Origin of the sequence: Acidibrevibacterium sp. (assembly GCF_049965395.1) — a bacterium.
Taxonomy (GTDB): Bacteria; Pseudomonadota; Alphaproteobacteria; order Acetobacterales; family Acetobacteraceae; genus Acidibrevibacterium; species Acidibrevibacterium fodinaquatile.
This window is the reverse complement of sequence record NZ_JBMFWJ010000002.1, coordinates 113,390-169,712: the sequence shown is the minus strand read 5'-3', so window position 1 is coordinate 169,712 and position 56,323 is coordinate 113,390. Positions and strand designations below refer to the sequence as shown.

Genomic DNA, 56,323 nt, shown 5'->3' with positions numbered 1-56,323 from the left:
TTTTTCGCCGTTCCGGCCGCGCGCGGCCCTTCTGGCGATCACCCTGCTCTCAGCCTGCGCCGCCGGCAGCGCTGCTTTTCCGAGCGTCAATAATGCCACCGGCGATCAGGGCGGGGCTTACGGCAATTACCTCTCCGGTCAGTTCGCGCTGAGCCAAGGGGCGTTGGATATTGCCGCGAGCCGGCTGCTCGCAGCCCTCGCCGATGATCCCACCAACGGCCAGCTCTTGCGCCAGGCGTTTCTCGCCAATCTGCTGGCTGGGCGGCCGGAAGCGGTGCGGTTGGCGGTCAAGCTACCCGATAACGCCGCGGCCCAATTGCTGCTCGCCGACGAGGCCGCCCGCCAGGGGGACTGGGATTCGGCCAAGCAGCGCTATCTCGCCTTGCCGCATCAGGGGATTTCACAAATTCTTGAACCCCTGCTCGTCGCCTGGTCCGATATGGGCGCAGGCCATCCCGATGCCGCGCTCGCCATCCTGAAGCCTCTCACCGCCAATAAGAATCTCGGCGGCATTTACGCGCTCCACGCCGCCCTGATCGCCGATCTCGCCGGCCGTGACGCCGATGCCGGGCGCTATTACGACCAGGCCCAGACCGCGTTTGCCGCCCCCAATCTGCGTTTTGCGCAGATTCTCGCAAGCTGGCAGGCCCGCCAGGGCCAGATGGAGGAGGCGCGCCGCACCATCGCCAGCTTGCGCCAGGGCGACAGCGTGCTTTCGATGGCGGTGCCGGCGCTGGAATCGGATATCACCGAGCGGCCGGTCGCCAACGCGGTCGATGGCATCGCTGAAACCTATCTCGCGCTCGCGGCCTCCCTCCGCCAGCCGGAGACCGAGGATTTCTCCCTCCTCATCCTGCGCCTTGCGCTTGATCTCCGGCCGCGTTTCACGCCGGCGCGGCTTTTGCTCGCCGATATGCTGGACGATGGGGGACAGCCGGAAAACGCGCTCCAGACCTTGGCCTCGGTCCCCAATGACGCGCCGCTCGCCGGTCTGATCCAGCTTCGCCGCGCGACGATCGAAAATCAGCTCGGCCATACCGAGACCGCGATCGGCATTCTCCAAGGGCTTGCCAAGCAATTTCCGGATCGGCCCGAGCCGCTCGCGCAGCTCGGCGATCTCTATCGCGCCAAGGAGCAATTTCCCCAGGCGATCACCGCCTATGATGGCGCGATCGCGCGCATCGGGGACATGCAGCCGCGTGGTTGGATTCTGTTTTACGCCCGCGGCATTTGCTATGATCGGTCTCATCAATGGCCGAAGGCGCAAGCCGATTTCGAGCATGCCCTGCAGCTTTCGCCCGATCAGCCTTATGTCCTGAATTATCTCGGCTATTCCTGGGCCGAGCAGGGCACGCATCTCGCCGAGGCGCGCAAGCTGATCGAAAAGGCGGTCGCCATCCGCCCCAATGATGGCGCCATCATCGACAGTCTCGGCTGGGTGCTGCTGCGTCAGGGCAATACCGCCGGCGCCGTCCATTGGCTTGAGCGCGCGGTCGAGATGGAACCCGAGGACGCGACCATCAACGGCCATTTCGGCGATGCGCTCTGGGCCGCCGGGCGTAAGCTCGAGGCGACCTATCAGTGGCGCCTTGCTCTCACCTTTAAGCCCGATCCCGATGAGGCGGCGCGGATCGAGGCGCGGCTCAAGCAAGCGAACATCCCCGGCAATGGCACCGCCAACACCGCCGAACAGGTTGCGCCGCATCAGGAGAAAGCCCATGAGGGGGGTAATTGAGCGCGGATGCCGAATTCGCCCCGGCCAAGGTCAATCTTTACCTTCACGTCACCGGCCGGCGCGGCGATGGCTATCATCTGCTCGACAGTCTCGCGGTTTTTCCTGATATCGGCGACCGGCTGAGCGTGCGCCCGGCGCCGGCGCTGTCGCTCGAAGTCACGGGGCCGTTTGCCGCCGATCTTGCGGCGGGGGTGGATAATCTCGTCCTTGCAGCGGCGCGGGCGTTGGTCGCGAGCGGCCGAGAGGGGCCAGCGCAGGATGGGGCAGGGGCGGCGCTGACCCTCGAGAAAAATCTGCCGGTCGCCTCCGGTATCGGCGGCGGCTCGGCCGATGCCGCCGCGGCGCTCCGGCTGCTCGCCCGCTTTTGGGCGCGGGCGGGAGACCTTACGGCGATCGCGGCCCGGCTCGGCGCGGATGTGCCGGTCTGTCTCGGCGCGCGGGCGGCGCGGATGTCTGGGATCGGCACCGATCTCGCGCCGCCGCCGCGTCTCCCCGGGGCCGGAATCATTCTCGCCAACCCCGGTGTCGCGCTTTCGACCAAGGACGTGTTTGCCGCCCGGACTGGCACGTTTTGCGCTCCCCCCATCTTGCCCGCTGGCTGGGGCGATGCTGCCGCCATGGCCGCCGATCTCGCGACGCTCGGCAATGATCTCGAAGCGCCGGCGATCGCGCTTTGCCCGCATGTGGGCATCGTGCTGGCCGCTCTTCGCGCATTGCCCGGGGCGCTGCTCGCCCGTATGAGCGGCTCGGGGGCGACCTGTTTCGCGCTCTTCGCGACGGCCGCGGCGGCCCACGCCGCTGCCCGCGCGCTGCCGCAGGAGTGGTGGGTCAAGGCCGGGGGGTTGCCGCCAACCTGAGCGATGGCTCATCATGCAGGGGAGAAAAACCATGCCCTACGAAGACATCCTGTTTGCCGCGGCTGACGGCGTCGCCACCATCACCATCAACCGCCCGCAGGTGATGAACGCCTTTCGCGGCCGCACCTGTGAGGAGCTGATCGATGCCTTCAATCGCGCCGGCTGGGACAAGGCGATCGGTGTCATCGTGCTCACCGGCGCCGGCGACAAGGCATTCTGCACCGGCGGTGACCAATCCGCGCATGAGGGGCAATATGACGGGCGCGGCCTGATCGGCTTGCCGATCGAGGAGCTGCAATCGATCATCCGCGAGGTGCCCAAGCCGGTCATCGCGCGCGTTCAGGGCTATGCGATCGGCGGTGGCAACGTGCTGGCGACGCTCTGCGATCTCACCATCGCCTCCGAGCGGGCGCAGTTCGGCCAGGTCGGTCCCAAGGTCGGCTCGGTCGATCCCGGCTTCGGCACGGCCTATCTCGCACGCGCCGTCGGCGAGAAGAAGGCGCGTGAGATCTGGTACCTCTGCCGCCGCTACAGCGCCGCCGAGGCGCTGGCGATGGGGCTCGTCAACGCCGTCGTGCCGCATGACCAGCTCGACGCCGAAGTCGCGCGCTGGTGCGCAGAAATCATGGAGAAAAGTCCGACCGCCATCGCCATCGCCAAACGCAGCTTCAACGCTGACACCGACGCTATCCGCGGCATCAGCGGCATGGGGATGCAGGCGCTCACGCTCTATTACGCGAGCGCGGAGTCAAAGGAAGGCGTGCGCGCCTTCAACGAGAAGCGCAAGCCCGAATTCCGCAAATATCAGAAATAGCGGCGCCGCTGCGGCGGACCTTGCCGGAACAGCGCGCTTTGCGCCTGGGCTTGGCAGTGCCGCTCGGCCTCGGTATAGGAATCGCGGCGCGGGCGTGGCGGAACTGGTAGACGCAGCGGACTCAAAATTCGCCGTCCTTACGGATATGTCGGTTCGAGTCCGACCGCCCGCACCAAAAATCCTCTCCTCCGGCCGGCCCAGTGATGGCAGGATGCCGTCATGCTCGATGCCCGCCATCTTCCCCGCCACTTACCCCCGCCGGAATTGCTCGATCCGGCGGCGATGGCGCGCGCTGATCAGGCGGCGATCGCGGCCGGAATCTCTGGGTTCACGCTGATGGAAGCGGCGGGGAGGGCGGTTGCGCGCGCGATACGGCAGCGTTTCGCGCCGGCGCGGGTCTTGGTGTTGGCCGGGCCCGGCAATAACGGCGGCGATGGCTATGTCGCCGCGCGGCTGTTGCAGCGGGCGGGCTGGCCGGTCCGGCTCGCGGCCCTCGCCCCACCCGGCGCCGGGAGCGATGCCGCGCGCGCCGCGGCAGACTGGTCCGGCCCGATGGCGCCGTTCACGCCAGAGTCGGCGGCGGCGGCGGATTTAGTGGTCGATGCGGTGTTCGGCGCCGGGCTCTCGCGACCGCTTGCGGCAACCGTCGCCGCGACCCTGGCGGCCGCGCGGAACCGCGTCGCCATCGATGTCCCGAGCGGGCTCGACGGGGGAACGGGGGCGGCGCGCGGCGAAGTTTCACCGGCGGCGCTCACGGTCACTTTCTTTCGTTTGAAGCCCGGCCATCTTTTGCTGCCCGGGCGGACATTGTGCGGCGAGATCGTGCTCGCCGATATTGGCCTTCCGGTGTCGGTGCTCGGCGCGGTCGCGGCGAGCGCGCTCCTCAATCAGCCCGCTCTCTGGCGGCTGCGGCGGCCAGGGGCGAGCGATCACAAATATCGCCGTGGCACCGTCGCCGTTATCGCCGGCGAGATGGCGGGTGCCGCTCTGCTCGCGGCTGAGGCGGCGCGGCGGATCGGCGCCGGGCTGGTTTCCATCCAAGCGCTTGCGCCGCTACAGGGGGTGGCGCCGGGGCTGATCCTTCGCCACGCACCGCTCAGCGACATTCGCGCCGACGTGGTCGTTTGTGGCCCCGGGCTCGGGGTTGCGACCGCGCGGGTGCAGCTTCCGGCGGTATTGCGCGCGGGGCGGCAGGTGGTTGCCGACGCCGATACCCTGACCGCTTGCGCCGGGCAGCCCGAAGCGCTGCGCGGCGCTGCTGTACTGACCCCGCATGAAGGGGAGTTCGCCCGCGTCTTCGGCCCGGTTGGCGCCGACCGGCTGGGGGCTGCGCGGCGGGCGGCAGCGCTGAGCGGCGCCGTCATCGTGCTCAAGGGCGCCGATACCGTCGTCGCGGCGCCGGATGGGCGGGCGGCGATCAATGCCTCCGCCCCGCCGGCGCTCGCAACCGCCGGCAGCGGCGATGTGCTCGCCGGCATGATCGGCGGGCTGCTCGCGCAGGGCTTGACGGCGTTCGAGGCGGCGCTTGCCGCGGTTTGGCTCCATGGCCGCGCCGGCGCGCTGATCGGGCGGGGATTGGTCGCCGAGGATCTGCTGGCGGCGCTGGCGCCGGCACTCGCCGAAGCAGACGAAGTGAGTGCTCTCAGCCCCGATAGACCCGTTTGACGCTAACACATGGCTGTCGCTTCATCGCGGCGTGGGTTATGATGAGAGGGTTTAGCCGGAGGATCGTCGATGCTGCCAAACCCGATCTTGACCCGCGACCATGTGACGGATGAGCGCGATGAATGAAATTGCCGCCCAGGTCGGGCTCTTTGACCGCGCCCTTCGTCGGATCGCCAATGTCTGGCGCGAGATGGGCGCGAGTGTCGGGCGCGAAGCCGATGACAGCATCGCCGGCCAGATGCGGGCCTGTCTCGCCGGACGTGGCGGCGAGGTCAGCGCGCGCAACCGCGCCGCCAAGCTCGCCCAGACCTATCTGCTGCTGGATGACGCGGGGCGGCGCGAGTTTCTCCGCACACTCGCCAGCTTCGATGTCGACGCCAAGGCGCTGAACACTGCCTATGAGGCAATGCGCGGCGCCGACGACCCGGCAAAGCTGGTGCGCGCGCGCGCCGACCTTCGCCGGGTGCTGGAGCCGCCGCGCACACGGCTTCTGACCCAGTTCGCGAGCATCCCGGACGGGGTCAAATTCCTCGTCGATCTGCGCGCCTCGCTGCTCGATCTCGGCCGCGACGACCCCCATCTCGCCGGGCTCGAGTATGATCTCAAGCATCTGCTCGAACATTGGTTTGATCTCGGCTTTCTCGAATTGCAGCGCATCGACTGGAGCAGCCCGGCGCTGCTGCTTGAACGCCTCGCCGGGTATGAGGCGGTCCATGAGATCCGCTCCTGGCGCGATCTCAAGAACCGGCTCGATTCGGATCGCCGTTGCTATGCCTTCTTTCATCCGCGGATGAAATTGGAGCCGTTGATTTTCGTCGAGGTCGCGCTGGTCAGCGGGCTCGCCAACAACGTCCAGGTTCTGCTTGACCCCAAATCTCCCGGCGCCGATCCCCATGCCGCCGATACCGCAATTTTCTATTCGATCAGCAATTGCCAGCGCGGCCTTGCCGGCATCAGTTTTGGCAATTTCCTGATCAAGCAGGTGGTCGAGCTGTTATCTCAGGAATTTCGTAATATCAAAACCTTCGCGACACTTTCGCCGATTCCGGGCTTCCGCCGCTGGCTCGATGCCAGGCTCGCCGATCCCGATGGCGGGGCGCTTTTGCCGGAAGAAGAAGCGGCCAATCTGCTGAAAGCCTTGCCGGGCGAGAAAACCGCACAGGCGACCCTCACTGCCGCTCTCAAGCGGCGTGGCTGGCAACGTGACCCGGTGGTCACGAAAGCCTTGGAGCCCGCGTTAACAAGGCTTTGCGGGCGCTACCTCCTGCTCGAGAGCAATCCGCGCCAGCCTCGCCGGGCGCTCGACCCGGTGGCGCATTTCCACCTCTCCAATGGCGCCCGCATCGAGCGCCTCAACATGCTTGGCGATCTCTCCGAACGCGGGGTGAAGGAAAGCGCGACGCTGATGGTCAATTACCTTTATGATCCGGCCAAAATCGAGGCTTATCATGAGGATTACGCCGGGGAGGGCAAACGCAACGCCTCGACGTCGGTGCGACGCCTCGCGCGCGGCTGGAACTGAGCGGGTAGATAAAATCCGACATCTCTCATAATGCGCTTGATATTGAATGATTTTTGACTGAATCGATGCGCTGGCTCGATTTCCTGGAATATGTCGGCGCCCGGCTGCTGCTCGCGCTGTTGCGATCGCTGGGGCCGGTTGCTGCGAGTAATGTCGCAGGCCGTCTCGCGCGTTGGCTCGGGCCGCTGCTCCCGGTCTCGCGGGTCGCAAACCGCAATCTCCGCGCCGCGATGCCGGGCCTGCCCCGCGCCGAACGCCGGCGCCTGATCCGCGCGGTATGGGAGAATCTCGGCCGCACGGTTGGCGAATTGCCGCATCTCGCATCGCTCGATGTCACCGCCGAGGGGCCGGGGTTCGCGGTCGAAGGGGCCGAGCATCTTCGCTCCGGGCCGGCGATCTACATTTCCGCCCATTACGGTAACTGGGAAGCGCTGCCGGTCATCGTCGCGCGCAGCGGGTATCTCTTTTCGTCCTTCTATCGCGCGGCACGGAACGCCCGGGTGGACGCGCTGATCCAAGCGCTTCGTCTCACCGCACTCCGCGGCGAAGTGCCGATGTTTCCGAAAGGGTCGGCTGGCGCGCGCGGCGCCGTCGCCCATCTCGCGGGCGGCGGTGCGATCGGCATGCTGCTCGACCAGAAGCTCAATGACGGCATCGAAGTGCCGTTTCTCGGCCTGCCGGCGATGACCGCGCCGGCTGCCGCCGTTTTCGCGCTCCGCTACCGCTATCCGGTCATTCCCGGGCGCATCGAGCGCGAGGCGCCGGCGCGGCTGCGCCTGATCGTCGAGGCGCCGCTCAGCCTGCCCGATTCGGGCGATCGCGAGGCCGATATCCGCACCTTGACCAGCGACATCAACGCCCGGTTTGGCGCCTGGATCAGCGCCAATCCCGGCGCCTGGCTATGGCTGCATCGACGCTGGGCGAAGGAGACCATCGATGCGGCCTTGAGGCACGCCGGCGCATAACTAAGCGCCCCAACCACCCCTGCATGGGGTCGCGAGATCCTTCCGTTATTTTCTGACGTCAGCGCTGTGCGGCGTTCGTCATCATAAACAAATAAATTAAAAAAATAATAATTTATAGAACAGAATAAAAATTTTGAACCAATTCTCATGGGTGCATTTGTCCGTTCCCGCACGATTGTATAATTTTTGTAAATTTCGCTTTTTATACGAAATTATTGAGGTAGTATTTATTTTTTTTTGATTTCATTTTAATTAAAATCGCCTATAACGAGTTACATATTAGGCAAATATACGCATAAGCTGCGTCATAACGAATACCGCCAACTCAAGGTTTAAAGTTCTGGTAACGAACCTGGTATTGGCGTCAAAATGCGCGCAATCCGCCAACCGGTCGCAGGCGGACCGTTCTGACGCCAAAACCTGGCATATCCCCTCAATCTCCGCAGGAGTTCGCACCATGACCTTTCAAACCAAACCCGCCTTCAGCCGCGACACCGACTCTTCGATCGCCGCTCAGAACGGGGAGCCCACGCCCCTGACCCATCTCGATCAGGAAATCGACGAAGCCAATGCCGCCCTGTGGTGCTTTATCCGCCGCGATTCCCATCCGTATTTTTCCGCCTCCCTGCTCCACGACGTCGCGGCGATGCAGACGGCAATGCCGCGTCTGCAGGCGGCGCGACGAGACGCCGGGCGGGCACCGCTTCGCTATTATATTAGCGGCTCGCGCATCCCCGGCGTGTTCAATCTCGGCGGCGATCTCGCGCTGTTCATCAACGCGATTCGGGCCAACGATCGCCAAGGGCTGCGCGCCTATGCACGGCTCTGCATCGAGGTTGCCTATAATATCCACACCGCCTTCCATCTGCCGATGATCACGATAAGCTTGGTTCAAGGCGAAGCGCTCGGCGGCGGTTTCGAGGCGGCGCTGTCGGCGGATGTGATCGTCGCCGAACGGAGTGCCCGTTTCGGCCTGCCGGAAGTGCTGTTCAATCTCTTCCCCGGCATGGGCGCGATGGGCTTCCTCTCACGCCGGATGGACGCGGCGCGGGCGGAAAAAATGATCCTCTCTGGCCGGGTCTATACCGCCGCCGAGATGGAGACGATGGGCATCGTTGACATCGTCGCCGAAGACGGGTTCGGCGAGGAAGCGGTGCGTGACTATATCGCCCACGACCAACGTCGCCACAACGCCCATTACGCGATCTGCCAAGCGCGCCGGCGGGTCAATCCCGTGACGTTCGAGGAATTGAACGACATCACCGATCTCTGGGTCGATGCGGCGTTGCGGCTGGAAGAGAGTGATCTCCGCCGCATGGCCCGCTTGGTTTCCGCGCAAGCGCGGCGCCTAGGGATAACTGACACCAGGCCGGCGCAGGTGGCGGCGGAGTAAGCGCGATCCGGGGTCACGGCTGGGGTATCTGAGACGAAGAAAAGGCGCCCCCGGCAAGGCCAGAGGCGCCTTTTTTATCCGGTTGTCGAAAGGTCAGACCGAGTAATACATCTCGAACTCGACCGGGTGCGGCGTGTGCTCGAAACGGAAGACCTCGGTCCATTTCAGCTCGATATAGCTCTCGATCTGGTCCTTGCTGAAGACATCGCCGGCGAGCAAGAACTCGTGATCGGCGGCCAGCGCCCCGAGCGCCTCACGCAACGAACCGCACACCGTCGGAATGCCCTTCAGCTCCTCGGGCGGCAGGTCGTAGAGATCCTTGTCCATCGGGTCGCCGGGATGGATCTTGTTGCGGATTCCATCGAGGCCGGCCATCAGCATCGCCGCGAAGGCGAGATAAGGATTGGCGGCGGGATCGGGGAAACGCACCTCAACACGCTTGGCCTTGGGGCTGGTCGCATACGGGATGCGGCAGGACGCGGAGCGGTTGCGCGCCGAATAGGCGAGCAGCACCGGCGCTTCGAAACCCGGGATCAAGCGCTTGTAGCTGTTGGTTGAAGGATTGGTGAAGGCATTGATCGCCTTGGCGTGCTTGATGATGCCGCCGATGTAATAAAGCGCCGTTTCCGAAAGATCGGCATAGCCATTGCCTGCGAAAAGCGGCTTGCCCGCCTTCCAGATCGACTGATGCACATGCATGCCAGAGCCGTTATCGCCATAAATCGGCTTGGGCATGAAAGTCGCCGTCTTGCCGTAGCTGTGGGCGACGTTGTGGATGCAGTATTTGTAGATCTGCAGATGGTCAGCCATGCGCACGAGCGGGCCGAATTTCATGCCCAATTCATGCTGGGACTGCGCCACCTCGTGGTGATGCTTCTCGATGATGACCCCCATCTCGCCCATCGTTGAGAGCATTTCGGCACGGAGATCGCTTTCGCTATCGACCGGCGGCACCGGGAAATAGCCGCCCTTGATCCCCGGGCGGTGGCCCATATTGCCTTCCGGATAGTCTTTCATCGAGGCTTGCGGGCCTTCGGTCGAATCGAGCTGATAGCAGCCGTAATTGCCGCCGGTGCCGAATTTCACGTTGTCGAACACGAAGAATTCGGCTTCCGGCCCGAACGAGGCGGTATCGCCGATACCGGTTGCGCGGAGATAGGCCTCGGCTTTCTTTGCCGTGCTGCGCGGGTCGCGGTGATAGGCTTGGCCGGTCGAGGGCTCGACGATGTCGCAAAACAGAATGAGCGACGGCTTGGCCGCGAACGGGTCCATCACCGCGGTCGCCGCATCCGGCATCAGGATCATGTCGCTTTCGTTGATCACCTTCCAGCCGGCGATCGAGGAGCCGTCAAACATGATCCCGTCGCGGAACACGTCCTCGTCGATAGTGGAGACATGCTGCGCCGTGTGCTGCCACTTACCGCGCGGATCGGTGAAGCGGAGATCGACATATTCGACGGAGTGCTCCTTGAGCATCTCCATCACCTTGTCCACGCCGCTCGCGGCTTCTGGGGCCTTCTTCGCCATAGTTTTTTTTAACCCTTTCTCATGGTTTGCTGGAGCCGAGTTTGCCATGCGCCGGTCTCGCCGGCAGCCTGACGATGTCGTTGTCGTGATTCCGTGGTCGTGACGCTTGGATCGGGGGGTGGGCGCGCCGGTGACGCCGGTGCTTGGGGTCAGAAAGTTTAGACGGTTCGCAGGCCAACGCAAAGCTGGATCGCGGCAGCGGCGCCATTGCGCTGGCGCCTCAAATCGCCTCTTCGCCGCGTTCGCCGGTGCGAATGCGGATCACCTCCTCGATCGTGCTGATAAAAATTTTGCCATCGCCGATCCGCCCGGTGCGGGCGGCATTCATGATCGCCTCCACCGCGCGCTCGACGATGTCATCTTGGCAGACCACCTCGATCTTCACCTTGGGCAGGAAATCGACCACGTATTCGGCCCCGCGATAAAGCTCGGTATGGCCTTTCTGGCGGCCGAAACCCTTGGCTTCGAGCACCGTGATGCCTTGCAGCCCGACCTCGTGCAGCGCCTCCTTCACTTCGTCGAGCTTGAACGGTTTGATGACGGCTTCGATCTTTTTCATGCGTTCCACCGGTTCGGGCTGCGCCACGCGGCAAGGAGGGCGTAACCCGAGACCCCTCCCGCGCGGCGCAGACTAGCAGATAGGACGAGTAGATTGCACGTCTCGTGCCAAGCCGGCAATCGCCCGCGCATGCGCTCTTGCCGCCATCCCCGCCGCTATGGCCGCCGCGCGCGAGGATGCATCTTGGGCGGCACGCCTAAATTTCGGGCAGATGCCATCTTGGCGGCGCGGCGCGGGCTCGGCATAGTCCCCGCCACGTTGAGGAAAAAAAACATCGATGAAAGCCCTGAACTCGCTCCTTGCCGCCACCGAGACGACGATTTTCACGGTGATGTCGGCGCTCGCCACTGCCCATGGTGCGATCAATCTCGGCCAGGGTTTTCCCGATACTGACGGGCCGGAGGATGTCATCGCCGCCGCCGCCGCCGCGCTGCTTGACCAGCGCAACCAATACCCGCCGCTCGCCGGTGTGCCCGAACTCCGCGCCGCCGTGGCGGACGCCAATCGGCGCTTTTACGGCCTTGCGGTCGATCCGGCGCGCGAAGTGGTGGTGACCTCGGGGGCAACCGAGGCGATCACTGCTTGCCTCATGGCGGTTCTCGATCCTGGCGACGAGGTGGTGCTGATCGAGCCGCTTTACGACACCTATCTCCCTGTCGCGCGGCTCCTCGGCGCGGTGCCGCGGCTGGTGCGGCTTTCGCCGCCGGATTGGACGCTGCCACGCGCTGCGCTCGCCGCCGCCTTCGGCCCGCGCACCAAGGCGATCCTGCTCAATTCGCCGATGAATCCGACCGGGAAAGTGTTCAGCGCCGACGAACTCGGCTTCATCGCCGGGCTGCTGCAACGCCATGACGCCTATGCGATATGCGATGAGGTCTATGAGCATTTGGTGTTCGATGGCCATCGCCATATCCCCCTGATGACGCTGCCCGGCCTGCGCGAGCGGGTGATGCGGATCGGTAGCGCCGGCAAGACTTTCAGCCTGACCGGCTGGAAGGTGGGCTACGTCACCGCCGCCGCCGCGATCGCCGAAATCATCGCCAAGGCGCACCAAAATCTCACTTTCACGACCCCCCCCAATCTTCAGCGCGCGGTCGCCGTCGGGCTCGCCAAGCAGGAGTCCTATTTTGCGTCCCTCAGCGCCGATCTCGCCGCCCGGCGCGACCGCCTCGCCGCCGGGCTGGAAAAGTTCGGGATGCGCGTGCTCGCAACCCACGGTAGCTATTTTCTCATCGCCGATGTCTCGGCGCTCGGCTTTCCCGGCGATGACGTTGCGTTTTGCCGCCATATCACCGAGGCGGCCGGGGTCGCGGCGATCCCGGTTTCGGCCTTCTATGCCAGTGGGCCGCCGGAAAATTACGTCCGCTTCGCGTTCTGCAAGCGCCCCGAGATATTGGATGCGGCGATCTCGCGGCTCGCGACCCATTTCGCGCGCCAAAGCCACGCACCGGCGGCGTTGACGGGAGCCAAGTGATCGGCCTAAACGGCGGGCAGGGATGGCGGGCGTAGCTCAGTTGGTAGAGCGCCAGGTTGTGGTCTTGGATGCCGTGGGTTCGAGTCCCATCGCTCGCCCCATCCCCCGCCCGGGCCGAGGGCGGCGATCAAGGATTTTTTCCCATGACCGATAGCGCTCTCATCGAAGCCGCCGATCACGCCGCGCGGCACTGGCAGTATGACATTCCCGGCCGGCTCGATCGCGGCGGCGACGAGTATATGCGAATGATGAGCCGCATGCTGCTCGACACGTTCAACCCCTACAAGCCGGCGGTGATCGAATGGCCGAAGCTCGATGACGAAGCGCGCCAGCGCCTGATCTCCCTGCCGATCTGGGATATCGCCGTCCAGACCGAAGGCAAGGCGCGGCTCCGCATTCTCGCTTTCGCCCAGCGTGTCACCGCCCAGCCGCTCCGCGAGGCGCTGGAGCGCATGGCATTCGAGGAAAACCGGCACAAGGAGGTGCTGTCCCATCTCGTCGCCGCCTACGGCATCACGCTCGCCCCCGAGCCCGACTATGTTGCCCCGCGCGATCCGGAATGGGCCTTCATGGTCACCGGCTATTCGGAATGCATCGATAGTTTCTTCGCCTTCGGCCTGTTCGAACTCGCCCGCCGCTCCGGCTTCTTTCCGCCCGAGCTGGTCGAGACCTTCGAGCCGGTGATCCAGGAAGAAGGCCGCCATATCCTGTTCTTCATGAACTGGATCACCTGGTACAAGCGCCGCATGCCGCTTTGGCGGCGGCCCTGGTTCCTGCTCAAGACCGCCGCCGTGTGGGCGTTCTTGGTCTGGGAGCGGATCGGCATCGCGCGTGACGTCAACGGCACGCCACAGGACGCCAATTTCACCGCCAAGGGCTCGGAAGCCGTCGCCGGCGAGATCGATCCGGCGGAATTGCTCGATATTTGTCTTGCCGAAAACGATCGCCGGCTTTCCGGCTATGATCCGCGCCTGATCAAGCCCACCACCGTGCCCCGCCTGGCCCGTATCGGCCGGCGCTTCATGCGCCGCCGCGCGCCGCGGCGCGGATGATGGGCCAGTTGCCGCGGCGGCGGAAAGGCTTTACGCCTTCGGGCGATGGCATTTCGTGATTTGGGTGGATGATGGCTGAAAATTCCCCGCTGTCTCCTGCTTCCCGCTGGACGCCCGAGAGCTGGCGGGCGCGGCCGATCTGGCAGACGCCGATCTATCCCGACGCGACTAGGCTCGCCGCTGTCGAGCAGCGGCTCACGCGCTATCCGCCGCTGGTGTTCGCGGGCGAGGCGCGGCGACTGCGCGCCGCCCTCGGCGAGGCGGCCGGCGGGCGGGCCTTCGTGCTGCAAGGCGGCGATTGCGCCGAAAGCTTCGCCGATTTCACCGCCAACGTCATCCGCGACACGTTCCGCATCCTTCTGCAAATGGCGGTGGTGCTGACCTTCGGCGCCCGCGTGCCGGTGGTAAAACTCGGTCGCATGGCCGGGCAATACGCCAAGCCGCGCAGTTCCGACACCGAAACCCAAGACGGCGTGACGCTGCCGAGCTATCGCGGCGACAACATCAATGGCGCGGAATTCACCCAGGAGGCGCGGATTCCCGATCCCGCGCGGATGGAAGCCGGCTATTTTCAGTCCGCCGGCACGCTCAATCTGCTGCGCGCCTTCGCCTCCGGCGGCTATGCCGATCTGCATCAGGTGCATCGCTGGAATCTCGACTTCGTCGAGCGCTCGCCACTTGCCGCGCGCTATCGCGACCTTGCCGCGCGGATCGACGAGACCCTCGGCTTCATGGCCGCCTGCGGCATGACCAGCGCGACCACGCCGCAGATCCGCGAGACCGATTTCTACACCAGCCACGAGGCCCTGCTCCTTCCTTACGAACAGGCGCTGACCCGGGTCGATTCGACGACCGGGGATTGGTACGCCTGTTCGGCGCATTTCCTCTGGATCGGCGACCGCACCCGCCAGCCCGACGGCGCCCATGTCGAGTTCCTGCGCGGGGTGAAAAACCCGATCGGCCTCAAGGTCGGCCCGTCGATGGCGCCGGACGAACTGGTGCGGCTGATCGAAATCCTCAATCCCGAGGCAAGTCCCGGCCGCCTTACCCTGATTACCCGCATGGGGGCGGAAAAAATTGCGGCGAAATTGCCGCCGCTGGTGCGCGCGGTGAAAAGCGCCGGCATGCCGGTGCTCTGGGTTTGCGATCCGATGCACGGCAACACCATCACCACCGCGAGCCGCGTCAAGACCCGCAGCTTCGATGCGATTCTCGCCGAGGTGCGTGGCTTCTTCGACGTCCACCAGGCGGAGGGCACGCATCCGGGAGGGGTGCATGTGGAAATGACCGGCCAGAACGTCACCGAATGTGTGGGCGGCGCGCATCAGCTCACCGAGGCTGATCTCGGCGTCCGCTACGAAACCTTTTGCGACCCGAGGCTCAATGCCGGCCAGTCGCTCGAACTCGCTTTCCTGCTCGCCGCCGAGCTGCAGGCGCGCCGCGCTGGCCTCGACCCCGCCCCGGCGGTCGCTGCGCAATGAGCGAAACCGCTCCGGGCGCGGCGCTCGAGCGCGACATCGCGGCCCGCACCGACAGCTATTTCAACCGCACCCGCGAGATCGCGATGCGCTTCGGCGATGCCCGCGTGACCTACGCGCTCTTTCTCCGCCGCCCGGTGATTTCGGCGCCGCGCCTGATGATCGACTGGCTGCATGCGGTTGAGCGCGCGCGCGCCACGCGCTTTGAGATCGAGTTGCTGCACCCGGAGGGCACCTGGGTCGGCGCCGGCGAGCCGATCGCCTATCTCAGCGGCAGCTTGATCCAGCTCGCCGATCTCGAAACCCTATTTCTCCAGAAACTCGGCCCGCCCTGTGTCGCCGCGCATAATGCGTATCAGATGAGCCTGGCACTCCCGGAAATCGGCTTTCTCGCCATGGAAGCGCGGCATTGCGCAGGCGCCGAGATGCAGGAGATGATGGCCTACGCCGCCGCCATCGGCAGCGAGGCGGCCAAGCGCGAGGGGGCGCGCGGCTTCATCGGCAACGCCAATGACGCGACGGCGCATTGGTTCGGCAATGCGCGCGGGCTTGGCACCATGCCGCATGCATTGATTGGGTATGCCGGCTCGACGTTGCGCGCCGCCGAGATGTTCCGCGCGACATACCCCGACGAAAACCTCACTGTGCTCGTCGATTATTTCGGCCGCGAGATCACCGACGCGCTCGAAATCTGCCATCATTTCGCCGATCTCGCGGCCAGCGGCGCGCTCGCCGTGCGGCTCGATACCCATGGCGGGCGCTTTATCGAGGGGCTCGATCCCGGCGAGAGCTATGCGGTGCTCGAACGTCACGCCCCCGGCGCCATTCGCCGCTATCGCAGCGATGCCGAACTTCGCTCGCTGATCGGCACCGGGGTTTCTGCGGCGGCGATCTGGCGGATGCGCGAAGCGCTGGATGAGGCGGGATTTCGGCGCGTACGGATCATCGTCTCATCGGGTTTCACGGTCGAGAAATGCCGCGTCATGGCCGATGCGAAAGCTCCCATTGATCTCGTCGGTACCGGGAGTTTCATTCCCGATGCCTGGAGCGAAACCTACGCCACCGCCGATGTCATTGAATATAACGGTATTCCCCGGGTGAAGCTCGGGCGCGAATTCCTCCTTCGCCGCAAGGCTACCGGCGAGCCGGGCTGAGGCGCTCGCATGCCGGAGACGCTCAAAATCGCGCTCGCCCAACTCAACCCGCGGCTCGGGGCATTGGATGAGATCGCGCAAAAACTCCGCGCCGCCCGCGAAGAAGGCGCGCGCCTCGGCGCCGATCTCGTGGTCGCGCCGGAATTCTCGATCTGCGGCTATCCGCCCGAGGATCTCGTGCGCAAGCCCGCCTTCGTCGCCGCCTGCGCCGAGCGGATCGCAGCGCTGGCCGCCGAGACCGCCGATGGTGGGCCGGCTCTTCTCCTCGGCGGGCCGTGGCGGGAGGGGGAAAAACTCTATAACGCCGCTTTTCTGCTCGGCGAGGGAAAAATCCTCGCCCGCCGCGCCAAGCACGAATTGCCCAATTACGGCGTCTTCGACGAAAAACGTCTGTTCGATGCCGGCCCCGCGCCCGGTCCGATCGCCTTTCGCGGCTTTCGTCTCGGCGTTCTGGTGTGCGAGGATTGGTGGCTGCCCGCCGTTCCCGAGACGTTGGCCGAAAGTGGCGCGGAAATGCTGCTCTCGCTCAACGCCTCACCGTTCGAGGTTGGCAAACAGGATCAGCGCGTCGCGCTCGCGGTTTCGCGCGTTGTCGAAACCGGGCTGCCCTTCGTTTTCTGCGCGCAAGTGGGCGGCCAAGACGAATTGGTGTTCGAGGGCGCTTCCTTCGTGCTCAACGCCGATCGCACCCTGGCCCATCAATTGCCCTGGTTTCGCGAAGCGGTGACGCTCACCACCTGGCGGCGGGGCGAGAACGGCCTGGTGTGCGAGCCCGGCCCGCTCGCGCCCGAGCCCTCGGTACTTGCCCAGACCTATCACGGCATGATGCTGGGGCTTGCCGATTACGTCGGTAAAAACGGCTTTCCCGGTGTCATCCTCGGCCTCTCGGGCGGGATCGACAGCGCGCTTTCGGCCGCCGTCGCCGTCGATGCGCTGGGGGCCGAGCGGGTGCGCGCGGTGATGCTGCCGAGCCCCTATACCAGCCGCGAAAGCCTCGAAGACGCCGCCGAGGTTGCGCGTCTGCTCGGCATTGCCTGCGAGACCATTCCGATCACCCCGGCGATGGCGGCCTTCGAGCAGGCTTTGGCGCCCGCCTTCGCCGGACATGCGGCCGATACCACGGAGGAGAACATCCAGTCCCGCGCCCGCGGGCTGATTTTGATGGCGCTCTCCAACAAATTCGGCCAGATGCTGCTCACCACCGGCAATAAAAGTGAAATGTCAGTGGGTTATGCGACGTTGTACGGCGATATGTGCGGCGGCTATTCGGTGCTCAAGGATGTCTATAAAACCACCGTCTTCGCACTCTCGCGCTGGCGCAACGACCATCGGCCGGAGGGCGCGCGTGGCCCGGCGGGCGTGGTGATGCCAACGCGGGTAATCGAAAAACCGCCCTCGGCCGAACTCAAGCCGAACCAGACCGATCAGGACAGTCTGCCGCCTTATGACTTGCTCGACCGCATTCTCGCTGGCCTCGTCGAGGGGGAAGCCTCCGTCGAGGCGCTGGTCGCGGAGGGGCTGCCGCGCGAGACCGTGCTGCGGGTCTGGAAAATGCTCGATCGCGCCGAATATAAGCGCCGGCAGGCGCCGCCGGGGGTGAAAATCACGCCGCGTGCTTTCGGGCGCGACCGCCGCTATCCAATCACCAACGGCTTCACCGGCCTCGTGCGATGAGTGATTTCGCCGATCTCTTCGCGCCCCCGGGTGGCTGGCGTGTGCGCATTCGCGATCACTCCGGCGGCGCCGAGGATGGTATCGTCGAGGAAATTGGCGGCTTTCCAACGCTGATGCACGCCAACGCCTTCGCCCGCGCCTATGTCCGCGACAGTATCGAGCGCTGCCGTGAGGCGGTGGGTGGGGCCCCGGGCGATATCCTCGCCGCCTGGCGTGCTTTCGGCGAGGATGCCGAAATTATCGCGGCAGGGGAGGGGGGCTGGCGCAGCGAAAGCGAATGCGCCGATTTCGCCGCCGAGCCCGCTTCGGCCGAGACGCGCGACTGGCGCGCGCTCGACCCGCGCCGGGACGAGGGTGACGACGAGGACGAGCCGTGAGCGCCGCCGTTCGCGTCCGCTTCGCCCCGAGCCCGACCGGGCATCTCCATGTCGGCAACGCCCGCATCGCGCTCGCCAATTTCCTCTTTGCGCGCCGCCATGGCGGGCATTTCCTGCTTCGTCTCGACGATACCGACCGCGAGCGCTCGCGCCCCGAATTCGCCGAGGCGATCACGCAGGATCTGCGCTGGCTCGGCCTCGATTGGGACGCGACCTTCCGCCAGTCCGACCGTCTCGATCGCTATCGTGCGGCGGCCGAGCGGCTGCGCGCCTCGGGGCGGCTTTATCCCTGTTTCGAGAGCGAGGAGGAGCTGCGCGCCAAGCGTGAGGCACGGCTCAAGCGCGGCCTTGCGCCGGTCTATGATCGCGCCATGCTGCATCTCACGCCAGCGCAAAGGGAGGCGGCCGAGGCCGGCGGCAAACGGCCCTATTGGCGCTTCCGTTTGTCTGATGGCGCGATCGCCTGGAACGATCTCGTGCTCGGCGCGCGGCAGGTGAAGCTCGGCGCGGTGTCCGATCCCGTCCTCATCCGCGCCGACGAGACGCCGCTTTATACCTTCACCTCGGTGGTGGACGATCTCGCCGAAGGCATCACCCATATCATCCGCGGCGAGGACCACATCACCAATACCGGCGTGCAGATCGACCTGCTCGGCGCCCTTGGCGGCGACCCGACGGCGCTCGGTTTCGCCCATCTGCCGCTGCTCACCGATAGCGACGGCGGCAAGCTCTCAAAACGTCTCCAAAGCCTTTCGCTCCGGACGCTGCGCCGCGACGGGATCGAGCCGATGGCGCTCGCCGCCTATCTCGCGCGGCTCGGCAGTTCCGCCGATCCCGAGCCCTTGCCGCTTGCGACGCTGGCCGCGCATTTCGATCTCGGCGCTTTTTCCGCCTCCGCCGCGCGGTTCGATCTCCGTCAGTTGCTGGCGCTCAATCGCCGTGTATTGCATGGCCTGGCGTTCGCGGATGTCGCGTCGCGCCTGCCTGCGGGGGCAACGGCGCCGTTCTGGCAAGCGGTGCGCGGCAATCTCGATTTTCTGCGCGAGGCGGAGGATTGGTGGGCGGTGGTCGGTGGCGAGATCGAAACGCCGGCGCTGCCCGAAGACGCGGCGTTTCTCGCGCTCGCTGCCGATCAATTGCCGCCTGAGCCCTGGGATGAGACGATTTGGCGGCGCTGGACGGACGCGCTCAAGGATGCGAGCGGGCGGCGCGGACGGGCGCTCTTTCACCCGCTTCGTCTCGCCCTCACCGGCGCCGAGGAAGGCCCGGAACTCGCGGCTCTGCTGCCACTGATCGGTCGCGCCCGCGCGCTTGCCCGCTTGCGTGCGGCGGCGCGAGTTGGCCCTTAAGTAGGAGAGAAGTGGTTCTTTTTAAAAAAAAGAACCAAAAAAACCCCTCCCATTGGGCAGCGCCGCAGGCACTGCCCTTACGCGGAAGTCGCCGTTCCGAGAAAACGGGAAAAAAACTAAATCGCGCTGTCGATCCAGGCCTTGAGCCGTGATTTGGGCAGCGCGCCAACCTGGGTTGCCGCCGGCTTGCCGTCCTTGAACAGAATCATCGTCGGGATGCCGCGCACCGAATATTGGTTCGGCGTCATCGGGTTTTCATCGACATTGACTTTAGCGACGGTCAGCCGCCCGGCATATTCCTGCCCAATCTCCTCGAGCGCCGGCGCGACCATCCGGCACGGGCCGCACCATTCGGCCCAGAAATCGACCAGAACCGGTCCCGGCGCCTTGAGCACCTCGGCGGCGAAATTGGCATCGGTGACGGCTTTAGTATGTGCACTCATCGTGAGACTCCTAACGGTTTCCTTTATCAGAATGGGGCGCGGCCGCCAGCCAATCAAGCGGCCGCCTCAGGCTGGAGCATGGGACGCGAGAAGATCCCCGGGTAAGACATCGACCCGCAAGGCAGCGGTCCAGACCAGGGCGCAAACCACCTCCCGTCCGGGATAGATCGTTGCCAGAATCGCGCGATAGGCGGCCATCTGACGAAGATAGAGGCGCGGCGTTGCTGCCGTATCTGCTGGCACCGCGCGGTTGGTCTTATAGTCGGCGATGAGTACATGATCGGGGAGTACGGCCAGCCGATCGATGAGGCCGCCGACCACGCGCCCGCCGGCTGGGGTTGCAAGCCAGCCGGTGATCGGCACTTCGGCGCGGCCAGCGGGGCCGAAAAGTGGGGCAAGGCGCGGGTGTTCGAGCACCGCCAGGGTTTCTTTGGCGAGACGGCGCGCGGTTTCGGGATCAAGGCCGTGGCCGGGGTGGCAGAGAAAATCCCGCGCCGCCGCTTCTCGGCGCCCCGGCGGCAGATCGGGAAGGTGCTGAAGCAGCCTATGGATCAACCGGCCGCGCACGAGGCCGGCCTCCCGGCCGCGGCCTGCCGCCCGCTCGGCGAAGATGGTGAGCGGCGAGGCTGCGGCGGGAAGCGGCCCGTCCTCTACCCCCTCCGGCCGGCTCGGCGCCAGCGGCTCTGGCTGGGCGGGCTCGGGCGGCGGCGGCGCTGGCCGCCAGTCCGGGGCGCGGCCAACGAAGCCGGGCAGCGGCGAGGATGGCGCGGCCATGGCCGGCCCCGGGGCTGCGGCCGGCGCGGTCTGTCGGGTCTCGATGACCTGAATGCGTTGCTCATCCGGGCCGCCGAGTTCGGGGCAGGGAGCTTCCACGGCGCCGGGCAGCCGCGCCATCCCCAGCGCGATCTGCCGGTACCAGCTTGCGTCAGACACCGGCCTTTTTCCCTGCCAGCCGCAAACCACCAGCCAATCCTCGGCGCGCGTCAGCGCAACGTAAAGCAAGCGGTTATCTTCTTCTTTTTGAAATTGTTTCTCACGTTGCACGGCATCCGAGAACAGGGCCGCCCGCATGTCTTTGCGCGGGCTCCAGAGCGGCACGTCGCTTGCGCCGAGCGGGTCTGGCCGCCAGAACAAGGGAGATTTTTCCACCGGTGGCAAGCGCGTGGTGTCGGGGAGGATGACGAGCGGTGCCTGCAAGCCCTTGGCGCCGTGGACGGTCATGATCCGTACCGCGTCCCCAGCCGCCTCGGGCGCCCGCTTGACCTCGGCGCCGGCGCCGCGCAGCCAGTGGACGAAGCCCTGCAGTGAGGGCGGATGGGTCGCCGCATAGCTGCGGGCGGCAGCAAGGCATTCATCGACCGGCTCCGCCGCTTCCGGACCGAGCCGGGCATAGAGCCGCGCGCGCCCGCCGAGCCGCCCGAGCGCCTCGACGAGCAGGGCATAGGGCGTCGTGAAATCGACGCGGGCGCGCAAAGCCTTAATAAAATCCGCCGCCGCCCGCCATTCCGGCCGCTCCTCAGCACGCGCGAGCAAGGTCGGCCACAGCCCGTCGCGCCGCCCGAGCGCGAGCGCCATCAAACTCTCATCGCTCAATCCGCCGAGCGGGCTCACCAGTAGCGCCGCGAGCGACAGCTCGTCTTCGGGCAACAGCAAGACGTCGCAGAGGGTCAAGAGATCAGCCACTGCCGGCTGATCGGTGAGCGAAAGACGGTCGAGCCCGGCGATTTTGACCCCGTGCGCTTTCAGTGCCCGCACCAAAGCCGCCGAAAACCCGTCGCGGCGGCGCACCAGCACCAGAATATCGCCAGCGCGCAGCGGCCGGGCGCGGGAGGGGAGTGGGGTTGCTTTCGCGAGCCGGACAGCGATCCAGGTGGCGAGTGCCACCGCCAGCCGTTCCGGCGCCGGTCTCGCCTCGGCCTCGTCGCCCTCTTCCGCGGGAGAGCCGAGCAGCGGCCAGAGCTCGACCCGCCCGGCGGCGCCGGCGCGCGCGGCGAAATGCCGGAGCGTCGCCCCCGCCGCGACCACGCCGCACCGCGCCTCGCCCTCGGCGAACACGGCATCGACCAGTTGCAAGATCGGCGCCGTCGAGCGGAACGAAACATCGAGCGGCACCTCGCGCCAGGTTCCCCCGGCACGCCGTACCGCCGCCCGCCAGGAGTCGCGAGCGGGGCCGAGGGCGCCCGGATCAGCGCCTTGGAAGGAATAGATCGACTGTTTGGCATCGCCGACCGCGAACACCGTTCGCTGCTCTTCGCGCGCGCCCTCGCCGGCGAAGAATTCGCCGCTCAAGGCCTGCGCGATCCGCCATTGCGCCGGCGCGGTATCCTGCGCCTCGTCGATCAGCAGGTGATCGAGCCCGCCATCGAGCTTGTAAAGCACCCAGCCGACCCGCTCGGCGGCGAGCAGATCGGCGGTGCGGTCGATGAGATCGGCGTAATCGAGAAAGCCCGCGTCCTCCTTGAAGGCGGCATAATGCGCGGCGACCGGGCCGGCGAGGCGGACAAGGGCAGCGGTCGCCGCCACCTGCGCCAGCGCCGCGCGTTGATCCTCGATTGCCAGCACATGCGCCTGCGCGGCATCGACGGCGTCGGCAAGGCTGGGTTCGGCATTACGCAGCTTGTCGTTGACGAGGCGGCTCGGCGCCGTTTGCGAGCCATTGGCATTACAAAAAAAACTGCGCCAGAGCGACCATTGCGCGGCCTGTTCGGGGGGAGAAAGTGAAAGCCATTCGAGCATTTTCGCCGCCCGTTCCCGGACAGAAGGCGAGCCACGCGCGGCAATGCCTTGTAAACTCTGGCGTAGTCGCTTCTCGTCGGGCAAACGGACGGCGCCGGCGAGGAGTTCCGCCTCGTCGCGGACGGTGAGGCCGAAAACCCGGCGCAGCGCTGCCTCCTGCCCCGCCGGGCCGAGGCGGTGAAAGGCCGCGAGACGCCCGGCATCGGCGCTGACGCGCGCGATCAGGTCGGAAAACCCGTTTTCGTCGATGAAGGCGGCGAGATGATCGAGCGCCGCCTCATCCGCCGCCCGCCCGGCGATCTCGGCGAGCGCCGCCTCGCGCGAGGCCGCCATCGCCGCCGCTGCGTCGCCATCCTCGATCAGGCGGAAATGCGGTGAAAGCCCGGCTTCGAGCGGAAAGCGCCGCAAAACCGATTGGCAGAAGGCATGGATGGTCGCGATCCGCATCCCGCCAGGGAGTTCGAGGACCCGCGCAAAAAGCCGCCGCGCTGCGACCCGCGTCTTCGGGGTCGCGGCGACGCCAAGCCCGGCCAGCGCGCCATCGAGTGCTGCGTCATCGAGACGAACCCAGGCCGCGAGCACGGCATTGAGCCGCATCGCCATTTCGGCGGCAGCGGCGCGAGTATAGGTGAGGCAGAGGATTTTGCCGGGATCGGTGCCGGCCAGCATCAGGCGCAAAATGCGATCGGTCAGAAGCTTGGTCTTGCCCGCGCCGGCAGAGGCATCGACGAACGCCGAGGCCATGGGGTCGGAGGCCAGGCGCTGATTGGCGTCAGCGCGAGCCGCCGGGTCAGCCATCGTCATCGCTAGCCTCGACGGAGGCCACCTGCCATTCGCTTTGCCGCGCCAGCGCCGCATAATCCGAGCGCCAGGACGCCCGGCCCGGCGGCGAGGGGGTGGCCTGATACGGCGTCGCTTCGTCGGCGAAAGCCTCGAGAACGGTTAGCAGTCGCGTCTTGGTCGCGGCGATGATCTGCCTGAGCGTCGCGTGATCGCCCGCGAACAAAACATGTTCCGCTCCCGGCGTTACGCCACCGGTCAGGTGGAGATAGAGGAGGGAGACCGCCGGGGCGCAGAATTCGTCGCCGAACGCGCCGACTTCTGCCATCGCCGCCTCCAAGGGAAGCTGGGGCGCCGTGCCTTCCGCGACCTCGCTCTCGCGAGGGACGGTGCCGGTTTTGAAATCGATCAGGACGATGCCGCCATCTTCGTGCCGCTCGATCCGGTCGGCGCGGCCGGCAAGGGTGAAGCCGCCGGCGACCGGCAGCAGCCATTCGCCGGCGCGCTCGGCGGCGCGATGCTTTGCGTGGCCGCGCGCCGCTTCCCACCCCGCGATCCAATCGGCGATGCGCCGAAGCCGCGGGCGCCACCACGCGGCGAGGGCAGGACGGATCGCCGTCTGGAGGAGCGCCGTCTCGAACTCGTTATCGAGCGCTGCGGCCATCGCCGCGGCGTTGGGAAGGGCTGGAAGCCGGTCACAAAAGCGGCGCAAGGCGCGATGCACGATGACACCGAAATCCGCCCGCCCGATCGGCGGATCGAGCGGGGCGAGCGGGGTCAGGCGGAGAATATGCCGCGCATAGATGGCGTATGGGTCGGCGAACAGGGTCTCGATCTCGGTCACAGTCAGGCGGCGCGGGCGGAGATTGGCCGGCGGCCGTGGCGCCGGCGGCGGGACTGGGCGCGGCTTACCCTCCGGCTGGTCGATCGCTGCCACCCACTCCGCCGCCGGGTGGCGTGGGAGCGGGGTTTCGAGCATGGCATCGAGCCGGGTGAGCCAGCGCGCCGGCACCACCGGGGCGCGTTCGCGCCGGCGCGGGCAGGAGAGCACTACCTCTGGCGCGGCGCAGGCCGCCATCACGAAATCATGCGCGCTCTGGCCGATCGCCGCTTCCGGGCTCGGCAGGCCGATCGCGGCGCGCATCGGTCGGCTGAGCCAGGGGCCAGGATCGACGCCCGGCGGCCACACCCCCTCGGCGAGCCCGCCGAGCACGATCAGCTCGGCGCTTTGCAATCGCGCTTCGAGAAGCCCCCAGATGAAGATGCGCGGATGTTCGGCGCCGTCGCGCCCACGCAAGGCCCGGCGCGAGCGCACCACCGCGCCGGCGAGCAAAGCATCGAGCAGACCAGGGAGAGAAGCGACCGCAAGTGGTGGCAAAACCGTGAGCGCCGCCAGCGCCTCCGAAAGCAGTTCGGCGAGCGCGACCCCTTCCTCGTAGGCCCACAGCCGTGCCGCACCGCTTTCGCCCTCGGTCGCGGCGAGCGCCTCGCCGGCCTCGATCACGGCGGCGAGCAGAGTCTCGGCCGGCACCGATGCGACCGCACTCCCGAGCCGCAGCAAGGGCGCGAGCGCGACCTCGATCCGCGTCACGAAATCCTCCAGCGCCTCGCGCTCCGCCACCTCGGCGAGGACGCGGCGCAGCCCGACAATCCCGCCCGGCGGCCGTGGCCCGCGCAATACCGCGCGCTCGAGCCGGCGGGCGAGATCACGTGCTGCCTCAGGGGTGAGGCCGGCGGCGGTGTAAGGATGCTTGAGGAGCGCAAGCAACGGCACCGGCGCGAGATCTTCCACCCAAGCGGCGGCGAGCAGGCGGAGAAACACCGCAGGCGGGGTTTCCCTCAGCGCTTCGCCGGCGCTGTCATCGGCGACGACGCCATAGCGCGCGAGTTCGGCCGTGACCCGAACGGCGAGATCGCGATCCGGCGTCACCAGCGCCGCCCGCGCCCCTGGCCGTTCCAGGGCGCCACGCAGGATGAGCGCGATCGCCTGCGCCTCCTGATGCTCGTCGGCGGCTTCGAGGCGGGTTGCACCGGGAAGCGCGGCAACACGTCCCTTACGCCAGCGATCGAGCCCAGCGGCGGGAAGCAAGGCGCGCGCCAGGATCGCCGCCCGCCCCGGCGCACGGGCTGCGAGTCCCGCAGGGAGCATCTCATCCCAGGGACGGACATCGCCCGGGCTCGCGCCGATGGCGGCGAGCAGGCGGTGCATCGCCGCCGCCGGGTGGGTTTCGGGCGGGAACGCTGCGCCCTCCTCGGCCGGGACATCGGCGTCGAAACCCGGCAGCACGACGCGGCCACGCGGCAGGCGCGCGACAACCCCGAGCAGCCGCGCCACCGCCGGGATTCCGCCGGTGCTGCCCGCCGCCCAGACCCGGGTTTTGGGTGGCGCGCGGCGCCAGGCTTCGGCTTGCGCCGCGATCAGCGCGACCTCGCGCGCCGCCGGGTTCATCGCCGTATTCTCCGCCAGCCATTGCGGCCAGGCGCGGGTGACGATGGCGAGAAAGGTCAGCGTCTGTTGCCAATGGCGTGCGAACTGCCTCTGCGCCGCGCCCGGCAGGGCGCTCGCGAGATCGATGCCCTCGCGTTCGGCTTCGTCCATCAAGGCGGCGAGTTCGACCGCGAGTGGCCAAGCCCGCTCGGCGCTGCGCGGCGCCCCGGAGGCGCCATCGAGCGCGAGAATGAGCCGCGTGAGATGCGCCAGCCGCAGCATCGGCGGCACCGAAGGCGGAAGATCGAGCGCGCCGGCGAGCGCGAGCGGCGTTTCATCGAGCGCGCCGAACGCGATGATTCGCGGCAAAAGCAGCGGCTGGCCGCCGCTCTGGCGCAAAAATGCCTCCGCCAGGGCACGCGCGGCGCGGCGCGTCGGGAGCAGGATCAGCCCTTCGGCGACCGCGGCCGGTGTGCCGCCGGCGTCAGCGAGCCAAGCGGCGGCGATCGCGTCGAGAAACGGGATATCGGCGGGGAGGGTGAAAAGATTCATCGCGTCGCACCGATCGCCGGGCGGCGGAGGGCGATTTCAGCAGCGGCGAGGTCGTCTGGGGTCGAAAGATGAAACCAGAGCCCGTCATGAACCAAGGCGCGGGCGCGGCCAACCGCGATGGCTCGGTCCCAGAGCCGGTTCATCGAGAACGCTGCCGGCAGATCGTCGCACTCGGCAAACAGTCGCGGCGAAACCAACTGCACGCCGGCGAAAACATAAGGGGCGATTTCGCGCGGGCCGCGCCGGCGCGGCACGCCCCAGGGATCGATCAAAAAATCCCCCGCTCCGACGTCCGCCATGACCTGGCAGGCGCGATGGCATAAAAGCAGCACGTCGATCGCTTGCTCCGCCCAGGCCGCTGCGAGACGGGAAAGCGCCGGGCGCGGCCCGTCAAGCCAGAAGGCATCGCCATTGATGACGAAAAACGGCGCCCCCGCCGCGACATTTTCCCCAAGCAAGCCCTCCGCCAGCGCCGCGCGGACGCCGCCACCGGTATCGAGCAACGCGGGTTCCTCGCGGAAAACCGTCTCCGGGCCGCCTTGGCGCGCGGCGAGATGGGCGCGCACGCGTTCGGCCTGCCAATGGCCGTTGACGACGACCCGCGTGACCCCGGCTGCCGCCAGCCGATCGAGGGCGTGATCAAGCAGCGCCCGCCCGGCGAGCGGGAGCAGCGGCTTGGCCGTCTCCGCCGTCAGAGGCCGCATCCGCAGGCCCAGCCCGGCGGCGAGCAGCATGGCGGATGTCGGGGGGGAAGCGGGCAGGGAAGGGGTCATGCCGCCGCCAGAGGTGGGTTGCCGCGCTTCTCAGGCGGGATGTGGCGGCCAAAAAACGCCGCGAGCGGCGCCGCCTCGGGCCGCGCGAGCGCCGCCGCAAGACGCACCCAGGTGCGCGGGCCATGCACGAGATAGCCGGGTTTGGCGTCGCGCCGCGCAAGACGCACCCAGAGCCCCGCGACGCGGACATGGCGGAGCGCCGCGAGCGTGACCAAGGCCGCGCGAAACGGCACCGGCTCGAGGTCAGGGCTGGCGGCGAGCAACCGCGCCGTCTCCCGCTCGGCCAGCCCTGCGGGCAGATCGCGTCGCGCGTCTTCGATCAAGGAGACGAGGTCATAGGCGGGATGGCCGCGCGCTGCATCCTGAAAATCGATGATGCCGACGCGCCGGACACCCTCGCGCGCGGCGAGCCAAAAGAGGTTGCCGGCAAAATAATCGCGATGGACCAGCCGCTTTGGCCCAGCCGCGAGTGGGGCGAGGAGGTCTGCGAGCGCCATCATGAACTCGGCCCGGATCGCGCCAGCGGGGAGGGTTCCGAATGCTGCCGGCCACCACCAATCGAGAAACGTCGCGGCTGCCGCCGTCGCCATTGCCGCCGCATCCCACGCCGGAAGATCGGCGGGAGGCGCAATCGCCTGCAGCCGCACCAAGGCATCTGTCGCGGCGTCGTAATAGGCAATCGTGTTTTCGGCATCGAGCGTCGCGGCGTAGAGATGATCGCCGAAATCCTCGACCAGCGCGAGGCCAGAACCCGGATCGGCGGCGATGATCGCGGGCACACTCAGCCCGGCGCCGGCGAGGAGTTCCCCGACGCGAAGAAACCGGCCAAGATCCTCGTGCTCCGGCGGCGCCACCAGCAACAACGCCGGACGTGGCCCACCATGGAGGCGAAAATAGCGGCGCACCCCGGCATCACCAGGAAGCGCCTCGATCCTCGCCCTCTCGAAATGATGGGTGGCAAGAAATGCGGTGACGTCGAGCATCAGAGAAACGGGGCTCCGGGTGGGGCGACGATCTCGGCGATGCGACTTTCCGGCCCGTTCACCGTGAGGGTCACGGTGAGCGCCAAAGCCGGCGCCAGCGGGCCGAGCCGGTCGGGCCATTCGATGATCAGCATGTCGGCGCGCCACGCCTCGAGACCTAGCTCGGCGAGCCCGCTCGGCCCCTCGATCCGCCAGAGATCGAAATGGTGAACCGGGCCGCGGGCGGTGTCATAGCTTTGCACCAAGGTGTAGCTTGGGCTTGGCACATCGAGCGAGGGATCGGCGCTCAGGCTGCGCAGAGCCGCGCGGGCAAGCGCTGTCTTGCCGGCGCCGAGCGGTCCGGCAAGGAGAAGGGCGCGGCTGGGCGCGAGCCAGGCGGCGAGTTCGGCGCCGAGCGCCTCGGTCGCGGCGAGGGTTTCGAGCGGGCGCAACAAACCGGTTCTATTCCCCGGCAGCCGGCGCCACCAGCATCCGCCCGAGCGGCTTTCCGGCGAAGAGATGGACATGAAAATGCGGCACTTCCTGGCCGCTCGCGACACCCATATTGGCGAGCAGGCGATATCCCTCCGCCTCCAACCCCAATTGCCGGGTGACGGCGCCGACGGCGCGGAAAAACCCGGCGATCATCGCCGCGTCGGCATTGGCGGAAAAATCCGCGAAGGAGACGAAACGGCCCTTCGGAATCACCAGCACATGCACGGGCGCCTGCGGCGCGATGTCGTGAAACGCGAGGGCGAAGGCGTCTTCGTAAACCTTCTGGCAGGGGACTTCGCCACGCAGGATGCGCGCGAAGATGTTGCCATCATCATAGGGGCCAAGACCGCTCACCGGCATCGTCTTTCTCCACCTGGCGTGTGTTGCGCACCTGGTGCGTGGTGCTCAGGGGATTTTCGTCGTCTGCACGCCGAAGGCAAGCGGCAGACTCCGCCCCTCGCTGCCGCGCGACGCTTTTTCGGCGATGCCGCTGATCCCCTCGCGGCGCTGCAATTCTGCCCAGACCTGCTCCGAATGCACCCCGCTCGCGACCCAGAGCACGAGGAGATGATAGAGGACGTCGGCGCTTTCGGCGATCAGCGCGGCGCGCTCGCCGCCCACCGCCTCGATCAGGCACTCGATTGCTTCCTCACCGAATTTCTGTGCGACCTTGGCAACCCCGCGCGACAGCAAACGCGCGGAATGGCTGGTCCCCGGATCGGCGTCGCGGCGGCTCTGAATGACGCCATAGAGACGATCGAGCACGGTCGCGCTCAAACCAAGGGCGAGCGGCGGCGGCGGCATCAACGCCGGCGCGGCGGACGCGCGGCGGCGTTTGTCGGCGGGCGACTTGATTTTCGAGCTCTTCGTCGATTTCGCGGATTTCTTCTTGACCGGCTTGGCCATATTGCAAACTCTCAGGGCATCACGCGGGGGTTGCGCACCGGAAAACCGGCGGCAGCAAGGGCGTCCTTGACCTCCTGGACGCGGAACGTGCCAAAATGAAAAACACTCGCGGCCAGCAAGCCAGTCGCCCCGGCGGCGGCCCCGGCGACGAAATGGCTGAGTTCGCCCACCCCGCCCGAGGCCACCACCGGCACCCTGACGGCGGCGCAAACCCGGCGCAGCAGGGGGATATCGAAGCCTTTTCCGGTGCCGTCGCGATCCATGCTGGTCAATAGAATCTCACCGGCGCCGAGGGATGCCATGCGCGCGCACCAGCCGATCGCGTCAATCCCAGTCGCGCGGCGCCCGCCATGGGTGAACACCTCCCAGCGCTCGGGGGCGGTCTCTTTCGCGTCCACCGCGACGACGACGCATTGGCTGCCAAATTTCCGCGCCGCCTCCGCGACCAGCTCCGGCCGCTGGACGGCGGCGGAATTGATGCTGCATTTATCGGCGCCCGCGAGCAGGAGCCGGCGCATATCCTCGACGCTCCGCACCCCGCCGCCGACGGTGAGCGGCAGGAACACCCGCGCGGCGGTGCGAGCGACGACGTCGAGCAAAATGTCGCGATTCTCGTGGCTCGCGGTGATGTCGAGGAAAGTCAGCTCATCGGCGCCGGCGGCGTCATAGATCGCCGCCTGCTCCACCGGATCGCCGGCATCGCGGAGCGAGACGAAATTGACGCCCTTCACCACGCGCCCATCCTTGACGTCGAGGCAAGGGATCACCCGCAGGGTCAGCACGACCGAATCGCCCCACTCTGTTGCACTGGTATTGTTCTCAGGCTTTCCACCCGAGCGGGCAAGTGGCACCAGACGACAAAGCAGGGAGTGGGGCGCGCGCCGATGGCTTATTCCGGCCGGTGTTCGGGATGGCGGAGCATCCATAACCGCTCATGCGCCGCAACCAGGCTCTCGATGGTGCGGCGGCGATTGCCCTCTGCCGGCGATGGGCGGCGTGTCAGCATCAGCTCGAGCACGTGAAGAAGCTTCTCGGCAATCTCGTAGTCGCCCTGATCGCAGGCATGGTGGAAAGCGATCAGGATTTTGTCCGACAACCGGCGGCTGTAGCGTGGCGGGCCGATTTCAGATTTGCTGTCATTTTCACTTTCGCTCACGACGTGCCCGCCACCTTCGCTAAGTTTGCCAAAACCCCGACTCATCGCTCGGCGGCGATAAGACCATGTCTGGAGTCACTTGTCTTGTCCCAATTTTTGTCCGATCGCCGCAGCGAGTTCCTTCGCGGCGGTCTGCGGCCCGAACAAAGCGGCAAGGCGGCCTTCGGGATCCATGAGATAGATGAACGAAGAATGGTCCATGGTATAAGCGGTTCCGTCCTTGGGCGTTTCCTTGGCGTAATAGACCCGATAGGCTTTTGCGACCTCGGCGATTTGCGCGTCAGTGCCGGTGAGACCGATGATCCGGCTGTCGAACTGATGGACATAGCGTGCCATCACGGAAGGGGTATCGCGCGCCGGATCGACGGTGATGAAAAGCGGTGTGATCTGAGCGCCGGTCTTGCCTAACTTATCAAGGGCGTCGGCAATGGTTTGCAAGGTCGTCGGGCAGACATCGGGGCAAAAAGTATAGCCGAAATAAACCAGCAGCCAGTGCCCACGATAGGTTTCATTGGTGACCGGGCGGTTTTGATCGTCGATGAGGCTGAAGGCGCCGCCGATCTTGGTGCCGGCAGGCAGTGCGATCGCAGCACCCGACCCGCCACCGGGCTCGGGGCGGGTGAGCCAAAGCACCGCGCTGGCGAGCACGAGCACAACCAACACCCCAGAGAGAATAAGGCGTAACGGCGCTTTCATGATCGCGCCAACCCCCAAGCCGCCTCACGCCAGCGGGGAGATCTGTTCGGCAAACGCTTCCTCCCAGCTTCCGGTGGTCGCGGCGCGGCTATATTCGGTCGCGCGATTTTCGAAGAAATTGGCGTGTTCGACCGCATTCAGCATCTCATCGAGCCAGGGGAGGGGGTTTTTTGCCTCGGTATAGAGGGGATCGAGGCCAAGCTGCGTCAGCCGGCGATCGGCAATATAGCGGATATAGCGCTTGACCGTCGGCGCATCGAGCCCCTCGACCGCGCCTTGCTCGAACGCAAGATCGATAAACGCGTCCTCATGCGCGACGATGGTGGCGCAAACCGTGTTCAAATCGGCCTTCAACGCGCTGTTCCAGACTTCGGGATTTTCGGCGACGAAATCACGGAACAGGCGGATGATGGACAAGCAATGCAGCGTCTCGTCTCGCACAGACCACGAAATGATCTGACCCATGCCCTTCATTTTGCCAAAACGTGGGAAATTGAGCAAAATGGCAAAGGAAGCAAAAAGCTGTAACCCTTCCGTAAAAGCACCGAAAGCCGCCATCGTGCGCGCGATCTGATATTTATTATCGACTCTAAATCCCTGCATGTAATCGTATTTGTCTTTCATTTCCTTATATTTCAAAAAAGCCTGATATTCGATCTCGGGCATGCCGATGGTATCGAGGAGATGGCTATAGGCGGCGATATGGATGGTCTCGGTGTTCGAGAATGCCGCCAGCATCATCAGGACTTCCGTCGGCTTGAACACCCGGGCGTAGTGTTTCATGTAGCAATTATTCACCTCGACATCCGCTTGCGTGAAAAAGCGGAAAATCTGCGTCAGCAGATGGCGCTCGCCGGCGCTGAGATTGCGGTGCCAGTCCTTCACGTCATCGGCGAGCGGCACTTCCTCGGGCAGCCAGTGGATGCGCTGCTGGGTGAGCCAGGCGTCATAGGCCCATGGGTAGCGGAACGGCTTATAGACCGGATTTTCGGTCAGGAGATCGAAGCGGATCGGGGTCTCGGCGGTGTGGTGATCGGTCATGCGCGGTCCTTTCGATCCAAGCTTGCTCGGCAAATCCATCCTCCAGCCGGACCTGCTTGGTCAAGCGTGTCATGAATATATTTTCCATAATATAAATTATACGATTTTATGAGGCGCGGAATGGCGGAAAATGGGCGCCTTCCGGCGCTTACCCTGGCGGTGGCTTTGCAGCACTTCCCTCACTTTGGCGGGCCGTGCCCAGGGTCTTGAGATAGGCGATGATGTCACGCCGCGCCGATTCGTCGGGAACGCTCATCGGCATCAAGGCGCCGGGAACCAGCGTTTGCGGCCCGGCGAGCCAGCGGTCGAGGGTCGTCTCTGACCACACCAAGCCCGATTGCGCGAGCGCCAGCGAATACGGATAGCCCGACGCCGCCCCCGCCGTTCGGCCGACGATGCCCGCGAGCGGCGGGCCGGCGCGGGCAATGTCGATTCCGTGGCAGCCAGCGCATTGGCTCTCAAACAAGGTCTTGCCGTTTTGCGCGCTGGCGACAGGGCCGAACCGCGCCAGATCATCGGCACCCTCGGGCCGGGCGGAGCGGAAAAACGTGTAAGAGAGAGTAATTTCATCGACATCCACCGTGCCGCGATCAGCGGCGAGGCGAGGATCGACGAAAAATGTCACCGGCATGTCGACTTTCTTATGCGCTTCAAGGCGTTCCTCGGTGAAGCAAAAACATTGGATTTTCTTGAAATAGACCCCGACCTTGTCGGGCGTCACGTTGAACGTCGCGTGCCCCACGATGTCGCTCGCGGAGAGATTTTCCGCCTCGAAATAGACCAGAGCCTGCTCGCCGAGATGAACCTTGATCGAATGCTGCAGCGGAACGAAGCGCCAGGGAAGCCCGGGCGCGACATTGGTGTCGAAATAGACCGTGACGGTGCGCGCGAGCGTCGGCCCGGTATCGGCGCTGGCGCGCTGGGTGGTGCCGCCGGCCCCGGTCACCTGGCAGAACAAGCGATAGATCGTCACCGAATAGGAAACGAGCCCGGTCATCACGCCGATGACCGCAAGAAGAAAAACTATGGTCAGCGTGCGTTTCATGCGACCCTATTCCATCCTCCAGCCGGCACTCCTGCCGCACGGCAAGATGTGGGCCCGGAGACCGGCGACTGTCCAGGGCCGGGGGCAAAGAATTGATCATTTGCGCAGGCGTGCGATGATGGCGGTTCGGTTCCCCTAGGCGAGGAGAGATCGCGATGGAGATCAAGCGCGCCGGCGCGCAGGCCTCGGGCAAGGGGCCGGCGGACTATTTCACCGGCTCGGTGCGGATCGACCCACTGTTTTCAGCGCCCGATCCGGCGCGGGCCGCCGGCAACCTGGTGACGTTCGAGCCGGGTGCCCGCACCGCCTGGCACACGCATCCGTTTGGCCAGACCCTGATCGTGACCGCCGGCTGCGGCTGGGCGCAGTGCGAAGGGGGCGCGGTCGAGGAAATCCGCCCCGGCGATGTCGTCTGGTTTGCGCCTGGCGAGAAACACTGGCACGGCGCGACGCCAACGACGGCGATGAGCCATATCGCTATTCAGGAGCGGCGCGATGGCTCGGCGGTCGAATGGCTGGAACATGTCACCGACGCCGAGTATCGGCGTTGAGGCGCGCCCCCTACCCCGACCCTCCGAGATCCGCCGAAAATCGCATCAGAGCGTCACCCCGGGCGCGAGGGGGCGGGCGAGGCTGCCCTTGAACAGAGTAATACCCCCTGCCCGCCCCCAGTTCAGCGCCGCCGGCCCATCGACGCCGGCGAGAATGAGGCGCCGCGGATCAATGCCGCGCGGCAATCCGCCCTCGGCATAGGCCGGCTGGAAACGGAATTGCAGCAGATCAACCCCTTCCGGCCCGAGCGGAAACGCACAGAGAAGCGCACGGGTGAGGCCGCGGAGCACGATCCGATAGCCGCGAGCGCGGGCGAATTCGCGCGCGAAGCGATAGGCCGCGGGATCGGCAAGGATATCCGCCGGCCGCAGGTTGAGCAGCACTTCGCCGCGCAGCGCCGCCGGCAGCGCCCGGTCGAAGCGCAAGAACTCCGCCGACAAGATACTCTCGACGCGCAAATTGAGCGCGAAGGGCGGCGCCTCGCGAAGTTCGTCGGGGGCTGTGAACAAAGTAAGGAGTCGGCGGTCAAGAATCCGGTTGAGATAGTGGAGCAGCCAAGGTGCCGCGGTTAGGCTTCGTCCCGGCACCAGCATGGCGGCGAGATCGTCGTAGGCGAGCCCCCTCTCCTCCCATTGCCGCGCCATCCGCCCGCTTTCTTCCAGCCGCGAGATCGGGCGGCGGCGGATGAAGGAGGAGAGATCGATCTGCACCAAGTTGCGCACCAAGAGCGGCAGGAGGGCCGGATCGATCGCGCCGTGCGCTGCGGTGGCGCCGCGGGCCTGATCGCCGGCGCGCGAGGCGGGCTCGCTTTCGGCGATCAAGCGGAGCAGCATCTCGGCCGCCGCGGGAAGGCGGAAGATCTCGGCCAGCCTTTCCCATTCCGGCAGACGCTCGGGCATATCGGCGAGAAGATGGCGGATCGCCGTCAAAGCGCGATCGAGCAGATGGCCGCCCTGGCCGCGCCAGACCACCACCACCGCCTCGTTCGCAAGGCGGAAGGCGCTGGCGCGATCGGCTTCCAAAAGCGGGTCGAGGGCGGCGCGGAATAGGCGGAAATGATGCGGCTTGGCGCAAGACGGTGGCAGCAGATCGAGGCGAAGGATGAGCCCCTGGCGCTCGGTCGCTGTGGTCACGCAGGATTGCACGACGCCAGCGAGACTGTCGGCGGCGTCCGCGGTGCTGGTCCAGGCGGAGAAATTGAACGCGCTCACGCCTTGCCGCCCTCTCGCTCCGGCGGCGGGCGCGCGCCATCGAGCAAAGCCGGTTCGGCACAGCCGAAGCGGCCTTCGGGCGTGGCGGCGGCGGCGCGGGTAATGCATTGACCAAGAGAGCAATTTTGCGCCGAGGGACAGGCGAGCATGCGCGCCGCCGCCGCCATCGCCGCGGCGTGACGGCCTTGGAACAGGGAGATCCCGCGCGCCACCCCCCAGGCGAGCGCGGCCTCGTCATCGGCGCCGCGGAGCACGATTTGATCGCCGCCGAGCGGATAAAGAAGGCGGCTAACATCGCGCGCGCTCCGTTCGGCGAGCGCCGGGCTGAGATCGAGAATCAGGAAATCGGGCCCGAGCGCCGCCGGAGCGGCGCAGGCAAAGGTCTCGGCATGGATGCCATCGAGCGCGAAAAGCGCCCCGGACGTGGCGATGACGCGCCGCGCCGCTTCCAGCGTCTTGGGATCGGCGCACGCCTCCTCGAAGGCGAGAACGACAGCTAAGGCAACCCCGTTCTCCCGGCAGAGACTCGCGAGCGGCAGAAAATCCGCCGCCATCACGCCGGCGAGCGAGAGATGGAGATGAAGCGGCGGCGGGGCTTCGCCGGCCCAGGCGGAAAACTGCGCGCGATGAGGCACCGGATCGAGCGGCAGCCCGGTTCCCGCGGCGGCGATGAGGGCGGCCAGCACATCGCCGTCGAGACTGCCGAGGTGATGGCGGAGCAGCGCCGGATCGGCGTCCGTCCCGCCCGCGTCCCAGCGCGCGAGAAATGCCGGGTCGAGCCGCCAATTGCGGAACGCAAGCGTCATGCGGCCGCGCGCCAGGCGGATTCCACTTTCGCGCCGCATCAAGGCGGCGAGCGGCGGCATGTCGGGCGTCGGCGTCGGCGGTGGGTCGAGTAGCCGGCCAAAGCCGGGAGATTTTTCGGCGAGTGACGCCGGCGATGACACATGCGTGGCTTCGCTCAGTCGGCCGGCGGCATAGGCGATGAGATTCAGCGCCTCGTTTTCGAGCGACCAAAGCGAGACCAGACTTTCCGGAAACAGCCGCTCGAGGACCGCAACCAAGCCCCGCAGCGCCCGCGCATCCTCGCGGCAAAAGAGCAGGAGATCGCCGCTGCTAAGGGCGTGGATCTGACCGTCGACGCGGGAGGCGGCTTCTTCGAGCAGGGCGCGGGCGATGCGGCCGTGATAGGGGCGGCGTTCAGGCAAACGCGAGACATGCACGACCAAGGCCCGCCATCCCGACGGCCGCCGCATCACCCGCCGCACCGCTTCCAATAGCGCGCGCTCAGCCGGGAGCGATGCCACCCCCTCGCCCGTCGCCCGTTCCTCCATCGCCTGCGAGATCACCCCGCCCATCACCTCTTCGCACTGAGGCGGCGATTTTGGCAGCAAGCAATGACCGGCGGGTTAAGATTTTCCGTCCCAGTGCGGCCTGTCGCGGCGGTGTCAATGTCGGTTGGCGGCGCCGCCGTCGATGGTGACGATGGTGCCGCTGATATAGCCCGCTCGCTCAGAGGCAAGGAAGGCGGCGAGATCGGCGACTTCCCGCGCCGCCGCCATGCGCCCGAAGGGAAGGGTCTTGACCTGCGGCAATTCCTGCCAGCGATCGGGGGTTCCGAAGGCGGCGCGGCTCCAGCTTTCCACCAGCATCGTCGCGCGCTCGGTCGCGGTCAGGCCGGGATTGATGCCGACGACGCGAACGCCATCCGCCGGCGAGGCGCTGCCGAGCGCCCGGGTGAAGGCCATCAGCCCGGCATTGCCGGTGCTGCCGAGGATGTAATGGGCGTTGAGCCGCTCGCCGGCGGCGCCGATGATGTTGATGATGACGCCGGCGCGGCGCGCCGCCATGCCGGCGTAACAGGCGCGCGTGAGGTTGATAAAGCCGAACATTTTCAAATCCCACGCCGCCCGCCAGGTCGCGTCATCGATCTCGGCGAGGGTTCCGGGCGGGTTGGCGCCGGCATTGTTCACCAGAATGTCGATCTCGGGGCAGGCGCGCGCCAGCGCCTCTTGGTCTGCGGTGCGCGAGAGGTCAGCGGGATGGATCGTGATCACGATCCCTGGGTGCGCGGCGCGAAGCTCGGCCGCCGCGGCTTCGAGTGCGCTGCGATCGCGGCTCGCGAGCGCGAGCGCGCAACCCTCGGCGGCAAAAACGCCGGCGATGGCACGGCCGATCCCCCGGCTCGCCCCGGTGATCAATGCTTTCTTACCCGCCAATCCCAGATCCATTTTTAGCTCCTTGCAGATAGAAGTTTTTTGGTTCTTTTTTTCAAAAAAGAACAATCTTTCTTCTGTCTTTCTCGCGTATTTTCTCCCTACTCCGCCGCCGCGCGCAAGGCCGCCCCGGCGGCGAGCGGGGCGAGCGCAAGCAGCACCGCGAGCACTGCGAGCAAAAGCAGGAGATGCGGCCTCACCGGCAGGTGAACGGCGGCGGCGGCGGCGGCGGTAGTGCCGAAAATCAGCACCGGGACGGCGAGCGGCAAGACGAGAAGCGGCAGCAGGACGCCGCCGCGCCGCGCCCCGAGTACGATCGCCGCCCCTGCCGTCCCCAAAAGTGAAAGCGCGAGCGTCCCCGGCAATAGCCCGCCGAGCAGCACCGGCAAAATTTCCGTCCGCACGCGGAGCATGAGCGCGAGCGGTGCGGCGGCGAGCAGCAGTGGCAGGCCGGTCGTCAGCCAATGCGCGGTTGCCTTGGCGAGCGCGATGGCGGCGGCCGGGAGGCCGGAGAGCAGCCACTGGTCGAGTGCGCCGTCTTCGAAGTCGGCGCCGAACAGCCGGTCGAGCGGCAGCAGGGCGGCAAGCAGGGCTGCGACCCAGACGATGCCGGGCGCGATCCGCGCGAGTTCTTCGGGCGCCGGGCCGATTGCGAGCGGAAACAGCGTCCCGGCCAGGAAAAAGAACAGCAACGCCGCGAGCGTGTCGGCGCCGTGGCGGAGCGAAAGGCGGAGTTCTCGAACAATGAGGTGAAAAAACAGTTTCATGAAAGGAAAACTTGGGATGAATTGGGAAATGGCAGATCGTGATGCGTCGCCGCGATCACCATCCCGCCCGCGGCGCGATGCCGGTCTGAAATCGCGCCGAGGGCGGTGAGCGAGGCGTCATCGAGGCCGTTGCCAGGCTCATCGAGCAGCCAAAGCGGTGCGCGGGTAAGCAGCAGACGCGCGATCGCGAGCCTTCGCCGCTGGCCGGCGGAGAGGAAGCGCGCCGGCAGATCGGCGAGCGGCGCGAGATGGACCGCCGCCAGCGCCGCCCCGACATCGCCGCCGCCGCGCGCCCAGAATGCAAGGTTTTCGGCAACCGAAAGCCCCGGCTTCACCGCATCCTGATGGCCGAGATAGGCGAGCCTTCGGGCGTGATACGAAAGATCGGCGAGCGCATCCTCCCCGCGCCAGAGCAACGTTCCGGCGGCGGGCGGAATGAGGCCGGCGAGGACGCGGAGCAATGTCGATTTTCCGGCCCCATTCGCCCCGCGCAGCAGCAACGCGCCACCGGCGTCAAGCCGAAACGACACCCCCTCGAGCACGAGCCGTTCGCCACGAAACGCCGCGATCTGGCGGACTTCCAGCCATGCCCGATCCTCGTCCCGTGCATCTTCGCCCGCCATCCGCGCCCGCCCCCGCTTGTCGCTGCGCGGGGTATGGTCTAAGCCCGCGCCTCATGCAACGCATGCCCGTGGCGCAATGGCGCCGCACGTGGCCAAATGGAGCGAGAGCGCATGAAAACGGTCGGCCAGGACAGCCTCAAAACCCGCCGCACGCTTACGGTAGAGGGAAAATCCTACGAATATTTTTCCCTCCCCGAAGCGGCGCGAGCGCTTGGCGACATCTCCCGGCTTCCGGTCACGCTCAAGATTCTGCTCGAAAACATCCTCCGGTTCGAGGACGGCAAGTCCTATACCGTCGATGACGCCAAGGCGATCGCGGGCTGGCTGGAAAATGCCCATTCCGAGCGCGAGGTGCCGTTCCGCCCGGCGCGCATCCTGATGCAGGATTTCACCGGGGTTCCCGCCGTCGTCGATCTCGCGGCGATGCGCGACGGCATCACCCGGCTCGGCGGCGATCCCGCCCGTGTCAACCCGCTGGTGCCGGTCGATCTCGTGATCGACCATTCGGTGATGGTCGATGTCGCCGGCCGTGCCGACTCGCTTGCGCGCAACGTCGCGATCGAGTTCGAGCGCAATGGCGAGCGCTATGAATTCCTCCGCTGGGGCCAGGAGGCGTTCAGCAATTTCCGCGTCGTTCCGCCCGGCACCGGCATCTGCCATCAGGTCAATCTCGAATATCTCGCGCAAGGGGTGTGGACCGCCGAGGCCGAGGGCAAACATGTCGCCTATCCCGACACGCTCTATGGTACTGACAGTCACACGACGATGGTCAACGGGCTTGGCGTGCTCGGCTGGGGGGTTGGCGGCATCGAGGCCGAGGCGGCGATGCTCGGCCAGCCGATCGCGATGCTGATCCCCGATGTCGTCGGCTTTCGCCTCACCGGCCGGCTCCGCGAGGGCATGACGGCGACCGATCTCGTCCTCACCGTCACCGAAATGCTGCGCAAAAAGGGCGTGGTCGGCAAATTCGTCGAATTCTACGGCCCTGCCCTCGATCATCTGCCGCTCGCCGATCGCGCCACCATCGGCAACATGGCGCCGGAATATGGCGCGACCTGCGGCTTCTTTCCGATCGACCGGGTGACGCTCGATTACATGCGTCTCACTGGCCGCGATCCGCACCGGCTCGCCCTCATCGAGGCCTATCTCAAGGCGCAAAACATGTGGCGCGACGAGACTGCGCCTGAGCCAAAATTCTCCACCACGCTGGAGCTTGATCTCGGCAGCGTCGTTCCCTCGCTCGCCGGGCCGAAGCGGCCGCAGGATCGGGTCGCCCTCGACAAGGCCGCCGGCGCGTTTTCGGCGGAATTGGTCAAGAATTTTGCCGTGAGCGCCGAGCAGGCGGCCAAAAAGGTCAAGGTCGCCGGCAAGAATTACGAGATCGGCCATGGCGACGTCGTCATCGCCGCGATCACCAGCTGCACCAACACCTCCAATCCCGCGGTGATGATCGCCGCCGGGCTGGTTGCGCGCAAGGCCCGTGCGCGCGGGCTTGCGCCAAAACCCTGGGTGAAAACCTCGCTCGCGCCCGGCTCGCAGGTGGTCACCGAATATCTCAAAAGCGCCGGGCTCGACGCCGATCTCGACGCGCTCGGCTTCAACACCGTCGGCTATGGCTGCACCACCTGCATCGGCAATTCCGGCCCGCTCGAGGACGCGATCGCCAACGCGATCGAAGACAACAAGCTGGTCGCGGTCTCGGTGCTCTCGGGCAACCGCAATTTCGAGGGCCGCGTGCATCCCAATGTGCGCGCAAATTACCTCGCAAGCCCGCCGCTGGTGGTCGCTTATGCCCTTCTCGGCACGATCGGCGACGATATCACGACGGCGCCACTCGGGACGGGGTCAGATGGCAAGCCGGTCCATCTCCGCGATGTCTGGCCGAGCAACGCGGAGATCGCCGAAGCGATCGCGCAGCATGTGACGCGGGAGAAATTCGTCGCCCGCTATAGTGACGTCTTCAAGGGGCCAGAACAGTGGCAGCGCATCAAGGTCGCCGCGCACGAGGCGACCTATCGCTGGAACGACCGTTCGACCTATGTCAAGAATCCGCCCTATTTCAAGGACATTAGCAAGACGCCGCCCGGCGTTGCAGACATCAAAGGCGCGCGCGCGCTGGCAATTTTCGGCGATTCCATCACCACCGATCACATCAGCCCGGCCGGCAGCATCAAGAAATCCTCCCCCGCTGGCGAATATCTGCTGACCCATCAGGTGCGTGAGGCGGATTTCAATTCCTATGGCGCGCGGCGCGGCAATCATGAGGTGATGATGCGCGGCACCTTCGCCAATATCCGCATCAAGAACGAGATGCTGCCCGGCGTTGAAGGTGGCTATAGCAAGCATTTCCCCTCCGGCGAGCAGGCGCCGATTTATGATGTCGCCATGCGCTATGCCAAGGAAAACGTGCCGCTCGTGGTTTTCGGCGGCAAGGAATACGGCACCGGCTCCTCGCGTGACTGGGCGGCGAAGGGGACGATGCTGCTGGGCATCCGCGCCGTCATCGCCGAGAGCTTCGAGCGCATCCATCGCTCCAATCTCGTTGGCATGGGCGTCCTGCCGCTCACCTTCAAAGACGGCATGGATCGCAAGGCCTTAAAGCTCACGGGTGAGGAAACCTTCGATCTCCTCGGGCTTGATGCGCTTCGCCCGCGCATGGATCTGACGCTCAAGATCCATCGCCCGAACGGCACGACCGACGAGGTCGTGCTGCTCTGCCGCGTCGATACCGCCGATGAGGTCGCGTATTGCCGCCACGGCGGCATCCTCCCTTACGTTCTCCGCGGCATGGCGGCCTGAGCCGGCGCGTTTCGATGCGGCGGCCCGGGTTCCTCGCGAATCTGGGCCGTTTTCGGCTCAGCGCGTTGCCGGGCGCCGATCTCAGCCGGCTGCCGATCGCGCTTGATCTGCGCGCAATCAGCATCGCCGAAGGGGTCCGCGCGGCGCTCGCCGTTGCTGTCATCGTCGCACTTTCCGGCTGGCTCGCCGCGCCCGGGCTGATGCAGGCGGCGCTGGCGGCGCTTTTTACCTGCATGTGCGACCCTGGCGGGCCGGTCAGCCGGCGGGTGCCGGCGCTGCTCAGTTTCACCTTTCTCGGCGCCGCAACGCTCTGTGGCTTCGGGTTTCTCCGCGCCTTCGGCTATGCGGCGATCCCGTTTGCCTGCTTTGCCGTGTTCGCGTTCAGCTTCGCCCGTATCTACGGCCAGGCGGCGCAGCAGGTCGGCGCGCTCGCAACCGTCGTCCTGGTGCTCGCCCTCGATCGCCCCTGGCCGGACGCCGCGACGGCGTTCGCGAGCGCCCTTCTGTTCATCGCCGGCGGGCTCTGGGCGGTGCTGCTCACGCTGGTGATCTGGCGGCTCCATCCCTATCGCCCGACGCGGCGGGCGGTCGCGGAGATCTATCGTGCGCTTGCTCTCCTCGCCGCCGATCTCCGCCGCGTGCTCGCCGAGAGCGACACCGCCGCGTGGGACGCGCATGCGCGGGCGCATCGGCGCCTGGTGCGGGACGCGATCGAACAAGCGCGCGGCGTCGTGCTCGCAACGCTCCGCCAGCGCGGCGCGCAAAGCCCACGCGCGGCCCAAAGCCTGATCCGGCTGGAAGCGGCGGAGCAGATCTTCGCCGCCCTCATCGCCCTCGATGACATCCTGCAATCGGCACGCGAGCCGGCACGGCGGCAGGCAGCCGCGAAGCTGCTTCGCCGCGTTGCGCCGCTGCTCGCGACCCTGGCGCGCGGCATCGTTCGTGATCGCATCACCGCCCCAACCCGCATGGCGCAGGTGATCGCGGCATTGCCGGCGCCGGTCGCTGGCCTCGCGCCTGACGATCCGATCCGCCGCATCGCCACCGCCATCGTCGATCGCCTGACGATCGCGCTCACCGTCACCCTCCCGGCCGGCCTCAACCCCGGCGCGACGGCAGACGGCTCCACGCCGCCGCTTCTTGTGCGCATCCGGGCCCCGCTGGTTGCTAATTTCGCAACCGATTCAGCAGCGCTTCGCCACGCGCTACGCACCGCCCTGGTCGCGGCGCCGGCGCTCGCGATCACCTTCTTCCATGGCGGCTCCTATCAGCATTGGTTGACCATCACGCTGGTTTTAACCATGCAGCCTTATTTCGCGGTCACGCTGCAGCGGGCGCTCGAGCGCATCGCCGGCACCGTCATCGGCGGTTTCCTCGCCTCCCTCCTCGCGCTTGTGCTCCATTCGCCTTGGCAGCTCGCCGCCGCCCTGTTTCCGCTCACCATCGCCGCGATGGCGGTCAGGGTCGCGAGTTTCGGGCTCTATATCATGCTGCTGACGCCGCTCATCGTGCTGCTCCTGGAAATCGGCCATGCCGGGACGAGCGGCCTCGAGATCGCCATCATGCGGGCGGTTTATACGCTGCTCGGCGGGCTGCTCGCGGTGGCCGGCGTGCTGGTCTTGTGGCCGAGCTGGGAGCCCGAACGTGTCCGGGGCGAGCTTGCCGCAGCACTCTCCGCCCATGCCCGCTATGCCGAGGCAACCCTCGCATTTCTGCTCGCCGAGGCGGGCGAAGCGCACGTGGAAGCGGCGCGACGGGCGGCGGGAATCGCCTCCAACAATCTGGAGGCGTCCCTTGCCCGGGCGCTGCATGAGCCGCATCGTCGCCAACGCGCGCGGCTGGAGACAGCACTCCTCGCCGATGCCGCGCTGCGGCGCCTGGCCGGGCGGCTCGCGGCGATGCGCCTGGCCGCCGCGCCCATCGCCGCCGCCGACCACCCCACACTGGCCGCTTGGCGCGCGTGGATCGGGCCGGCGCTCGATGCACTCGCCGCTGGCGCCATCCCCGCCACGCCGGCACCGTACCCACCGAACGATCCCACCCTCGCCGAAGCCCTCGGCCGCATCGCCCGCCAGATCGATCTCATCGCCGGCGCCCGGCGGCGGGCAAGCGCTTCTTTTTCTGAAGAAAAAGAAGCAAAAAGACTTTTGTCCTGACGTCGCGGCGTCGACACCACCCAACGGGGAAAAGTTTTTTGGTTCTTTTTTCAAAAAAAGAACAATTCTATCCTGACACAACGATTGGCCGCAGCCGTTCGGGTAGCCCAGCCAGGCTTTCGACGGTGTCGAAATCGCGCAGCACCGAGTCTTCCGGGAGATCGACCTCGACGATCGCTTCGGGATGGGCGTCGAGCAGGCGCCGCGCCCCGCCATCGCCGCTGAGGGCGGCGATTTCGCCAAAAAACCGCCGGTCCCAGAGCATCGGGTTGCCCCTGCGGCCCTCATGGACGGGCACCGCGATCAGCCGCCCTGCGTTAGGGTCGTAGGCCGCGAGCAGCCGCTCGATCACTCGCGCCGTCACCAGCGGCATGTCGCCAAGGCAGACCAGTGCCGCCTGCGCCTCGTCCGGCAGCGCTTTGATCCCGGCGCGGAGGCTGGCGGCGAGCCCCTCGGCGTAATCGGCGGCGGGAACGAACGTGACCGGCCGCCCGGCGAGCGCCGCCTTGATCTCCTCGGCGCGGTGGCCGACGACGACGAGGATCGGCCGCGCCGGCGACGACAGGAGATTATCGACGACGCGCGCGATCATCGGCTTCGCCGTTCGATCGGGCAGCAAAAGCTTGTGATGCGGCGCCATGCGCGACGATTGCCCGGCGGCGAGCACAATCGCGGCGATCATCGGCCGGCGCGGCGCGGCGGTGGCGGGCGGCGGCACCGCCTTGGCGCGCGGCAGCGGGCGGGCGCTGATATCTTTCAGCAGGCCACCGACGCCAAGCCGCGTCACCGTCTCCGCCCCAACATCGAAGCCGGCGGCGAGACGGCGGAGCACGAAGTCGATGCCGTTTGGCTTCGGGCTGCCGGCGCAACCGGGAAGCACCAGGGCGGGCTTGTCGCCAATGCGGCCGACGCAGATGAGATTGCCGGGATCGACCGGCATGCCGAAATGGCGAATCTCGCCGCCCACCCGCACGATCGCCGCCGGCCCGACATCGCGGCGATCGACCACCGCCGAAGCCCCGGCGATCAGCAGCAGATCGGCATCCTGGGCGAGGAGCGCGCGCAGTTCCTCGGCGATTGCGGCTTCCTCGTGCCGGCAGCGGCGCGGCGGCAACAGGCCGCCGCCAAGCCCGGCAACCCGCGCCGCGGTCGCGGCGATGGTGTTTTGCGCAATGCTTTCCTTGAGTCCGGGCAATTCGGTGAGCACCAGCCCGACCTTAAGCGGGCGGAACGGGTGAACCGCGAGCATAGGCCCGGCGTCCCGCGCCAACGCTTCGACCTGGGCGAGTTTTTCTTCGGCAACCGCAAAGGGAATGATTTTTACCGTCGCCACCATGTCGCGCGGCGCAACCTCGGTCGCGTCCGGCAGGGTGCCCAGCGTCAGCGCCTCATCGACGGCGTTCAGCCGGTCGATGGCGTCACGATCGGCGGTGAAAAGCCCGTGGACATCGGCGCTGAGATTGACCCGGCCGGTGCCGGCGCGGCTAGCGACGATCCCCGGCGCCACGAGCGCTCGCGCAAGCCGGTTCGCCGCCTCGTTCTCGCCGACATCGCCGGGCTCAAGCCGGGCCGCGACCACCGATGCGTAGCCGGCCTCGCGCAAGGTCGCGACGGCCGCGGCATCGAGCATTGTGCCCTTTTTGATGACCCGGGCGGGCAGACGCAGCGTGTGTGCGAGAATTGCTCCCTCAGCCTCGCTCAGCGGCACACCGCCGAAAATCACGCCGCCACCTTTTGCCCCATGGCCGCGCCGCGCCGTACCGCGACGATTTCGGCGAGAATGGAGAGCGCGATCTCGGATGCCGTCACCGCTTCGATGGCGAGCCCGACCGGGCCGTGGATACGCGCGAGCGTGGCCTCGTCATGGCCGAGTTCGCGCAGGCGCTTGAGCCGTGCCGCGTGGGTTTTGCGTGAGCCCAGCGCGCCGATATAGAACGCCGGCGAGCGAAGCGCCGCGTCGAGCGCCGGGTCGTCGAGCTTGGGATCATGGGTCAGCGTCACCACAGCGCTTCTGGTGTCGGGCGCAAACGCCGCCATCGCCTCGTCCGGCCAGGCGGTGGTGATCTCGACGCCGGGAAAGCGCTCCTTGGTCGCGAACGCGCCGCGCGGGTCGATCACGGTGACGCCAAAGCCGAGCCCCGCCGCCATCGGCGCCAAAGCCTGCGCGATATGAACGGCGCCGACGATGGCAAGACGCGGCGGCGGGTTATAGACATGGAGGAACCAGCTTTCGCCGCCGAGCACCACCGGCCCTGAGACATCGTCTTTGAGCGCGCGCGCCGCTGCCTCGGCCAGGGCGGGCGGGGCAGCCGGATCGGGAAGCAGACGCTGCATGCCGTCGGGCAGGCGGGTTGCCAGAACCACCGGGCGCTTTGCCGCCCGCGCCGCTTGCACAGCGGCGAGCAGCGCCGGGGTCATGCCAGGGCCTCGACGAAGACTTTGACCTTGCCGCCGCAGGCGAGGCCAACTTCCCAGGCACGCTCGTGGGTTACGCCAAAATCGAGGAGGCGTGGCACCCCGCTCGTGATCGTCTCGCGCGCCGCTTCCGCGACCGCGCCTTCGATGCAGCCGCCACTCACCGAGCCCGCCATGCGGCCGCTGGCGGTGATCGCCATCTGGCTGCCCGCCGGGCGCGGCGAGGAGCCCCAGGTTTCGGTGACCGTCGCCAGCGCCACTTTTTCGCCGGCGGCGTGCCAGCTTGCGGCGATCGCCAGGATATCCTCCACCGGCTCGATCTGAGTGATTGGGTTCATTTTTACCTCACGAGGCCAAAGCCATGATCCGCTCGCGGGCGGGCGCCGGGCGGGACAAGAGGTCGATCAGCGCGCGCAGGCTCGCGAGATTATGCACCGGACGAAACTCATCGACATAGGGCAGCATCGCCCGCATACCTTGAGATTTGGGTTGAAAACCCTCCCAACGCAACAGCGGATTGAGCCAGATCAGCCGCCGGCAAGAGCGATGGAGGCGGTCCATGTTTTCGGCGAGCCCGATGGCGCCGTCACGGTCCAACCCATCGGTCACCAGCAGCACGATCGCCCCCTGCCCCAGCACGCGCCGCGCCCAGCGGCGGTTGAAGATGGCGAGCGCCTCGCCGATCCGCGTCCCGCCCGACCAATCCGGCACCACATGAGCGACCATCTGAAAGGCGACCTCGGCATCGCGGTAACGCAATTGCCGGGTGATGTTGGAAAGCCGCGTTCCGAACAAAAACACCTGCACGCGCTCGCGCGCATTGCTGACGGCGTGAAGAAAATGCAACAAAATCTGGGCATAGCGCGCCATTGATCCAGAAATGTCGCAGATCACGACGAGCGGCGGCGGGCGCTCGACGCGGCGCGCGCGGGCAAGCGAGAGGATTTCCCCGCCCTGGCGCAGGCTGGTCCGCAAGGTCGCGCGGAGATCGGTCTCGCTGCCCAGCGGGTCGGCGCGGCGGCGGCGGGTGCGGCGGGCATCGAGGGGGAGGACGAGGCGGCGGATTTCACGCTTGGCGAGCGCGATCTCCTCGGCCCCCATGGCCTCGAAATCCATCGCCTGCAGCCGCTCGGCGGCGTTCGCGGTGAGCACCGCATCGAGGCGGGGCGGCTCGTCCTTCGGCTCGGGCGCCTGATCACGCGGGCGGGCGAAGGCTTCGGCGACGCGGCGGGCCGCCGGCGCGGGTTTGCGCTCGATCTCCTTGCGCTTTTCCATCAGCGTCATGGCGAGCGCGTGGCGGGCGGCGGTGGCGTCACGCCAGAACAGCGCGAAAGCTTGGTCGAAAATCTCGCGGTGTTCGCGCCGATGCACCATCGTCGCCGCGAGCGCCGCTTTCGCCTCGGCCTTGGCGCCGAGATCGATCCGGGTCAGCGCTTCTGCCGCAGCCAGCGTCTCGGCCGGGCCGACCGGCAGGCCGGCGCGGCGGAGCAGGCGCGCGAACTCAGCGACGTTATCGACCAATCGGCCTGGCGGCGCCGCGCTCATCGCGTCGCCGCCGTATCCTTCGCCTCGGCCACCAGGCGGGCTGCCTCGGCGCCGCGAATCTTGCTGATATCATCTTGATATTTCAGCAAAACGCCTAGCGTTTCATCAACCGCGTCGGGGGTCAGTGCGTGCTGATCGAGGGTGCGGAGCGCGCTCGCCCAATCGATCGTCTCGGCAACCCCGGGGAGCTTGAACAATTCCTCGCCGCGCAGGCGCTGGACGAAGGCGACGACCTGGGCGGCGAGCAGCCCGGGCACCTCCGGCGCCTTGCGGGCGAGAATTTCCCGCTCGCGCGCGGCATTGGGGTAATCGACCCAATGATAGAGACAACGGCGGCGGATCGCGTCATGAACCTCGCGGGTGCGGTTCGAGGTGATGACGACCGGCGGCGGCGAACTCGCGCGGATGGTGCCGTATTCGGGCACGGTGATCTGAAAATCGGCGAGCAGTTCGAGCAAAAATGCCTCGAACGGTTCGTCCGCGCGATCCAGCTCGTCGATTAGCAGCACGGCGGGCGGCAAAGACGGGTCGATCGCCGAGAGCAGCGGCCGCTCGCGCAGGAATTCGCGGCCATAGATCGAGCGCGCGAGGAGATCGCGATCGGTCTCGCCCGACGCCTCGGCAAGGCGGATCGCCATCAATTGCCGGGCATGATCCCATTCATAGGCCGCCGCTTGGAGATCGAGCCCGTCATAGCATTGCAGCCGCACCAGCCGCCGCCCGAGCCCCTCGGCCAACACTTTGGCGATCTCGGTCTTGCCGGTGCCGGGCTCGCCTTCAAGGAACAGCGGCCGACCCATGACGAGGGCGAGATGGACAGTGGTTGCGAGATCGGCGTCGGCGACATAGCCACCGCGCGCCAAAAGCGCCATGGTCGCCGCGACATCGTGCGGCATGGCGGTGCGGGCGAGATCGGCCACTAGAGGAGAGATCCGAACAGAAGCAGAAGGATTGCCAAGAAAATGACGCCGCCGATCCAGGCGACCAAGGGCAGCCCCATGGCCTCGCGCGGCAGCGCTGGTGCGGGCGCCGCCGCGGCCGCTTCGGGGGTTTCTGCGGTTTCCGGCGGTGTCAGATGGGCGGTGAAACGGTTAAAAAACTGATCGGCCATGGATTTCGCGGTCGCATCGATCAGCCGCGCGCCGAGCTGCGCGATCTTGCCGCCGACCTGGGCATTGACCTCATAACGGAGCAGCGTCGCATCGCCATCGGGTTCGAGACGCACCTTGGCGCCGCCCTTGGCGAAGCCGGCGACACCCCCCTGCCCTTCGCCGCCGATGGTATAGCCGTTCGGCGGATCGATATCGGAAAGCTGCACCTTGCCGGTGAAACGCGCCGCGATCGGGCCGATCTTCACCGATGCCGTCGCCTTCATCTCGGTCTCAGAGGTTTTTTCCAGGCTCTCGCAGCCCGGAATGGCGGCTTTCAGCACCTCCGGATCATTGAGCGCCGCCCAAACCGTCTCGCGTGAGGCGGGGATGCGCCGCTCGCCCGTCATATCCATTGGGTTTTGTCCATCACGTTGGTCACGTTCGTCACTTTCATCGCAGTGTCATCCGGCCGGTGCATCGGCCCGGTTGCGCGGCGCAAACGTTACTTGCACCCTCTCCACCATGCAACCGCCACCCCTCCTCGAAGCCCTGCCATTCGCCGGGCTGCTGCTTTCGATCGCGCTGTTGCCGATGCTGGCGCCGCGATTCTGGCATCGCCGGCTCGGTGCGATCGCCGTGTTCTGGAGCTTGGTTTTTCTCCTTATCCTCGCCGTCCATGACGGGCTGGGCGCGGCTTTCGCCGAAGGCTGGTCGGCGTTGCTCACCGAGTATCTGCCATTCGTCAGCGTGCTGCTCGCGCTTTATGCGACAACCGGCGGCATTTTGATCCGCGGCGGTCCTGGCGGCACGCCGGCGAGCAACACCGTCTGGCTCGCCGCCGGCACCCTGCTCGCCGGGGTCATCGGCACCACCGGCGCGTCGATGGTGCTGATCCGCCCCTTGCTGCGCGCCAATGCGCACCGGGCGCAGAAGATCCATATCGTGATCGCCCTCATTCTGCTCATCGGCAATGCCGGTGGCGCCTTGTCACCGCTCGGCGATCCGCCGCTTTATCTCGGCTTCCTCCAGGGCGTGCCGTTTTTCTGGCCGCTCCGCCATCTCGCTTTGCCGCTCTTGTTTTTTGCCACCCCGGTGCTTGCCGGGTTCTACCTTCTCGATCGGCGCTCGGCGCGGGCCGCGCCGCCGCCCGAGCCGCGCGGGCGGCTCCGGCTTCGCGGGCGCTGGCATCTCGTGTTGATCGCGCTCATCAATCTCGCCGTCCTAGGGCAAGCGATCTGGCATCCGGGCACCGTGCGGCTGTTCGGCGCTGCGATCGGCGGCGAGCGGCTGGCGGCCAGTCTGCTATTCCTCGCGCTCGCCGGGCTTGCCTCCGCGATCACGCCGCTTGCCGTGCGCGAGGCCAATCTCTTCGAATGGGCGCCGCTCGTCGAGATCGCGAAATTGTTCCCCGCGATTTTCATCACCATTACGCCGGTGCTGGCGCTGCTCGCGACGCGGACGCAAACGCCGCTTTCCGCAACCGCCAATTTCTGGGGCAGCGGCCTCGCCTCGGCGTTTCTCGACAATGCGCCGACCTATCTGATCTTTTTCCGCCAAGCGGGTGGCGAGGGCCTGCCGCCCGATGACGCGCTCCGCGCCATCAGCGCCGGCGCGGTGCTGTTCGGCGGGCTCACTTATATCGGCAACGCGCCGAATATGATGATCCGCACCGTCGCCGCCCAGCGCGGGATCAGGATGCCGCGGTTCTTCGGCTATACCGGGCTTGCCGCCCTCGCTCTCGCACCGGCGCTCGGGCTCGTCTGGGCGGTGTTTTTCCGCTGAGCGTCGCGAGCGGGTGCGCGGTCGGGGCAGGGGTCACCCCCTGCCCTTCTTTCCCACTCAGGGATGGATATAAACGTAGCCCATGCCTTGCAGGCGCGCGAGTTCGGCAACGCCGCTCGGCACCAGATCCCCTTCCTTCACGCCATAAAGCGTATGCCAGTCGATATGGCGCTCAGCGAGGGTTCTGCCGCAGATCAGGAATTTCACCCCATCGGCCTTGAGGGCGTCGATGCGTTTGGCGAGATCGGCGTCCTGGTTCGCGAGCTGGAACAGGATCAGCCCGTCGCCGTGATCGACCACCCGCACCTCGATATGATCCTTGCCCACCGCGTTGACGTGGTTGCGAATATTGGTGAGCAGCTTGCGGAAATAGGCGGCATTGTCGGGCGTGCCGCCGTCATTGTGATAGACGACCTTTTGATCCTTGTAATAGCCGGGCGGCGGCGTCAGCTGCGCGTGCCCCTGGCCGGTCGCAAGGACGAGGCCGAACGCCGCGAGCACGAGGCCGAGGGCGAGCGGACGAAGCTGGGAAAAAATCTGTCGCAAGGCGTTTCTCCTTTGTCATCGGTTTATCCCGATAGCGGCAACAAGACACGGAAAGCCGCTGATATCAAACGAAAGGTTTCACTTGGATCAATCACTTTATTCGATTGATCGCCGCAACCTCATCGGGCCGTTCATATCCAGCCGGCGGCGCGGCCGGCGCGCATGAGAAGATAGACCCCGACCACCAGCACGATCGCCGCAAAAACCCGGCGCAAAGCGGAGCGCCGCGCCGCGAGATGGCGCGCAAGGAGAAGGCCGAGCAGGCCGCCGCCGACGCCACCGGCGATGAATTCGGCCGCGACCCCCCAGGCGACGAGGCCGGAGAGCGCGTAATTCACCGCCGCCGTCAGGCCGAAACTGCCAACCGAGAGCAAGGACGAGCCGACTGCCTCGATCATGCTGAGATTGGTCGCGAACAAAAGGCCGGGGACGATGAGGAAGCCGCCGCCGATGCCAAAAAACCCGGACAACAGGCCAACGCCGAGCGCCGTCGCAACAAGCCGCGGCAGTTCATGGGCGAGCGGGCGGGGCTGCGCCTCGGCCGGCGCCGCCCGCTGATCGCGGAGCGCGAGCACGCCGACCACCAGCATTAAAAGCGCGAATAGCGCCAGCAACCGCTCGCCATCGAAAGCCTTGCCGAGGGTCGAGCCGAGCGCCGCGCCGAGCGCGCCCACCAGCGCGAAAATGGCAGCGCGGCGCCAGCGCACATGGCCGGCGCGGGCGTGGCTCACGAGATTGGCGAAGGCATTGACCGCGACCGCCAAGGCCCCGGTGCCGATCGCCTGATGCGGCGGCAGACCGACGACGGCGAGCAGCAAGGGGGTCGCGAGAATCGAGCCGCCGCCGCCGATCAGCCCGAGCACGAAGCCGACCACGGCGCCGCACAGGACCGCGAGCGCCGGTTCGGGGCCGAGCACGCGCGATCAGGCTTTTTTAGCGCCGTGCCCGAGTCGGGCGCTATGATGATCGACAGCCGCGCGAAGATCGAAACCGTGTGTGCTTGCCGCGGCGCAGGCTTCATCCACGGTCATTTTCCCCGATTGCACCTGATGCAGCGCCCACAGCAGCGCCGAGCGCGTGCCCGAGCGGCAATGTGCATGCACCGGTCCCGACGCGCTTTCCAGCACTTCGCCGAAACGTTTCACCGCCTCGGCCGGGATCTCGGCGGTGGTGATCGGGATGTGGTGATAGTCGAGCCCGTGTTTGGCTGCGAGCTTGGCGGCCTCGGCCGCCGGTATCTGCCCGGGATCCTCGTTGTCGGGGCGGTTGTTGATCACCGCCCGCACCCCGGACGCCGCCAGATGCGCGTAATCCTCGGGGGCGATCTGGGCTGAGACGCTTAATTTGTGGTGGATTTTCTTCGCTTGCACGAAACCGCTCCTTTGGATTTTGGCATCATATCACTCGGCAATGTGGCGCGCAGGCCGGCAAAGGTCAAAGGCCTGGTTTCGCCGGAACGTGATGTTAAATTCCCGTAAAATACCCATCTCCCTGCTTGCTTTGTGGCGGCGGCGCGCCAAAACCTAGGACGACGCCAATTTTTAGGAGCGCTTACGATGTCCGGAACCGTAAATGGGGCCAATCTGATCATTCCCTATGACAATCAGGGCGATTCGGTCACGATCCCGTTTACCAGCGCCAATTCGGCGAATTACGTCAATCAGACCTTCGTCTCGCCGATTGAGAATTTTTCCTCGACGCAGCAATCGGATTTCATTGACAATCCAAATGAGATTGCCCTTGGCCTGCCCAATCCGTCCGAGCCAACGGCGCTTTTTGCCGATTTTCAAACGCCCGGCCTCTCGACGCTCGATCTCTCCACCCAGAACGTCTATGCCGTGGTGAATGCGAGCACGGTGCCGGTAACGATCAACGATTCCGACCCTTCGCTGCAATACATCGTCAACTCCAACGCCGGCACAACGTTGAGTGTCAACGGGGCGACTGGCGAGGCGGCTTTCGCCGGCGGCGATAATCTGGTGCAGACCGGCACGACCGGCATCGAAGGCTGGTATTTCGATTTCGAGGGCGGCGTGAACACTATCGTTGCCGCCGATGGCAACAACACCATCACCGGCAGCGCCCAATCCAATCTCATGTTCCTCGGCTCGGGTCAAAACATCATCTATTCGGAAGGCGCCGATACCATCGTCGGCACCAGCGTCGCGGGCAGCGCCGGCGCCGAGACGGTGCAAGCGATCGGCAACGCGCTCGCGTTCGGCAATAGCTCGGCCCTCACCTTCATCAATGGCTCGCCGAGCAATTCCAGCCTCCCTGGCGGCACCGGCACGGTGGTTGGCGGCTCTGGTGCGCTCAGCGTGTTCGGCGCGACCGGCAATGTCACCGCGTTTGGCGGCACCAGCAGCAATGAAGAACTGGTCGGCGGCACCGGCGGCAACAATGCGCTCGTCGCGCAAAGCGCCGATGACATCGTTTATGGCGAGGGGTCTGGCAATATCATCGTCGCCGGGCCGAACGCCACCGCGAGTACGCTGGTCGGGAGCGCGAGCGGCACCAGCTATATGTTCGGCAATCAAAACGCGACCGGTAATCTCTTCGGCGGGGCAACGAACGCCACTGACGCCACCAACTGGGTCATTCCCGTTGCCGGCAGCAACACCATCATCGGCGGCAATAGCGATACCGATACGAGCTATATTTTCGCCGGTTCCGGCAATAACACCATCTATGGCAGCGCCGGAATCGATTACGTCCAGGTTGGAAGCGGCACCAGCACGATTTACGATTCGAGCGGCTACACGCTAATCGGCTTCGTCAATGGCCAATCCGGCGGCACGGTCGATATCAACGGCTTCAATCCGGCGAATGCGGGGTTGGTGTTGAACGGCTATGCGAGCGGCACGGCGACCAATGCCGTCGCCAGCGCGACGGTCGCCAATGGGTCAACGTCTTTCACCCTTCCCGATCACACACAGGTGACCTTGGTCGGTTATACCGGCCTTACCCACGCGGCTTTCGTGTAAAAGTTTTTTGGTTCTTTTTTTATAAAAAAGAACCATGCTTTGCCTTTCTATGTTTTTTCCCCTTGCGGCACGAACTGCAGGGCGGCGCCGTTCATGCAGTAGCGAAGGCCGGTCGGCGCCGGGCCGTCTTCGAAGACGTGGCCGAGATGGCCGCCGCAGCGCGCGCAGTGGGTTTCGGTCCGAGTCATGAATAGGCTGCGGTCCTCGCGGACGCCGACGGCGTTTTCGGCGATCGGGGCGAAGAAGCTTGGCCAGCCGGTGCCGCTCTCGTATTTCGCCGCCGAGGAAAAAAGTGGCGCGCCGCAGCCAGCGCAGAGGAAGGTGCCGGGGCGCTTTTCGGCGTTTAGCGGGCTGGTGCCGGCGCGCTCGGTCGCGTGTTCGCGCAAGACCGCGTATTGCGCCGGGCTCAGAGCGGCACGCCAGGCTTCCGGCGATTTCTCGACCGGGAATTTTTCGGCCACGGTCTTTGCGGTGGCAAACGGATTTTTCATCGCCTCACCTCCTGGTCTGGGATTCCCCGCAGCTTACTCCGAAAACACTGCCGCGAGGAGGGCCGCGAAGGCCCGCGCGCGGTGGCTCGCGTCATGTTTGCGGGCTGGCGCCATTTCGCCATAGGTCTCGTGCTCGCCAAGGGGGATGAACATCGGATCATAGCCGAAGCCGTTGGCACCGCGCGGCGGCCAAACGGCATGGCCCTCGACGCGGCCGAGAAAAGTCGCGGTCTCGCCATCCGGCCAGGCGAGCGCCAGCGCGCAGGAAAACCACGCTCGCCGGTCCTCGGCCGCGCCCAGCTGGCGGTTGATCTCGGCCATGGCGGCGGCAAAATTTTTCTCTGGCCCAGCCCAACGCGCCGAGTGAACGCCGGGCGCGCCACCCAGGGCCGCGAGCGAGAAGCCCGAATCATCGGCCAGAGCCGGCAAACCGCTCGCGAAAGCCGCCGCTTGCGCCTTGAGCCGGGCGTTGCCGGTGAAATCTGGCGCGGTCTCCTCGGGCTCGGGAAGCCCCAAATCGCCGGCGGACACCAAATCGACGCGCGGCGTTCCGTCCGGCGCACGCAGCAAGGCGGCGATCTCGACGAGCTTGCCTTGGTTGTGGCTCGCAAGCACGAGACGGGCACCAGGTGCGAGGTGACGGGCCATCAGCCGAGCACGGCGCGCTGGCGGGCGAACAATTCCGCCGTGCCCGCACGGGCGAGGTTGAGAAGGGCTGTCAGCTCAGCCTCCGAAAACGGCTTTCCCTCGGCGGTCGCCTGCACCTCGACGAGACCACCCTGATCGGTGAGGACGAAATTGGCGTCGGCCTCGGCGGTCGAGTCCTCGGCATAATCGAGATCGAGCACCGGCTCGCCGGCGACGATGCCGCAGGATACCGCCGCGACCTGGCCAAGGAGCGGCGACGCCTTGATCACACGCAGGCGCTCGAGATGGCGCAGCGCCAGCGCCAGCGCGACATAGCCGCCGGTGATCGCAGCACAACGGGTGCCGCCATCGGCGTTGAGGACGTCGCAATCGATGGTGATCGTCATCTCACCGAGGACCGCGCGATCGACAACGGCGCGAAGCGCGCGGCCGATCAAGCGCTGGATCTCCTGGGTGCGGCCGGATTGCTTGCCGCGCGCCGCCTCACGGTCGCCACGGGTGTGGGTCGCGCGCGGCAGCATGCCGTATTCCGCCGTCACCCAGCCCTGGCCGCTGCCGCGGAGAAAACCCGGCACCCGGCCTTCGACGCTGGCGGCGCACAAAACCTCGGTTCCGCCGACGCGAATGAGACAGGAGCCCTCGGCGTGGCGGGCGAAGCCGGGCTCGAGCGAGACTGGCCGCAAGGCGTTCGCAGGCCGCGCGGTGCGCGGTGCGGCGGAATGAGGCTCGGCGTTCATGATCGGTCTTTCAAAATGGTGCTCATGGGCGCGGGTTATAACCTCCGCCGGCGGAATCTCCATCCTGCTGTTCCAAGCGCGACACCGCCCGTTCGCAAAGACGGCAGTAAGAGCGAACGCTATGGGGCATCGCGCCAGGGAGAACGATCTTG

52 protein-coding genes and 2 tRNA genes (2 of these 54 cut by a window edge) are annotated in these 56,323 nt (G+C 66.4%); 21 read left to right on the top strand and 33 right to left on the bottom strand.

The genetic code is table 11. From position 1 onward, the window contains the following. The 8 genes from ACP5M5_RS01760 to ACP5M5_RS01725 form a co-directional block, all read left to right on the top strand. Positions 1-1,735: the 3' portion of a tetratricopeptide repeat protein gene (locus ACP5M5_RS01760; RefSeq protein ID WP_427935113.1), read on the top strand. The gene continues 20 nt to the left of window position 1, outside the view; the window shows 1,735 of its 1,755 coding nt (coding positions 21-1,755); the start codon falls outside the window, past its left edge; it ends in the stop codon at positions 1,733-1,735. Further along, on the top strand, positions 1,732-2,592 hold the full coding sequence (locus ACP5M5_RS01755) for a 4-(cytidine 5'-diphospho)-2-C-methyl-D-erythritol kinase (protein WP_427935112.1): 861 nt from the start codon (positions 1,732-1,734) through the stop codon (positions 2,590-2,592). Before ACP5M5_RS01760 ends, ACP5M5_RS01755 begins: the two co-directional genes overlap by 4 nt. A gap of 31 nt (positions 2,593-2,623) precedes the next feature. Then, a complete protein-coding gene (badI, locus tag ACP5M5_RS01750; protein WP_427935111.1) occupies positions 2,624-3,406 on the top strand; it encodes a 2-ketocyclohexanecarboxyl-CoA hydrolase in 783 nt (260 codons plus the stop codon). 88 nt (positions 3,407-3,494) lie between these two features. After that, a tRNA-Leu gene (locus ACP5M5_RS01745) sits at positions 3,495-3,581 on the top strand. A 44-nt stretch (positions 3,582-3,625) separates the two neighbouring features. Beyond that, entirely contained in the window at positions 3,626-5,071 is a 1,446-nt protein-coding gene (locus tag ACP5M5_RS01740) for an NAD(P)H-hydrate dehydratase (protein ID WP_427935110.1), read from the top strand. 118 nt (positions 5,072-5,189) lie between these two features. After that, the gene (locus ACP5M5_RS01735; RefSeq protein ID WP_427935109.1) at positions 5,190-6,593 is read left to right on the top strand and encodes a malonyl-CoA decarboxylase; all 1,404 of its coding nucleotides are present in this window, start codon (positions 5,190-5,192) and stop codon (positions 6,591-6,593) included. Positions 6,594-6,658: 65 nt separating this feature from the next. After that, positions 6,659-7,558, top strand: coding sequence for a lysophospholipid acyltransferase family protein (locus ACP5M5_RS01730; RefSeq protein WP_427935125.1), 900 nt, complete (start codon positions 6,659-6,661; stop codon positions 7,556-7,558). Positions 7,559-8,015: 457 nt separating this feature from the next. Beyond that, entirely contained in the window at positions 8,016-8,951 is a 936-nt protein-coding gene (locus tag ACP5M5_RS01725) for a crotonase/enoyl-CoA hydratase family protein (RefSeq protein ID WP_427935108.1), read from the top strand. A gap of 93 nt (positions 8,952-9,044) precedes the next feature. Here the strand turns inward: ACP5M5_RS01725 and glnA are convergent, their stop codons facing one another. Beyond that, positions 9,045-10,478, bottom strand: a complete 1,434-nt coding sequence (gene glnA, locus ACP5M5_RS01720; RefSeq protein ID WP_427935107.1) for a type I glutamate--ammonia ligase — start codon at positions 10,476-10,478, stop codon at positions 9,045-9,047. 220 nt (positions 10,479-10,698) lie between these two features. After that, entirely contained in the window at positions 10,699-11,037 is a 339-nt protein-coding gene (locus ACP5M5_RS01715; RefSeq protein WP_114912168.1) for a P-II family nitrogen regulator, read from the bottom strand. Positions 11,038-11,314: 277 nt separating this feature from the next. Between ACP5M5_RS01715 and ACP5M5_RS01710 the strand changes: the two genes are divergently transcribed. The 8 genes from ACP5M5_RS01710 (at position 11,315) to gltX (ending at position 19,595) form a co-directional block, all read left to right on the top strand. Further along, positions 11,315-12,511 carry an aminotransferase gene (locus ACP5M5_RS01710; RefSeq protein ID WP_427935106.1) on the top strand — a complete coding sequence of 399 codons (1,197 nt, stop codon included), beginning with the start codon at positions 11,315-11,317 and terminating at the stop codon, positions 12,509-12,511. A 25-nt stretch (positions 12,512-12,536) separates the two neighbouring features. After that, a tRNA-His gene (locus ACP5M5_RS01705) sits at positions 12,537-12,612 on the top strand. A gap of 42 nt (positions 12,613-12,654) precedes the next feature. Beyond that, positions 12,655-13,563 (top strand): ferritin-like domain-containing protein, encoded by a 909-nt coding sequence (locus ACP5M5_RS01700; RefSeq protein ID WP_427935105.1) that lies wholly within the window; start codon positions 12,655-12,657, stop codon positions 13,561-13,563. Between the two features lie 71 nt (positions 13,564-13,634). Then, positions 13,635-15,044, top strand: a complete 1,410-nt coding sequence (locus tag ACP5M5_RS01695; protein WP_427935104.1) for a class II 3-deoxy-7-phosphoheptulonate synthase — start codon at positions 13,635-13,637, stop codon at positions 15,042-15,044. Next, entirely contained in the window at positions 15,041-16,195 is a 1,155-nt protein-coding gene (locus tag ACP5M5_RS01690; protein WP_427935103.1) for a nicotinate phosphoribosyltransferase, read from the top strand. Before ACP5M5_RS01695 ends, ACP5M5_RS01690 begins: the two co-directional genes overlap by 4 nt. Positions 16,196-16,204: 9 nt before the next feature. Then, a complete protein-coding gene (locus ACP5M5_RS01685; protein ID WP_427935102.1) occupies positions 16,205-17,869 on the top strand; it encodes an NAD+ synthase in 1,665 nt (554 codons plus the stop codon). After that, the gene (locus tag ACP5M5_RS01680; RefSeq protein ID WP_427935101.1) at positions 17,866-18,246 is read left to right on the top strand and encodes a hypothetical protein; all 381 of its coding nucleotides are present in this window, start codon (positions 17,866-17,868) and stop codon (positions 18,244-18,246) included. Before ACP5M5_RS01685 ends, ACP5M5_RS01680 begins: the two co-directional genes overlap by 4 nt. Then, positions 18,243-19,595: a glutamate--tRNA ligase gene (gene gltX, locus ACP5M5_RS01675; protein ID WP_427935100.1), complete on the top strand. Its 1,353-nt coding sequence runs from the start codon at positions 18,243-18,245 to the stop codon at positions 19,593-19,595. Before ACP5M5_RS01680 ends, gltX begins: the two co-directional genes overlap by 4 nt. A gap of 116 nt (positions 19,596-19,711) precedes the next feature. On the opposite strand, the gene trxA is transcribed toward gltX, so the two are convergent. The 13 genes from trxA to ACP5M5_RS01610 all read right to left on the bottom strand — a co-directional run bounded on the left by trxA (position 19,712) and on the right by ACP5M5_RS01610 (position 33,608). Continuing rightward, positions 19,712-20,038: a thioredoxin TrxA gene (gene trxA / locus ACP5M5_RS01670; RefSeq protein ID WP_114912178.1), complete on the bottom strand. Its 327-nt coding sequence runs from the start codon at positions 20,036-20,038 to the stop codon at positions 19,712-19,714. Positions 20,039-20,104: 66 nt separating this feature from the next. After that, positions 20,105-23,572 (bottom strand): double-strand break repair helicase AddA, encoded by a 3,468-nt coding sequence (gene addA / locus ACP5M5_RS01665; RefSeq protein WP_427935099.1) that lies wholly within the window; start codon positions 23,570-23,572, stop codon positions 20,105-20,107. Continuing rightward, positions 23,565-26,534 (bottom strand): double-strand break repair protein AddB, encoded by a 2,970-nt coding sequence (gene addB, locus ACP5M5_RS01660; protein WP_427935098.1) that lies wholly within the window; start codon positions 26,532-26,534, stop codon positions 23,565-23,567. Before addB ends, addA begins: the two co-directional genes overlap by 8 nt. Next, complete coding sequence (locus ACP5M5_RS01655; RefSeq protein WP_427935097.1) at positions 26,531-27,307, bottom strand: nucleotidyltransferase family protein; 777 nt, start codon at positions 27,305-27,307, stop codon at positions 26,531-26,533. The genes addB and ACP5M5_RS01655 overlap by 4 nt, the downstream gene beginning before the upstream one ends. Further along, positions 27,304-28,290 carry an aminoglycoside phosphotransferase family protein gene (locus tag ACP5M5_RS01650; protein WP_427935096.1) on the bottom strand — a complete coding sequence of 329 codons (987 nt, stop codon included), beginning with the start codon at positions 28,288-28,290 and terminating at the stop codon, positions 27,304-27,306. The genes ACP5M5_RS01655 and ACP5M5_RS01650 overlap by 4 nt, the downstream gene beginning before the upstream one ends. Then, complete coding sequence (gene tsaE, locus ACP5M5_RS01645; protein WP_427935095.1) at positions 28,290-28,724, bottom strand: tRNA (adenosine(37)-N6)-threonylcarbamoyltransferase complex ATPase subunit type 1 TsaE; 435 nt, start codon at positions 28,722-28,724, stop codon at positions 28,290-28,292. Before tsaE ends, ACP5M5_RS01650 begins: the two co-directional genes overlap by 1 nt. A gap of 7 nt (positions 28,725-28,731) precedes the next feature. Further along, entirely contained in the window at positions 28,732-29,124 is a 393-nt protein-coding gene (locus ACP5M5_RS01640; protein WP_114912184.1) for a histidine triad nucleotide-binding protein, read from the bottom strand. Between the two features lie 45 nt (positions 29,125-29,169). After that, entirely contained in the window at positions 29,170-29,670 is a 501-nt protein-coding gene (locus tag ACP5M5_RS01635; RefSeq protein ID WP_427935093.1) for a phosphoribosyl-ATP diphosphatase, read from the bottom strand. Positions 29,671-29,681: 11 nt separating this feature from the next. Next, a complete protein-coding gene (gene hisF / locus ACP5M5_RS01630) occupies positions 29,682-30,452 on the bottom strand; it encodes an imidazole glycerol phosphate synthase subunit HisF (RefSeq protein WP_427935092.1) in 771 nt (256 codons plus the stop codon). A gap of 107 nt (positions 30,453-30,559) precedes the next feature. Then, on the bottom strand, positions 30,560-30,826 hold the full coding sequence (locus ACP5M5_RS01625) for a hypothetical protein (protein ID WP_274965508.1): 267 nt from the start codon (positions 30,824-30,826) through the stop codon (positions 30,560-30,562). A gap of 75 nt (positions 30,827-30,901) precedes the next feature. Next, a complete protein-coding gene (locus ACP5M5_RS01620; RefSeq protein ID WP_427935091.1) occupies positions 30,902-31,522 on the bottom strand; it encodes an SCO family protein in 621 nt (206 codons plus the stop codon). 24 nt (positions 31,523-31,546) lie between these two features. After that, positions 31,547-32,563, bottom strand: a complete 1,017-nt coding sequence (locus ACP5M5_RS01615; RefSeq protein WP_427935089.1) for a ribonucleotide-diphosphate reductase subunit beta — start codon at positions 32,561-32,563, stop codon at positions 31,547-31,549. Positions 32,564-32,711: 148 nt separating this feature from the next. Beyond that, positions 32,712-33,608 (bottom strand): cytochrome c oxidase assembly protein, encoded by an 897-nt coding sequence (locus ACP5M5_RS01610; protein ID WP_427935088.1) that lies wholly within the window; start codon positions 33,606-33,608, stop codon positions 32,712-32,714. A gap of 155 nt (positions 33,609-33,763) precedes the next feature. Here ACP5M5_RS01610 and ACP5M5_RS01605 point away from each other — a divergent pair, with 155 nt between their 5' ends. Beyond that, on the top strand, positions 33,764-34,159 hold the full coding sequence (locus ACP5M5_RS01605; protein ID WP_427935087.1) for a (R)-mandelonitrile lyase: 396 nt from the start codon (positions 33,764-33,766) through the stop codon (positions 34,157-34,159). A 45-nt stretch (positions 34,160-34,204) separates the two neighbouring features. Here ACP5M5_RS01605 and ACP5M5_RS01600 read toward each other — a convergent pair whose 3' ends face one another. From ACP5M5_RS01600 to ccmA, 5 genes are all read right to left on the bottom strand, one after another. Next, positions 34,205-35,371 carry a hypothetical protein gene (locus ACP5M5_RS01600; RefSeq protein WP_427935086.1) on the bottom strand — a complete coding sequence of 389 codons (1,167 nt, stop codon included), beginning with the start codon at positions 35,369-35,371 and terminating at the stop codon, positions 34,205-34,207. Further along, a complete protein-coding gene (locus ACP5M5_RS01595) occupies positions 35,368-36,729 on the bottom strand; it encodes a hypothetical protein (RefSeq protein ID WP_427935085.1) in 1,362 nt (453 codons plus the stop codon). Before ACP5M5_RS01595 ends, ACP5M5_RS01600 begins: the two co-directional genes overlap by 4 nt. A 90-nt stretch (positions 36,730-36,819) precedes the next feature. Beyond that, a complete protein-coding gene (locus ACP5M5_RS01590; protein WP_427935083.1) occupies positions 36,820-37,602 on the bottom strand; it encodes a short-chain dehydrogenase/reductase in 783 nt (260 codons plus the stop codon). 86 nt (positions 37,603-37,688) lie between these two features. Continuing rightward, complete coding sequence (gene ccmB / locus ACP5M5_RS01585; RefSeq protein WP_427935082.1) at positions 37,689-38,354, bottom strand: heme exporter protein CcmB; 666 nt, start codon at positions 38,352-38,354, stop codon at positions 37,689-37,691. Next, positions 38,351-38,977 (bottom strand): heme ABC exporter ATP-binding protein CcmA, encoded by a 627-nt coding sequence (gene ccmA, locus ACP5M5_RS01580; RefSeq protein WP_427935081.1) that lies wholly within the window; start codon positions 38,975-38,977, stop codon positions 38,351-38,353. Before ccmA ends, ccmB begins: the two co-directional genes overlap by 4 nt. Positions 38,978-39,088: 111 nt before the next feature. Between ccmA and acnA the strand changes: the two genes are divergently transcribed. Both acnA and ACP5M5_RS01570 read left to right on the top strand, forming a co-directional pair. Next, a complete protein-coding gene (gene acnA, locus ACP5M5_RS01575) occupies positions 39,089-41,776 on the top strand; it encodes an aconitate hydratase AcnA (protein ID WP_427935080.1) in 2,688 nt (895 codons plus the stop codon). A gap of 65 nt (positions 41,777-41,841) precedes the next feature. After that, entirely contained in the window at positions 41,842-43,932 is a 2,091-nt protein-coding gene (locus ACP5M5_RS01570) for an FUSC family protein (RefSeq protein WP_427935079.1), read from the top strand. Between the two features lie 67 nt (positions 43,933-43,999). Here ACP5M5_RS01570 and ACP5M5_RS01565 read toward each other — a convergent pair whose 3' ends face one another. The 6 genes from ACP5M5_RS01565 to ACP5M5_RS01540 are packed head-to-tail and all read right to left on the bottom strand — an operon-like array spanning position 44,000 to position 49,396. Further along, the gene (locus tag ACP5M5_RS01565) at positions 44,000-45,655 is read right to left on the bottom strand and encodes an NTP transferase domain-containing protein (protein WP_427935077.1); all 1,656 of its coding nucleotides are present in this window, start codon (positions 45,653-45,655) and stop codon (positions 44,000-44,002) included. Next, complete coding sequence (locus ACP5M5_RS01560) at positions 45,652-46,350, bottom strand: XdhC family protein (protein WP_427935076.1); 699 nt, start codon at positions 46,348-46,350, stop codon at positions 45,652-45,654. The genes ACP5M5_RS01565 and ACP5M5_RS01560 overlap by 4 nt, the downstream gene beginning before the upstream one ends. Continuing rightward, complete coding sequence (locus tag ACP5M5_RS01555) at positions 46,347-46,685, bottom strand: XdhC family protein (RefSeq protein WP_427935075.1); 339 nt, start codon at positions 46,683-46,685, stop codon at positions 46,347-46,349. The genes ACP5M5_RS01560 and ACP5M5_RS01555 overlap by 4 nt, the downstream gene beginning before the upstream one ends. Positions 46,686-46,692: 7 nt before the next feature. Beyond that, positions 46,693-47,892, bottom strand: a complete 1,200-nt coding sequence (locus tag ACP5M5_RS01550) for a vWA domain-containing protein (RefSeq protein WP_427935073.1) — start codon at positions 47,890-47,892, stop codon at positions 46,693-46,695. After that, a complete protein-coding gene (locus tag ACP5M5_RS01545; RefSeq protein WP_427935124.1) occupies positions 47,889-48,788 on the bottom strand; it encodes an AAA family ATPase in 900 nt (299 codons plus the stop codon). Before ACP5M5_RS01545 ends, ACP5M5_RS01550 begins: the two co-directional genes overlap by 4 nt. A gap of 23 nt (positions 48,789-48,811) precedes the next feature. Continuing rightward, positions 48,812-49,396 carry an SRPBCC family protein gene (locus ACP5M5_RS01540; protein ID WP_427935072.1) on the bottom strand — a complete coding sequence of 195 codons (585 nt, stop codon included), beginning with the start codon at positions 49,394-49,396 and terminating at the stop codon, positions 48,812-48,814. Between the two features lie 109 nt (positions 49,397-49,505). On the opposite strand from ACP5M5_RS01540, the gene ACP5M5_RS01535 reads away from it, so the two are divergent. Next, positions 49,506-50,765 (top strand): sodium:proton antiporter, encoded by a 1,260-nt coding sequence (locus tag ACP5M5_RS01535; protein ID WP_427935070.1) that lies wholly within the window; start codon positions 49,506-49,508, stop codon positions 50,763-50,765. Positions 50,766-50,822: 57 nt separating this feature from the next. Here the strand turns inward: ACP5M5_RS01535 and ACP5M5_RS01530 are convergent, their stop codons facing one another. The 3 genes from ACP5M5_RS01530 to ACP5M5_RS01520 all read right to left on the bottom strand — a co-directional run bounded on the left by ACP5M5_RS01530 (position 50,823) and on the right by ACP5M5_RS01520 (position 52,681). Beyond that, entirely contained in the window at positions 50,823-51,311 is a 489-nt protein-coding gene (locus ACP5M5_RS01530) for a DsrE family protein (protein ID WP_205215975.1), read from the bottom strand. Between the two features lie 131 nt (positions 51,312-51,442). Further along, positions 51,443-52,228: a sulfite exporter TauE/SafE family protein gene (locus ACP5M5_RS01525; protein ID WP_427935068.1), complete on the bottom strand. Its 786-nt coding sequence runs from the start codon at positions 52,226-52,228 to the stop codon at positions 51,443-51,445. A 6-nt stretch (positions 52,229-52,234) separates the two neighbouring features. Then, the gene (locus tag ACP5M5_RS01520) at positions 52,235-52,681 is read right to left on the bottom strand and encodes a TIGR01244 family sulfur transferase (RefSeq protein ID WP_427935067.1); all 447 of its coding nucleotides are present in this window, start codon (positions 52,679-52,681) and stop codon (positions 52,235-52,237) included. A 186-nt stretch (positions 52,682-52,867) separates the two neighbouring features. Between ACP5M5_RS01520 and ACP5M5_RS01515 the strand changes: the two genes are divergently transcribed. Next, complete coding sequence (locus ACP5M5_RS01515; protein ID WP_427935066.1) at positions 52,868-54,295, top strand: hypothetical protein; 1,428 nt, start codon at positions 52,868-52,870, stop codon at positions 54,293-54,295. A 47-nt stretch (positions 54,296-54,342) separates the two neighbouring features. On the opposite strand, the gene msrB is transcribed toward ACP5M5_RS01515, so the two are convergent. From msrB to ACP5M5_RS01495, 4 genes are all read right to left on the bottom strand, one after another. Next, positions 54,343-54,786, bottom strand: a complete 444-nt coding sequence (gene msrB / locus ACP5M5_RS01510) for a peptide-methionine (R)-S-oxide reductase MsrB (protein ID WP_427935065.1) — start codon at positions 54,784-54,786, stop codon at positions 54,343-54,345. Positions 54,787-54,819: 33 nt separating this feature from the next. After that, positions 54,820-55,434 carry a non-canonical purine NTP pyrophosphatase gene (locus ACP5M5_RS01505; RefSeq protein WP_427935064.1) on the bottom strand — a complete coding sequence of 205 codons (615 nt, stop codon included), beginning with the start codon at positions 55,432-55,434 and terminating at the stop codon, positions 54,820-54,822. Further along, positions 55,434-56,171: a ribonuclease PH gene (gene rph / locus ACP5M5_RS01500; RefSeq protein WP_427935063.1), complete on the bottom strand. Its 738-nt coding sequence runs from the start codon at positions 56,169-56,171 to the stop codon at positions 55,434-55,436. The genes ACP5M5_RS01505 and rph overlap by 1 nt, the downstream gene beginning before the upstream one ends. Before the next feature lie 119 nt (positions 56,172-56,290). Beyond that, positions 56,291-56,323, bottom strand: the final stretch of a protein-coding gene (locus ACP5M5_RS01495; protein ID WP_427935061.1) for a cytochrome c3 family protein. The gene runs 1,656 nt beyond the window's last position; only the last 33 of its 1,689 coding nucleotides appear in the window; the start codon falls outside the window, past its right edge; the stop codon is at positions 56,291-56,293.

Coding starts and splice junctions, on each gene's coding strand:
- badI (WP_427935111.1), top strand. CDS start 2,624: ATGCCCTACGAAGACATCCTGTTTGCCGCGGCTGACGGCGTCGCCACC.
- ACP5M5_RS01740 (WP_427935110.1), top strand. CDS start 3,626: ATGCTCGATGCCCGCCATCTTCCCCGCCACTTACCCCCGCCGGAATTG.
- ACP5M5_RS01735 (WP_427935109.1), top strand. CDS start 5,190: ATGAATGAAATTGCCGCCCAGGTCGGGCTCTTTGACCGCGCCCTTCGT.
- ACP5M5_RS01730 (WP_427935125.1), top strand. CDS start 6,659: ATGCGCTGGCTCGATTTCCTGGAATATGTCGGCGCCCGGCTGCTGCTC.
- ACP5M5_RS01725 (WP_427935108.1), top strand. CDS start 8,016: ATGACCTTTCAAACCAAACCCGCCTTCAGCCGCGACACCGACTCTTCG.
- glnA (WP_427935107.1), bottom strand. CDS start 10,478: ATGGCGAAGAAGGCCCCAGAAGCCGCGAGCGGCGTGGACAAGGTGATG.
- ACP5M5_RS01715 (WP_114912168.1), bottom strand. CDS start 11,037: ATGAAAAAGATCGAAGCCGTCATCAAACCGTTCAAGCTCGACGAAGTG.
- ACP5M5_RS01710 (WP_427935106.1), top strand. CDS start 11,315: ATGAAAGCCCTGAACTCGCTCCTTGCCGCCACCGAGACGACGATTTTC.
- ACP5M5_RS01700 (WP_427935105.1), top strand. CDS start 12,655: ATGACCGATAGCGCTCTCATCGAAGCCGCCGATCACGCCGCGCGGCAC.
- ACP5M5_RS01695 (WP_427935104.1), top strand. CDS start 13,635: ATGGCTGAAAATTCCCCGCTGTCTCCTGCTTCCCGCTGGACGCCCGAG.
- ACP5M5_RS01690 (WP_427935103.1), top strand. CDS start 15,041: ATGAGCGAAACCGCTCCGGGCGCGGCGCTCGAGCGCGACATCGCGGCC.
- ACP5M5_RS01685 (WP_427935102.1), top strand. CDS start 16,205: ATGCCGGAGACGCTCAAAATCGCGCTCGCCCAACTCAACCCGCGGCTC.
- ACP5M5_RS01680 (WP_427935101.1), top strand. CDS start 17,866: ATGAGTGATTTCGCCGATCTCTTCGCGCCCCCGGGTGGCTGGCGTGTG.
- trxA (WP_114912178.1), bottom strand. CDS start 20,038: ATGAGTGCACATACTAAAGCCGTCACCGATGCCAATTTCGCCGCCGAG.
- addA (WP_427935099.1), bottom strand. CDS start 23,572: ATGGCTGACCCGGCGGCTCGCGCTGACGCCAATCAGCGCCTGGCCTCC.
- addB (WP_427935098.1), bottom strand. CDS start 26,534: ATGAATCTTTTCACCCTCCCCGCCGATATCCCGTTTCTCGACGCGATC.
- ACP5M5_RS01655 (WP_427935097.1), bottom strand. CDS start 27,307: ATGACCCCTTCCCTGCCCGCTTCCCCCCCGACATCCGCCATGCTGCTC.
- ACP5M5_RS01650 (WP_427935096.1), bottom strand. CDS start 28,290: ATGCTCGACGTCACCGCATTTCTTGCCACCCATCATTTCGAGAGGGCG.
- ACP5M5_RS01640 (WP_114912184.1), bottom strand. CDS start 29,124: ATGCCGGTGAGCGGTCTTGGCCCCTATGATGATGGCAACATCTTCGCG.
- ACP5M5_RS01635 (WP_427935093.1), bottom strand. CDS start 29,670: ATGGCCAAGCCGGTCAAGAAGAAATCCGCGAAATCGACGAAGAGCTCG.
- ACP5M5_RS01620 (WP_427935091.1), bottom strand. CDS start 31,522: ATGAAAGCGCCGTTACGCCTTATTCTCTCTGGGGTGTTGGTTGTGCTC.
- ACP5M5_RS01615 (WP_427935089.1), bottom strand. CDS start 32,563: ATGACCGATCACCACACCGCCGAGACCCCGATCCGCTTCGATCTCCTG.
- ACP5M5_RS01610 (WP_427935088.1), bottom strand. CDS start 33,608: ATGAAACGCACGCTGACCATAGTTTTTCTTCTTGCGGTCATCGGCGTG.
- ACP5M5_RS01605 (WP_427935087.1), top strand. CDS start 33,764: ATGGAGATCAAGCGCGCCGGCGCGCAGGCCTCGGGCAAGGGGCCGGCG.
- ACP5M5_RS01595 (WP_427935085.1), bottom strand. CDS start 36,729: ATGGGCGGGGTGATCTCGCAGGCGATGGAGGAACGGGCGACGGGCGAG.
- ACP5M5_RS01590 (WP_427935083.1), bottom strand. CDS start 37,602: ATGGATCTGGGATTGGCGGGTAAGAAAGCATTGATCACCGGGGCGAGC.
- ccmB (WP_427935082.1), bottom strand. CDS start 38,354: ATGAAACTGTTTTTTCACCTCATTGTTCGAGAACTCCGCCTTTCGCTC.
- ccmA (WP_427935081.1), bottom strand. CDS start 38,977: ATGGCGGGCGAAGATGCACGGGACGAGGATCGGGCATGGCTGGAAGTC.
- acnA (WP_427935080.1), top strand. CDS start 39,089: ATGAAAACGGTCGGCCAGGACAGCCTCAAAACCCGCCGCACGCTTACG.
- ACP5M5_RS01560 (WP_427935076.1), bottom strand. CDS start 46,350: ATGACCCCGGCGCTGCTCGCCGCTGTGCAAGCGGCGCGGGCGGCAAAG.
- ACP5M5_RS01555 (WP_427935075.1), bottom strand. CDS start 46,685: ATGAACCCAATCACTCAGATCGAGCCGGTGGAGGATATCCTGGCGATC.
- ACP5M5_RS01550 (WP_427935073.1), bottom strand. CDS start 47,892: ATGAGCGCGGCGCCGCCAGGCCGATTGGTCGATAACGTCGCTGAGTTC.
- ACP5M5_RS01545 (WP_427935124.1), bottom strand. CDS start 48,788: ATGCCGCACGATGTCGCGGCGACCATGGCGCTTTTGGCGCGCGGTGGC.
- ACP5M5_RS01540 (WP_427935072.1), bottom strand. CDS start 49,396: ATGGATATGACGGGCGAGCGGCGCATCCCCGCCTCACGCGAGACGGTT.
- ACP5M5_RS01535 (WP_427935070.1), top strand. CDS start 49,506: ATGCAACCGCCACCCCTCCTCGAAGCCCTGCCATTCGCCGGGCTGCTG.
- ACP5M5_RS01515 (WP_427935066.1), top strand. CDS start 52,868: ATGTCCGGAACCGTAAATGGGGCCAATCTGATCATTCCCTATGACAAT.
- msrB (WP_427935065.1), bottom strand. CDS start 54,786: ATGAAAAATCCGTTTGCCACCGCAAAGACCGTGGCCGAAAAATTCCCG.
- ACP5M5_RS01505 (WP_427935064.1), bottom strand. CDS start 55,434: ATGGCCCGTCACCTCGCACCTGGTGCCCGTCTCGTGCTTGCGAGCCAC.
- rph (WP_427935063.1), bottom strand. CDS start 56,171: ATGAACGCCGAGCCTCATTCCGCCGCACCGCGCACCGCGCGGCCTGCG.